The 57671-nt window shown below is 61.9% G+C and carries 49 protein-coding genes and 2 tRNA genes; 17 read left to right on the top strand and 34 right to left on the bottom strand.

Annotation, left to right across the window (positions count from 1 at the left end):
- Positions 1–99 precede the first annotated feature (99 nt).
- Complete coding sequence (locus tag BUB04_RS10560) at positions 100–1329, bottom strand: DUF2333 family protein (RefSeq protein WP_084076400.1); 1230 nt, start codon at positions 1327–1329, stop codon at positions 100–102.
- 24 nt (positions 1330–1353) lie between these two features.
- Positions 1354–1731 (bottom strand): 6-carboxytetrahydropterin synthase QueD, encoded by a 378-nt coding sequence (queD, locus tag BUB04_RS10555; RefSeq protein ID WP_073039122.1) that lies wholly within the window; start codon positions 1729–1731, stop codon positions 1354–1356.
- A gap of 176 nt (positions 1732–1907) precedes the next feature.
- Here queD and BUB04_RS10550 point away from each other — a divergent pair.
- The 6 genes from BUB04_RS10550 to BUB04_RS10525 all read left to right on the top strand — a co-directional run bounded on the left by BUB04_RS10550 (position 1908) and on the right by BUB04_RS10525 (position 6280).
- Positions 1908–1984: transfer RNA gene (locus tag BUB04_RS10550), tRNA-Met, on the top strand.
- Positions 1985–2149: 165 nt separating this feature from the next.
- On the top strand, positions 2150–2437 hold the full coding sequence (locus BUB04_RS10545) for an integration host factor subunit alpha (protein WP_073039186.1): 288 nt from the start codon (positions 2150–2152) through the stop codon (positions 2435–2437).
- A gap of 162 nt (positions 2438–2599) precedes the next feature.
- Positions 2600–3733, top strand: coding sequence for an MlaE family lipid ABC transporter permease subunit (locus BUB04_RS10540; protein WP_073039120.1), 1134 nt, complete (start codon positions 2600–2602; stop codon positions 3731–3733).
- 18 nt (positions 3734–3751) lie between these two features.
- A complete protein-coding gene (locus BUB04_RS10535) occupies positions 3752–4564 on the top strand; it encodes an ABC transporter ATP-binding protein (protein WP_073039118.1) in 813 nt (270 codons plus the stop codon).
- A gap of 16 nt (positions 4565–4580) precedes the next feature.
- Positions 4581–5639: an MlaD family protein gene (locus BUB04_RS10530; RefSeq protein ID WP_073039116.1), complete on the top strand. Its 1059-nt coding sequence runs from the start codon at positions 4581–4583 to the stop codon at positions 5637–5639.
- The gene (locus BUB04_RS10525; protein WP_073039114.1) at positions 5636–6280 is read left to right on the top strand and encodes an ABC-type transport auxiliary lipoprotein family protein; all 645 of its coding nucleotides are present in this window, start codon (positions 5636–5638) and stop codon (positions 6278–6280) included. Before BUB04_RS10530 ends, BUB04_RS10525 begins: the two co-directional genes overlap by 4 nt.
- A 413-nt stretch (positions 6281–6693) precedes the next feature.
- On the opposite strand, the gene dnaA is transcribed toward BUB04_RS10525, so the two are convergent.
- Positions 6694–8070, bottom strand: a complete 1377-nt coding sequence (dnaA, locus tag BUB04_RS10520) for a chromosomal replication initiator protein DnaA (protein WP_178371967.1) — start codon at positions 8068–8070, stop codon at positions 6694–6696.
- Between the two features lie 588 nt (positions 8071–8658).
- On the opposite strand from dnaA, the gene BUB04_RS10515 reads away from it, so the two are divergent.
- Positions 8659–9264: an HD domain-containing protein gene (locus tag BUB04_RS10515; RefSeq protein WP_178371966.1), complete on the top strand. Its 606-nt coding sequence runs from the start codon at positions 8659–8661 to the stop codon at positions 9262–9264.
- An 82-nt stretch (positions 9265–9346) separates the two neighbouring features.
- Positions 9347–10291, top strand: coding sequence for a D-alanine--D-alanine ligase family protein (locus BUB04_RS10510; RefSeq protein WP_073039108.1), 945 nt, complete (start codon positions 9347–9349; stop codon positions 10289–10291).
- A 25-nt stretch (positions 10292–10316) separates the two neighbouring features.
- On the opposite strand, the gene BUB04_RS10505 is transcribed toward BUB04_RS10510, so the two are convergent.
- The 7 genes from BUB04_RS10505 to dprA form a co-directional block, all read right to left on the bottom strand.
- Positions 10317–10940, bottom strand: a complete 624-nt coding sequence (locus tag BUB04_RS10505) for a hypothetical protein (protein ID WP_073039106.1) — start codon at positions 10938–10940, stop codon at positions 10317–10319.
- A gap of 94 nt (positions 10941–11034) precedes the next feature.
- Positions 11035–11110: transfer RNA gene (locus BUB04_RS10500), tRNA-Phe, on the bottom strand.
- A gap of 72 nt (positions 11111–11182) precedes the next feature.
- Positions 11183–12097, bottom strand: coding sequence for a hypothetical protein (locus BUB04_RS10495; RefSeq protein WP_073039104.1), 915 nt, complete (start codon positions 12095–12097; stop codon positions 11183–11185).
- A 16-nt stretch (positions 12098–12113) separates the two neighbouring features.
- Positions 12114–12884, bottom strand: a complete 771-nt coding sequence (locus tag BUB04_RS10490) for an RsmE family RNA methyltransferase (protein ID WP_073039102.1) — start codon at positions 12882–12884, stop codon at positions 12114–12116.
- A 119-nt stretch (positions 12885–13003) separates the two neighbouring features.
- Positions 13004–13777, bottom strand: a complete 774-nt coding sequence (locus BUB04_RS10485) for a prepilin peptidase (protein ID WP_073039100.1) — start codon at positions 13775–13777, stop codon at positions 13004–13006.
- Positions 13778–13812: 35 nt separating this feature from the next.
- Entirely contained in the window at positions 13813–16131 is a 2319-nt protein-coding gene (topA, locus tag BUB04_RS10480) for a type I DNA topoisomerase (RefSeq protein ID WP_073039098.1), read from the bottom strand.
- Between the two features lie 65 nt (positions 16132–16196).
- Positions 16197–17336 carry a DNA-processing protein DprA gene (gene dprA, locus BUB04_RS10475; RefSeq protein WP_218588427.1) on the bottom strand — a complete coding sequence of 380 codons (1140 nt, stop codon included), beginning with the start codon at positions 17334–17336 and terminating at the stop codon, positions 16197–16199.
- 102 nt (positions 17337–17438) lie between these two features.
- Here dprA and BUB04_RS10470 point away from each other — a divergent pair, with 102 nt between their 5' ends.
- Positions 17439–18701 carry a U32 family peptidase gene (locus tag BUB04_RS10470; protein ID WP_073039096.1) on the top strand — a complete coding sequence of 421 codons (1263 nt, stop codon included), beginning with the start codon at positions 17439–17441 and terminating at the stop codon, positions 18699–18701.
- 609 nt (positions 18702–19310) lie between these two features.
- Here BUB04_RS10470 and BUB04_RS10465 read toward each other — a convergent pair.
- The 18 genes from BUB04_RS10465 to BUB04_RS10380 form a co-directional block, all read right to left on the bottom strand.
- Positions 19311–21620: a molybdopterin-dependent oxidoreductase gene (locus BUB04_RS10465; protein ID WP_073039094.1), complete on the bottom strand. Its 2310-nt coding sequence runs from the start codon at positions 21618–21620 to the stop codon at positions 19311–19313.
- 125 nt (positions 21621–21745) lie between these two features.
- A complete protein-coding gene (locus BUB04_RS10460; RefSeq protein ID WP_073039092.1) occupies positions 21746–22621 on the bottom strand; it encodes a (2Fe-2S) ferredoxin domain-containing protein in 876 nt (291 codons plus the stop codon).
- Between the two features lie 62 nt (positions 22622–22683).
- Complete coding sequence (locus BUB04_RS10455) at positions 22684–24105, bottom strand: NADH-quinone oxidoreductase subunit N (protein ID WP_084076395.1); 1422 nt, start codon at positions 24103–24105, stop codon at positions 22684–22686.
- Positions 24106–24127: 22 nt separating this feature from the next.
- The gene (locus BUB04_RS10450) at positions 24128–25594 is read right to left on the bottom strand and encodes a complex I subunit 4 family protein (protein ID WP_073039180.1); all 1467 of its coding nucleotides are present in this window, start codon (positions 25592–25594) and stop codon (positions 24128–24130) included.
- 67 nt (positions 25595–25661) lie between these two features.
- Positions 25662–27602, bottom strand: a complete 1941-nt coding sequence (locus BUB04_RS10445) for an NADH-quinone oxidoreductase subunit 5 family protein (protein WP_073039089.1) — start codon at positions 27600–27602, stop codon at positions 25662–25664.
- A 73-nt stretch (positions 27603–27675) separates the two neighbouring features.
- On the bottom strand, positions 27676–27984 hold the full coding sequence (nuoK, locus tag BUB04_RS10440; RefSeq protein WP_073039087.1) for an NADH-quinone oxidoreductase subunit NuoK: 309 nt from the start codon (positions 27982–27984) through the stop codon (positions 27676–27678).
- Complete coding sequence (locus BUB04_RS10435) at positions 27981–28505, bottom strand: NADH-quinone oxidoreductase subunit J family protein (protein WP_073039085.1); 525 nt, start codon at positions 28503–28505, stop codon at positions 27981–27983. Before BUB04_RS10435 ends, nuoK begins: the two co-directional genes overlap by 4 nt.
- On the bottom strand, positions 28502–28942 hold the full coding sequence (locus tag BUB04_RS10430) for a NuoI/complex I 23 kDa subunit family protein (RefSeq protein WP_073039083.1): 441 nt from the start codon (positions 28940–28942) through the stop codon (positions 28502–28504). The genes BUB04_RS10435 and BUB04_RS10430 overlap by 4 nt, the downstream gene beginning before the upstream one ends.
- 52 nt (positions 28943–28994) lie before the next feature.
- Positions 28995–29984 carry an NADH-quinone oxidoreductase subunit NuoH gene (gene nuoH / locus BUB04_RS10425; protein ID WP_073039081.1) on the bottom strand — a complete coding sequence of 330 codons (990 nt, stop codon included), beginning with the start codon at positions 29982–29984 and terminating at the stop codon, positions 28995–28997.
- Between the two features lie 18 nt (positions 29985–30002).
- Positions 30003–31124, bottom strand: coding sequence for an NADH-quinone oxidoreductase subunit D (locus BUB04_RS10420; protein WP_073039078.1), 1122 nt, complete (start codon positions 31122–31124; stop codon positions 30003–30005).
- Positions 31117–31590, bottom strand: coding sequence for an NADH-quinone oxidoreductase subunit C (locus tag BUB04_RS10415; RefSeq protein WP_073039076.1), 474 nt, complete (start codon positions 31588–31590; stop codon positions 31117–31119). Before BUB04_RS10415 ends, BUB04_RS10420 begins: the two co-directional genes overlap by 8 nt.
- 2 nt (positions 31591–31592) lie before the next feature.
- A complete protein-coding gene (locus BUB04_RS10410) occupies positions 31593–32108 on the bottom strand; it encodes an NADH-quinone oxidoreductase subunit B (RefSeq protein WP_084076394.1) in 516 nt (171 codons plus the stop codon).
- Entirely contained in the window at positions 32090–32464 is a 375-nt protein-coding gene (locus BUB04_RS10405; protein WP_073039072.1) for an NADH-quinone oxidoreductase subunit A, read from the bottom strand. The genes BUB04_RS10410 and BUB04_RS10405 overlap by 19 nt, the downstream gene beginning before the upstream one ends.
- A gap of 12 nt (positions 32465–32476) precedes the next feature.
- Positions 32477–34345: an NADH-quinone oxidoreductase subunit NuoF gene (locus BUB04_RS10400; RefSeq protein ID WP_073039070.1), complete on the bottom strand. Its 1869-nt coding sequence runs from the start codon at positions 34343–34345 to the stop codon at positions 32477–32479.
- Positions 34342–34812 (bottom strand): NADH-quinone oxidoreductase subunit NuoE family protein, encoded by a 471-nt coding sequence (locus BUB04_RS10395; protein WP_073039068.1) that lies wholly within the window; start codon positions 34810–34812, stop codon positions 34342–34344. Before BUB04_RS10395 ends, BUB04_RS10400 begins: the two co-directional genes overlap by 4 nt.
- Before the next feature lie 162 nt (positions 34813–34974).
- Positions 34975–36096, bottom strand: a complete 1122-nt coding sequence (locus tag BUB04_RS10390; protein ID WP_178371965.1) for an ATP-binding response regulator — start codon at positions 36094–36096, stop codon at positions 34975–34977.
- Positions 36097–36241: 145 nt separating this feature from the next.
- Positions 36242–36661 carry a response regulator transcription factor gene (locus BUB04_RS10385; protein ID WP_084076392.1) on the bottom strand — a complete coding sequence of 140 codons (420 nt, stop codon included), beginning with the start codon at positions 36659–36661 and terminating at the stop codon, positions 36242–36244.
- A gap of 126 nt (positions 36662–36787) precedes the next feature.
- On the bottom strand, positions 36788–37378 hold the full coding sequence (locus BUB04_RS10380; RefSeq protein ID WP_073039062.1) for a GNAT family N-acetyltransferase: 591 nt from the start codon (positions 37376–37378) through the stop codon (positions 36788–36790).
- A 305-nt stretch (positions 37379–37683) separates the two neighbouring features.
- Between BUB04_RS10380 and proC the strand changes: the two genes are divergently transcribed.
- Entirely contained in the window at positions 37684–38496 is an 813-nt protein-coding gene (gene proC / locus BUB04_RS10375; protein WP_073039060.1) for a pyrroline-5-carboxylate reductase, read from the top strand.
- A 580-nt stretch (positions 38497–39076) separates the two neighbouring features.
- Here proC and BUB04_RS10370 read toward each other — a convergent pair.
- The 3 genes from BUB04_RS10370 to BUB04_RS10360 all read right to left on the bottom strand — a co-directional run bounded on the left by BUB04_RS10370 (position 39077) and on the right by BUB04_RS10360 (position 44345).
- Positions 39077–39778, bottom strand: coding sequence for a GGDEF domain-containing protein (locus BUB04_RS10370; RefSeq protein WP_073039058.1), 702 nt, complete (start codon positions 39776–39778; stop codon positions 39077–39079).
- 69 nt (positions 39779–39847) lie between these two features.
- The gene (locus BUB04_RS10365; RefSeq protein ID WP_073039056.1) at positions 39848–41224 is read right to left on the bottom strand and encodes a sigma-54-dependent transcriptional regulator; all 1377 of its coding nucleotides are present in this window, start codon (positions 41222–41224) and stop codon (positions 39848–39850) included.
- Positions 41196–44345 (bottom strand): ATP-binding protein, encoded by a 3150-nt coding sequence (locus tag BUB04_RS10360; RefSeq protein WP_073039054.1) that lies wholly within the window; start codon positions 44343–44345, stop codon positions 41196–41198. Before BUB04_RS10360 ends, BUB04_RS10365 begins: the two co-directional genes overlap by 29 nt.
- 327 nt (positions 44346–44672) lie before the next feature.
- Here BUB04_RS10360 and BUB04_RS10355 point away from each other — a divergent pair, with 327 nt between their 5' ends.
- The 5 genes from BUB04_RS10355 (at position 44673) to BUB04_RS10335 (ending at position 50358) form a co-directional block, all read left to right on the top strand.
- Positions 44673–45101 carry a Crp/Fnr family transcriptional regulator gene (locus BUB04_RS10355; RefSeq protein ID WP_073039052.1) on the top strand — a complete coding sequence of 143 codons (429 nt, stop codon included), beginning with the start codon at positions 44673–44675 and terminating at the stop codon, positions 45099–45101.
- 18 nt (positions 45102–45119) lie between these two features.
- Positions 45120–45620, top strand: a complete 501-nt coding sequence (locus BUB04_RS10350; protein ID WP_073039051.1) for an OadG family protein — start codon at positions 45120–45122, stop codon at positions 45618–45620.
- A gap of 85 nt (positions 45621–45705) precedes the next feature.
- Positions 45706–46830, top strand: coding sequence for a sodium ion-translocating decarboxylase subunit beta (locus BUB04_RS10345; RefSeq protein WP_073039049.1), 1125 nt, complete (start codon positions 45706–45708; stop codon positions 46828–46830).
- A 120-nt stretch (positions 46831–46950) separates the two neighbouring features.
- Positions 46951–47943 (top strand): TAXI family TRAP transporter solute-binding subunit, encoded by a 993-nt coding sequence (locus BUB04_RS10340; RefSeq protein ID WP_073039047.1) that lies wholly within the window; start codon positions 46951–46953, stop codon positions 47941–47943.
- Between the two features lie 450 nt (positions 47944–48393).
- Positions 48394–50358, top strand: a complete 1965-nt coding sequence (locus BUB04_RS10335) for a TRAP transporter permease (protein ID WP_073039045.1) — start codon at positions 48394–48396, stop codon at positions 50356–50358.
- Positions 50359–50839: 481 nt separating this feature from the next.
- On the opposite strand, the gene BUB04_RS10330 is transcribed toward BUB04_RS10335, so the two are convergent.
- Both BUB04_RS10330 and BUB04_RS10325 read right to left on the bottom strand, forming a co-directional pair.
- On the bottom strand, positions 50840–51811 hold the full coding sequence (locus BUB04_RS10330) for a queuosine 5'-phosphate N-glycosylase/hydrolase (protein WP_073039043.1): 972 nt from the start codon (positions 51809–51811) through the stop codon (positions 50840–50842).
- A 262-nt stretch (positions 51812–52073) separates the two neighbouring features.
- Positions 52074–53414 carry a CCA tRNA nucleotidyltransferase gene (locus BUB04_RS10325; RefSeq protein ID WP_073039041.1) on the bottom strand — a complete coding sequence of 447 codons (1341 nt, stop codon included), beginning with the start codon at positions 53412–53414 and terminating at the stop codon, positions 52074–52076.
- A gap of 120 nt (positions 53415–53534) precedes the next feature.
- Here BUB04_RS10325 and BUB04_RS20095 point away from each other — a divergent pair, with 120 nt between their 5' ends.
- Positions 53535–53666: a hypothetical protein gene (locus tag BUB04_RS20095; RefSeq protein WP_281246589.1), complete on the top strand. Its 132-nt coding sequence runs from the start codon at positions 53535–53537 to the stop codon at positions 53664–53666.
- A 355-nt stretch (positions 53667–54021) separates the two neighbouring features.
- Positions 54022–55536, top strand: coding sequence for a 2-isopropylmalate synthase (locus tag BUB04_RS10320; RefSeq protein ID WP_073039178.1), 1515 nt, complete (start codon positions 54022–54024; stop codon positions 55534–55536).
- A gap of 101 nt (positions 55537–55637) precedes the next feature.
- Here BUB04_RS10320 and BUB04_RS10315 read toward each other — a convergent pair whose 3' ends face one another.
- Positions 55638–57431: an NAD-dependent malic enzyme gene (locus BUB04_RS10315; RefSeq protein ID WP_084076390.1), complete on the bottom strand. Its 1794-nt coding sequence runs from the start codon at positions 57429–57431 to the stop codon at positions 55638–55640.
- Positions 57432–57671: the final 240 nt, after the last annotated feature.

The following is a 57671-nucleotide window of genomic DNA, read 5'->3' as shown; positions in this document are numbered from 1 at the left end:
ACGGAGTGTACACCAGGAAAGCAAAAGCCCCCTCCCGTTCGGGAAGGGGCTTCGTCGCATTGGGGAGAGCTTTGCGACGGCTCTCAATGAAGAACTCGATCAGAAACGACTGATGATGGCAAACAGGTGGGCCACTTCGGACAAGGGGGCATTGATGTTGGCCCTGTGGTTGGCGATGAAGCCGTCCAGATCCCCATCCAGAACGATCCACGGATCCATTTCCTCCACGCGGTGCAGCTCATGGAGGATCTCGTCCATGATGTCCACGGCGTCGATGGTGACCAGCTGATCCTTGAAGCCCACGCGGGCCACCTTGAGGATCTCGTACATCACGTGGGCCACCCCTTTGGCATAGTAGAAGTAGTCGTCCACCTCGAAGAAGCTCACCGGGCTCCCGTCGCCGTGGCGGTCGATGATGAGGCTTTTGTTCACATTGCCTAGTAGGTCCCCGTAGGAGGTAATGAGCGACATGAAGTTGTCCACCCGATAGTAGAAGCTCCGCCTTCCCGTCTTGAGCTTTTCGAGAAACTTCTTCAAGTGCTCCACGGCTTCCGAGTAGGAACTTTCGGCGGAAGGGAACCAAAAGAGGGTGGCCTTGTTCATGAAAAGGTTGAGGGCGTTTTCCAAGTCTCTGTCATAGGTGTCCGCCTCTCCCATCCGGGTCAGGCTGTCCTTGAGGCGCAGGGTGGTAAAGCGCATGGCCTCCAAGACGCCCAGCTGGTAGTTGTTGATATTGTCCGTGAAACGCCCCAGGATGAGATCGTTGGGGCGCCAACCCAGAAAGCGCCCGTTGAGTTCGTGTTCCATGAGATTGATCATGGTCTCCACGAAGGTGACACCCGGCGTGGGAGAGATTTCCGGCAGGTGCACCCCCTCTTCTTCCCCATGCAGAGCCTCTGCCAACGGTGCATGGGCGGCGGGGGCTCCCGGTTTTTCTTCCCCGTGGCTTGGCAGGAGCGGAGTGGCCGGGACGCCGTGGGGTGCCGGTTCCCGGATGGGTGTGAGGCTCGTGCCCTTGCCCGCACTCTGGGCCGCCGTCTTTCCGTGGGGCGCAGGGGCGGCAGGCTGCACCCAATCGGGCTGAGGCGCCCCATGGCCTTCGGGCGACGCTTTCTGCGGTGCCTGGGAGGTGGTCCCGTGGTCCTGCGGGGTCATGGCGCCGGAGGGTCGCTGCCCCGACGGTTCCAAGGAATGCTTTTGCAGGGCCAGCGCCTGGTGGGGCCCTGTGGAGAGCAACCAGAAAAGAACGGCCACGCCCGCCGCCACAACGGCGATTCGTCTCAGGCGCCCACATGAACATCCAAAAGGCAGTTGCCTCTGTCGGACCATTTTCTGCTCCTTCTTTCCCAAAGCCTATCGCGATTCACCATAATACGTGGCACACGAATCCTTGGATTCCCAAGCAGACACGCTGTGGACCCAGCGGTGGTCTCCATTGACGCGCGCGGACAGATTTTCGAAAAGAAACCGGGCGATGTATTCGGAGGAAGGATTGCGTTCTTTAAAATAAGGCAGGTCGTTCAGATATTGGTGATCGACGAGCTGCAAGACATCCCGAGTGGCCTGTTTCAGCTCACCGAAATCCAGCAGTACGCCCGCATCATCCAACCGATCACCCCGCACGACCACTTCCACCTTCCAGTTGTGGCCGTGGAGGTTTTCACATCGACCGCGGAAATTCCTCAGGTTGTGAGCAGCAGCGAAATCACTGACGATCTTCACTTCGTACATGGGCGTTCTCATCTTTCCGTGAAAGCGGCAACCGGTGCGAGCAGCTAAAAAACCATTTTCCTTCGAACAGTTATGTCCATTAAACTCGATGGCCCTTTCTTTGTCAATCGCCATCGCCGCGACTGATTTTGCCTATTGACAGGTGGGCCAAGATTATCTAGATATAGCGGCGCTGTGGCGGTGTAGCTCAGTTGGTCAGAGCATGCGGCTCATATCCGCAGCGTCCGGGGTTCAAGTCCCTGCACCGCCACCACACCAAGATCAGCTAATGGGGTCGCCCTTGGGGGGCGACCCCATTTTTTTGTTGAAAACCGAGAGATTATCCATTATTAGCCAAGAAACTGGACGGAACGATCGGACCTTCCACCGCCCCCAAGCGATGATCGACGATGGACAACGAGGAAAGAAAGGACGAATCATGACCCTGACCAAGGCTCACATCGTGGAGAATCTCTTTGCGGAAAACGTCTTCACCAAAGCCGAGTCCGCCCAGATCATCGAGACCCTTTTCGAAATCATCAAGCAGACCTTGGAGGACGGCGAGGACGTTCTCATCAGCGGTTTCGGCAAGTTCAGCGTCAAGGCCAAGAACCAGAGGCGCGGAAGGAACCCCCAGACCGGAGAGCCCATCATCCTTCCCCCCCGCCGCGTGGTGACCTTCAAGTGTTCCGGTGTGCTTCGCGAAAAGATCAACCATGGTTCTTAGGGGCCGTTCGCTGCTCCGAAAAGGAGGCTGGAGTCCTCCGCTTTCGGAAATTCATGGTCCCCGCTTGCCCGGGAGTGACGAGATCAAAGGCGTTGTGAATCACTGGGCCCTGAAACCCCGCCGGCAGGCGACCTGACTTTTGTCCCCCATACACGAGGTCCCATGAATGCTGACGTGCTGACCGTCGAAAGACGCGAGGGAGGCCTCGCCGCATGCACCCCGTCCGCACCTCTTGTGATCAGCACCAGCCGCTGGTACCACGAAGCCTTCACCCAGCTCCTGTCGGATCCCCATGTGCGAACCATCGTGTTGGACATGACAACGGTTTCGACCCTGGACAGCGCCGGAGCCGCCGTTCTCAAAAACTTGCAAAAGACCTGCCGGGCCCGTGGAATCTCCTTGGAATTGACCCGCTTGGAAGACCAGGTGGAATCCTTCCTGCGGTTTAGCGGATTCTTCGAGGAACCGCCTCCGCCTCCACCAGCGACATCCGCAAAACGTCCTCCGATTGTCGAACGGGTGGGAGCCGGCGCCGTGGAGCTGTGGAAGGATACCCGGGATCTCATCCAATTCATCGGCAGCGTGACGGTGGCCGTGGGCCCGTGTTGTCTGAATCCCAAGCGGTTCCGCCCCCGAGAGATCCTCTACTACGTGCAACGCTCCGGATCGGAGGCCGTGCCCATCGTCTTCCTGGTCAGCTTTCTCATGGGCCTGATCATGGCCTTCCAGGCGGCCGTGCAGCTTCGCCAGTTCGGGGCCAACATCTTCGTGGCGGACCTGGTGAGTCTGGCCCTGACCCGTGAGCTGGGCCCCCTCATGACGGCCATCATCCTGGCCGGACGCTCCGCGGCGGCCTTCGCCGCGGAAATCGGCACCATGAAGGTGAACGAAGAAGTGGACGCCCTGACCGTCATGGGCTTCAACGTGACGGAATTTCTCATCATGCCCAAGGTGATGGCCCTCGCCGTGAGCGGGCCGCTGCTGACCATCTTCGCCAACGCTTCGGGCATTGTGGGCGGGATCGTGGTGGGAGTGCTCAGCCTGGACCTCACGCCCGCCAGCTTCATCACGGAAGTCTGGCAGATCCTGACCGTGGGGGACGTGGCCGGGGGGCTGGTGAAGAGCTTCGCCTTCGCCCTGGTCGTGGCCTTGGTGGGATGCTTCCGGGGTCTTCAAACGGAACGTACCGCCGACAGCGTGGGGCGCATGACCACCTCGGCCGTGGTCACATCCATCTTTCTCATCATTTTGACCGATGCCGTCTTCACCGTCCTTTTCCATGTCTTTTCGTGGTAGTGTGAGAAGGTGCGATCCATGAAAGACGAAAAGGCCCCTGCGCAGCCGGAACAGGCGATTGTTCGGACCGAAAACCTGACCGTCGGTTACGGCGGCACCCCCATCCTGAAAGGGGTGACCTTCCACGTGGCGGAAGGGGAGATCGTCACCATCCTGGGTGGGAGCGGCTGCGGCAAGAGTACGCTTCTCAAGGCCCTGATCGGGTTGCTGCCCCCCCTGGAGGGTTCCGTTTGGGTGGCGGGGTACAACATCGCGGGACCTGACAGGGAAACGGCACTGGAAGCGGCCCGGAAGAAGATCGGGGTGCTTTTCCAATCGGGAGCCCTGTTGGGGTCCTTCACCCTGGCGGACAATGTGGCCCTGCCGCTGACGGAGTTCACCGATCTTCCCGGCGCCCTGATCGAGGAGATCGTCCATACGAAGCTGGAGGCGGTGGGGCTGGCCGATTACGCCCACTACATGCCCATGGAATTGAGCGGCGGAATGAGAAAGCGTGCGGCCCTTGCCAGGGCCATGGCCCTGGATCCCCAGATCCTCTTCTGCGACGAGCCCTCGGCCGGCCTGGATCCGGTGACCGCGGCGGAACTGGACAGCCTGCTGCTCAACCTGAACGAGGCTCTGGGCATCACCATGGTGGTGATCACCCACGAACTGGCCAGCATCCTGACCATCAGCAGACGATCCATCATGCTGGACAAGGAAGCCAAGGGAATCATCGCCCAGGGTTCTCCCCGGGATCTCATGGAAAGGAGCGAAGATCCCAAGGTTCGCGCCTTTTTTCACCGTAACCCGGAACTGCTGCACACCGCGGCGAAAGCGGCCAGCCCGTGAAAGGAGGAGGCTCTCTGTGGGACGGCCCGTAAACACCTTCAAGATCGGCCTTTTTGTGATCCTGTGCGGAGGCCTCGGCCTCGTGGCGCTCATCTGGCTGGGCGCTTCCCACTTCTTTGAAGAGAAAGCCACCTACGTCACCTATTTCGCCGAATCCGTCAAAGGGCTCCAGCAGGACGCCATCGTGAACTACCGTGGAGTGGCCGTGGGACGGGTCGCCTCGGTGGAGCTGGCCCCCGACGGCCGGCTGATCCAGGTGGTCATGCATCTGCGCCCCGACTTCCCGGTGGACGACACGTTGGCCATTCGACTGCGGGAACAGGGACTCACCGGCCTCAGGTTCCTGGAAATCGACACGGCACCGGCGGACGTGGACCGAGCCACCCCCTCTCTGGATTTCACCCCCCCCTACCCGCTCATCCGCTCCTACCCCTCCGAGATCGAGCAGTTGAAGGGAGCCTTCGAGAGCATCTACACGAAAATCGTCTCCCTGGATCTGGAAGGGCTCACCGAAAGATGGAAGCAAGTGGGGGAAACCGTCAACCGAATCTTCGGAGGCACGGATCTTGAAACCACGTTGAGAAACGTTCGGGAAGACACCGAACGCCTCAAGGTGCTGCTGGACCGGGCCGACAGAGTGCTGGGAGAGGAGGACTTGAAGGAGATTGTTCAGAATACGCGGAAAGCCACCCAGAGCCTTCGTATCCTGGCCGGTCTCGTGGAAAAATCCGCCTCCCGGGGCGATCTGCAGGGTGGCTTCCGCGACCTGGGCGCTACCGTGGCGGCCGCTCGCCGCGCCGCCGAAACCCTGTCGAAACACTTGGAGGAGATACCGCCCGGTACCCTCCAGCATACCTCCCGGGACATGCAGGCACTGTTGCAGGACAGCCGCGCCATGGTGTCTCAGTGGCGGACGGGAACCAACGAGACCCTGGTTCTGCTCAACCAGAACCTCTATTCCCTGAGGCTGCTCTTGGATCAGCTGGTGGTGCTGGCCAGAACCCTCAAGGAAGAACCCAATCGGGTGCTTTTCACCACCAACCCCCAGGATCCCTTCGAGGAAAAGAAGAAATGATGCGGCAATCCATGATCAGGCTCGCGGCTCTATCCGGGGTCTTGGTTCTCATGGCGAGCTGTGCGCCCCTTTTCCACCCGTCGGCCCCGCCCACCTACTACGCCCTGAACGTGCCGGCTCTCCAGAACCTTCCCTGCCCCCGAAAAGAGGCCTCCCTGTGCGTCTGGCCCTTCGCAGCCTCCCAGCCTTACGACCGCACCGAGATGGTCATCTCCTCCAATGCCTACCAGATGCTCTTCTCGTCTCAGCACCGCTGGATCGCCGCCCCCGGCGAGATGCTGGCGGAGCAGATCGCCACGGCTCTTTCCGCTGGCGGCCCCTTTCAAACGGTGGTCATGCCCGGAAATCCCGCCGCCCCGCCCTCCTGGAACCTGTCGGGACATATCCACCGCTTCGCCCTGTCGAGGAATTCCGACAAGGTGAACGCCGAGTTGGATGTGAGGGTGGTCTTGTGGGAAGAGGGCACTCACCGGGAGGTTCGGTTCCAAAAGACGTATCGGATGAAGGAAGAAGTACAAGGGACGGTGAGGCCCGAGCTTTTTGCCGAGGCCATGAGCCGGGCGCTGGGGCGGCTGGTGGAGCAGTTGGCCCGGGACCTGTGCGCGGCCGTGGCCGGCCCCCGGCCCCATTCTCCCCCCTGACCTTAGGAGCTTGCCTGACAATGGCTCGCCGACTTACAAGGCCGAGGAATTTTGGCCCTCCTCGTAGCCGCGGGGCTTCAGCCCCGCGGTAAAGGACCATCGTACCCCCTGAAAGTGATAGGAACTATACCCGATGGCCTATCCGACGGCGGGGGGTTCCTCCGCAGCCCTAAAGGGCTGCGCTACGAGAAAAGAGGTCGTCCGCAGCATTCTCAGACAGGCTCTAGGAGGCTGTCCGAGGTCTCCGCAAACCGTCACTCCAGCGCAAGCGGGAGTCCATAGGTTCCCGGAAATCCTGGATCCCCGCTTTTGCGGAGATGACGAATGGGCGTTAAACGGCGCAAATCTGCCGTTCTCAGACATGCTCTAGGAGCTTGCCCGACAAAGCTTCTTCGGATCAAGAGGCCGGGGCTTCAGCCATCCAGGCAACGGGTTTCGATGCGCCGAGCCACGTGTTCCATCCGCTTCTTGAGATGGCTGTTCTTTCGCCCCAATTCCTGGTCCACCTTCTTGATGGCGTAGATGACGGTGCTGTGGCTGCGGCCGAATGCCTGGGCGATGGCGTTGAGCGATTCGGAGGTGTATTTCCGGCATAGATACATGGCCAGTTGCCGGGCTTCCGAGACCTTCTTGTTGCGGGCCTTGGAGCGCAGCTCCTCCATGCTCACCCCGAAGCTTGTGCAGACGGCTTCCGCGACGTGAGGAATATCCAAAGAAGGAAGGTAATCCAACATGGCCTGGGTGACCTCCCGGGCCAGATCCATAGAAATGGGCCTGCCCAGAATGCTGCTCTTGGCAAGCATCCCCACCAGGCAACTTTCCAGCCGGCGAACGTCGGACGTGATGCGGTCCGCCAGGAACTCCACCACATCCATGGGCAGTTCCACGCCGTCGTAGGCCGCCTTTCGGCGGATGATCTCCTTACGGGTGGCGAAATCGGGCCGCTCAATGGGTGCCACAAGGACCCCTCCCAATCGGGATCTCAGTTCATGGTTCAGCTTGGGGATGTCGTTGGGGGCCGTCTTGCCGGTACAGATGATGCGCCGCCCCCGGTCCAGGAGCTCGTCCAGGGTGTAGACCAGTTCGTCCTGGATCTTCTTCTTGCCGCTGAAAAACTCCACCTTTTCCAGCAACAGGACATCACACCCGTCCCGGTATCGGCTCTTGAAGTCTTCGATGCGGTCCCTCTTGAGCGCCCGGATCATCTCATTGGCGAACTGCTCGGCCGTGACATACCGCACGCGGATGGCCGGCTGGCTGGTCATCAACAGGTTCCCCACGGCATGGGTCAGGTGGCTTTTGCCCAACCCGGGATCCGCCATGAGGTAGACCGACTGGTTGTACAGGCTTTGCTGCCCCGCCATGGCCAGGCAGGTGGCGTAGGCGAAATGATTGGAGCGCCCGACCACGAACTGATCGAACGTGAACCTGGGATTGAAAGGAGACCGGAGCTTCTGGCCCACATCCCTGAAGGACAGCTGCCGAGGCCCCTGGTGCGCATCCTCGGGGATCTGCCAATCGTCGGCCTCCTCTCTTTCCAGGAGAGGATCTTCGGAGACCAGCTCCAAGCGCACCTGTTCCAACTGCGGAAACCGGTCCCGCCCCAGTGTCAGGATTCTCGAAACGAGATGGTTCCGAACCCAGTCTCTGTGCAGGGAATTTCTGCATCCCAGGATCAAGACCTGCCCATCGAATTGCAAGAAACGGAGCGTGGCGACCCACAAATCGTATTGCCCTCGCGAAAGACCCTCCTTCAGCCTTTCCTGTACCGCTTCCCATTCTTTGAGCATCCTGTCCATGGTCCTCCGAGATCGCTTCGAGTTTCCCGTAACCGCCCACAAAGCACCGCCGGACCGCCCCACATTCGCGAAAGACACGAAGAACTTTCGGGGTGGCGGCACGGAACCTGGCCAAGGGCGAATGAGCCAAGAGTTGTCAGCAAGTGCGGGAGAAGGAAAAACCGCCGGCCGTGCACCCAAGGAACCCGGAAGCGCCGGCACGGTGATGTCATAGATAGGCGGATTGCCGTTCACCGTCAAAGTCACTCTGGCTGAATTTGGACTCCTTTCCCCATCTCCGCCCTGGGGATGTTTCTGCTTTTGATGCAGGGATGTTACAGTCAAGGCTCATTCAACTACTTGACTCTTCAGACTCTTTAGGTCCTGGGCTTTTCAATCGGAATATCGAGTTGTTGTTCCCCCACTCGCTCGAATCGCAACATTAGAATTCCCCTTGGAACTCCTGTTTTCTCTCCCATTTGCACTTTTTCGACGATTAGGTGACAAGCGTGGGGGAACAGCTCCTCCCGCATTGAATAATCAATTCTTTATGGTAGGGTAGGCGAAAGAGGAAATTCGAAGCTAAGGAGGTCCAGGTTCGTGGGTGCGATCCCCTCTGTGGCTCAATGCTTGGAATTGTTGGAGAAGGCCCAGGTGCCTCCCCACATCAGGGAACACAGTCGAAAAGTGGCATTGGTGGGGGAAGTGTTGGCCTCGCACCTCAACCGGAACAGCCACCGCGTGAACGTGGATCTGGTGCGGGCAGGCGGACTCCTACACGACATCGCCAAGGGGCTCTCCCTGCAGACGGGGGAAAATCACGCCCAACTCGGTTACTCCCTCTTGTGCAGCTGGGGATGGGACCAGGTCGCTCCCATCGTGCGGGACCACACTCTGATGGATCCCGCCATGGCCCGAGGACCCGTCACCGAGTCCGTCCTGGTCAACTACGCCGATAAGCGAGTGAAACACGACCACATCGTGGGGCTGGAAGAGCGTTTCGAAGACCTGATCCTGCGGTACGGCAGGACAGAGGCGATCCGGGAAGATCTCAGGCGCCGCTTGGAACTTTATCGGATCCTGGAGGGGAGGATCTTCTCCCACACCCCGCTGGTCCCGGAAGAGCTACCCCGATTCGTGAATTCAAGAGATCTGTTGGGCACCCTGGGCCGGGACCTGGCATGCCCGGAGATGTCCATTTACTGAAGATGCCCGGGGCCACGGCTGTGTGCCCCGCAGGGAGAACAGCCATATATTTGTTCATCATGTCCTCAAGGGAAGGAACGTCATGAGTGGAAGAAAGCTCCGGATCGCCCTCTTGGCGGGGGGCGTTTCCGCCGAACGGGAGGTTTCACTCAAGAGCGCGCAGCAGGTCTACGAGGCGCTGGACAAGACCAGGTACGAAGTCCTCCGATACGATCCGAGGGACGATTTGCCACGGATCGTCCAAGAGGCTTCCGACATTGACGTGGCACTGGTGATCCTCCACGGCCGGCTGGGAGAAGACGGAGCCATCCAGGGCTTCCTGGAATGCCTGGGCATCCCCTACCATGGAAGCGGGGTCCTGGGCAGCGCCGTCGCCATGAACAAGATCGTCAGCAAGCACCTTTACCAGCAGGCCGGACTGCCCGTCGCGCCCTACATCGTTGCGGACCGGAAGGCACCTCCGTCGTCGCTCCAAGAGCTTGTGGATTCCCTGGGACTGCCCCTGGTCGTCAAGCCGGAGCACGAAGGATCCAGCATCGGCCTGAGCATCGTGAAGAAGGAAGGGGATCTTGCGGGCGCGCTGGAGAAGGCCTGGCGTTACGACAGGAGGTGCCTGGTGGAAAAGTTCGTCGCGGGCACGGAAATCACGGCGGGGGTCCTGGGCAACCATGACCTGGAAGCCCTTCCCTTGGTGGAAATCATCCCCGGGGAGGGCTATGAATTTTTCGACTACGACGCCAAGTACACTCCGGGAGCCACCCGGGAGATTTGCCCGGCCCGGGTACCCGAGGATATCAAGCGCAGGGCTCAGGATTATGCCCTCCGCGCCCACAGGGCCCTGTGCTGCCGCGGCTACAGCCGAACGGACATGATCGTTTCCCGCGAAGGGGAAATCGTGGTGCTGGAGACCAACACGATCCCGGGGATGACCGAGACGAGCCTCTACCCCCAGGCCGCAGCGGCCGCCGGAATCAGCTTCAGTCGGCTCCTGGACCGGCTCATTGAACTGGCCTTGGAAAAGGATTAGAGGCGATTCCTGCCCCCGGCAAGGCTCAGGACGCCTTCTTCTTGGTGAAATTCCCTCGGGGCGCGCCCACGTTGTCGAAGGCAGAATTGAAATTCCGGTACAGGGAGTGGTAATCGCGGATGCGGTGCCACTTCTTGATGTAGCCCTCGGGCAATTCCTCCACGAGCTCAATGCCGTCCCACTGCCTGGGATTGGGGAAGGCGTAATAGGGAAGATCCTTGGGGAGCCCCCGGACAAAGACCACCTGGGGCGTGGTCCATTCCAGATGCGCCAGAAAGAGCCGGTGCATACCGTCGTTGATGATAGGGACCACCCTCCCGTTCCGCTCCACGGACTCTTCCACGATGGGCGGGAGCACATCGATGGGCCCTTCCGCCCCTTCCACCCACACCTTGAGATAGCCGTTCAGGCGGAAAAGATCGTATCCGAAACGCTCCAGTTCCCACTTGAGATGCCGGACCTTCTGGAGTTCCTGGACCAGCACGTAGCGCTGGGCCGGGTACATGTCTTCCGTGGACATCTCCTCCAAGCTGATGGCCGCCTCTTTGTACACCAGCACCTCGGGGCGCTTGAGCAGCGTCACCCGGCGCAGCCGCTCCAGAAGATCCTCGGCTCCAAAATGATCGACCCTGATAACGCGAACATCCATGGCGTATGTATGCTCCCAAAACAGCAAAGCCCGCTGGTGGCGGGCTTTGCCTGAAGCTTGGGGGGGTGGCCCCCAAAAAATGGATGATGGCTCATGGTGGCGAGGCCCAGAATCGAACTGGGGACACGAGGATTTTCAGTCCACTGCTCTACCGACTGAGCTACCTCGCCGAAACCGAGGGCGAAATTACAGGATCGCCCGTGAGGTTGTCAAGCACTTTATGGGAAAGGGCTCCCGGGCCACTACTTCTCGTCCTCTTCATCTTCGTCCGGCTCCAGGATCAGACCATCTTCCAGCTCCAGGACGAGCCCCGCCTCTTCCGGCAAAACCTCCACTCGCCCGGAGGCACTGCTCTGTTCGGCCTCATCGTCGTCCATGGTCTCGTCCTCGGAGATTTCGTCAAACTCTCCCAGATCCAGTTCCAGAGGCGCACCCTCTTCTTCCGGAGCCCTCTGTTCATCCACACTTTCCAGCACGAATTCCTGAACGGCAACCCCTTGATCGTCCTCCTCCAAGACCACCACCGTGTCTTCGCCTTCATCCGGCTCGTCAGGCCCCTCGATCCGATCCATCAGCTCCTCCGCCGACTCCAGCTCCCGGCGAAGCTTGTCCAGGCTCTCCTCGGCCAGTTGGTCTTCATCGTCCAATTCATAGACCACCTCGCCTTCCTCTTCGGCTTCGTCCATCGGTTCGATGCCCAGACTCAACTCGTTCTCGGAAAAGGAAGCCGCCGTGTCCTGCACATCAGCTTCCTCCAGGGCCCCCAAGTCCAGAACCAGCTCATCTCCGTCAGCGGCTCCCAGCGAGACTTCCGGAGCGGCGTCGACCTCTGGTTCGGGCAGAACCACCTCCTGCTGATCCTCTTCGTCCAGCAACTCCAGCGTCAGTTCCCCGTCGGTCTCCGAAGCTTGGGCCGCCAGGTCGATCTCGTCGATCACGTCCAGGGAAATCTCCTGGGCTTCGTCGGACAGGGCCTCCTCGGGCTGAGGAACATAGGGACTGGTCAGGGCCTCGATGGCCTTGGCTACAAACGCCGGCACTTCCGGGCGAAAATCGAACAGATTGAGTTCCCGGCGCACGGCGCCGAGATCCGTTCCACACTTCTTGCAAGCATCCAGATAGTCAAAGCTCACAAAGCCGCACTTGCTGCATCGCATGGCCCTATCCTCGTCTTTACGGGTTCATGGTATGGCTCTGTTCGCCCCAGAGCAGCTGCACGCCAGCAGCCATGGCAACGCACGCCGTCTCGAATCTCAGGATGTGCGGCCCGAGGGACACCGGGATGAATCCTCGATCTCGAAACATTGCCACCTCCCCGGGCTCCCATCCCCCTTCCGGCCCCACCGCACAGACCAGGTGTCGCGCCATGGGATGGGCCCGCCATACCGAAAGAAGGCTCCGGCGGGGTTGTGCCTCGAAAGCCAGCAATCCCAAGAATCCAGGGGCACCTTGCCGACCGACGATCTCCAGCAAGTGCCGAGGCGAATCCACCACATCCAGGTCCGGCAGCCACGCCCTTCCACACTGGCACAGGGCTTCCCGAGCGATCTTGATATAGCGCGAAATCCTTTTCTCCTTCCGTTCTCCCTCCAGGGCGTATTGGCTCCGTCCAGCACGGAAGCACAGAAGGCGGGTCACCCCCAGTTCCACCGCCTGCCGGATCACCGCATCCATCCGGTCGGACTTGGCCAGAGGCACAGCCAGGCAGATGTCCAGCGGGGGCGGAGCCGTGACGTGCCAGCTCTCGGGGACAACCACGGCCTGTCCGCCGCGGCACTCCTCGATGTGCGCCGTCGTCGACAAACCCCGACCATTGCAGACCTCAACCCGGGCGCCGGGGCCCATCCGCAGCACGCGCAGAAGGTGGTGGGACGTCTTCTCGTCCAGAAGAATCTCGTCCTGGCCTTCCCTTAAATCCTCTTGAAAAAACCTTCTCCGCGTCACCGGGTCCGTGTGTCCGTGATCCGTAATCCGTGATCCGAAAGCTGTGATCCGTTAGCCGTGGCCTGTTGTCTGTCGGCTGCAGCCGGCCCATCTCCCTCTTCCGGAGGGAAACGGGAAGACTACCCGGACAAAAGACCAAAATACCATCGAACCCAACCCTTGCCCCAGAAAAGATAACAGAGGGCCGCCAGGGACAGGAAGGGCCCGAAGGGGATGCGTGCGGCCATTCCCTGGCCCCGACGGAGCATCACCGCCAGGCCGACCACCGTCCCCACCACGGAAGACAGGAAAATGGTGAAAAGAACCCCCTGCCAGCCCGTAAAGGCCCCGATCATGGCGAGCAATTTGATATCCCCGCCGCCCAAGCCGTCCTGTTTCCGGAGCACCTGGTAGGCCCAGGCCACAGCGTAGAAAAGGCCGCCTCCCAAAAGCACGCCCAACACCGAGTCGAACCAGGTGATGTGGCTTCCCACGAAGGACGCCGCCAGCCCCACTGCCAGCCCGGACAACGACAAGACGTCCGGAATGAGATAGGTATCCAGGTCGATGAAGGCGATGAGAACCAGCAGGGCCGCAAAGACAAAGAAGACGAAAAAGGAAACCCCCAGGCCGAACTGCCGGTAGAGCAGAAACACCAGGACGCCTGTGAGCAACTCCACCAGCGGGTATCTCAGCGATATGCGCGCCTTGCACTGCCGGCATCGTCCCCGGAGCAGCACGTAGCTCAGGAGCGGCAGGTTGTCGTACCAGGCGATGCCCGATCCGCAGGAGGGACACCTGGATCCCGGGAACACGATGGACTCTCCCCGGGGCAGCCGGTGGATCACCACGTTGAAAAAACTCCCCAGGCAGCACCCCAGAGCGAAAAAGAAGAAATGGAAGATGGACTCCATATCCCCGTGATCCTTCGTTCCCGCAACGCCCCGTCTCAGGTGTCGCTGAACTTGTAACCACACCCCGGCCGGGCGCAGGTGTAGGTCCGGTCGCCTTTCTTGCTCACCCTTTCCACCATGGCCGGGGATCCGCATTGAGCGCAGGTGATGGCAACCGGCCGGCTCCACAAAACCAGATCGCAGTCCGGATAGCGGTTGCACCCGTAGAACTTCCGGCCTCGCTTGCTGAATCGCTCCACCAGCTCCCCGTCGCATCCTTCCCGGGGGCAGGCAATGCCCATGCCGATGGCCTTGGTGTTCTTACACTTGGGATAGCCGCTGCACGCCAGAAATTCACCGAACCGTCCCTGCTTGACCACCATGGGACGGCCGCACTTCTCGCAGAGTTCCGTGGTGGTTTCCTGCTCCACCAGCCGGATGGCCCCTTTCTCATCCCTTTCGTAGTTGGAAGAGAAAGTGCAGTTCGGATAGCCCGTGCAGGCCAAAAACGGTCCGTTTCGGCTGAAGCGGATATGGAGCGGCTTTCCGCACTTGGGGCACGACAGCCCCGTGGGGAGTCCCGCCACTCGCAGGTTGAGCATATCCCTTTGCGCTTCCGTGAGCGTCTTCTGAAAGCGGCTGTAGAACTCCTCCAACACCCGGATGTAGGGAGAGGCGCCCTGCTCCACCTCGTCCAGGCTCTTTTCCATCTTGGCCGTGAATTCCACGTCCACGATATCCGGAAAGTGCTGGACCAGCAGGTCGTTGATGATGAATCCCAGTTCCGTGGGCGTCAGTTGCCGGCGGTTCTGCTTCACGTACTCCCGATCCACGATGGTGGACAGAATACTGGCGTAGGTGCTGGGCCTGCCGATCCCCTTCTCCTCCAGTTCGCGTATCAGGCTGGCTTCCGTGTAGCGGGGAGGAGGCTGGGTGAAGTGCTGCTTGGGGATGAGCTTCTTGAGATCCACCACTTCCCCTTCTTTCAGATCAGGCAGACGACTTTGAGCTTCCTCGTCCTCCTTGTCCCCCTCGTCCGTGCCTTCGGTATAGAGCACCATGAAGCCCGGGAATTCGATGACGGACCCTGTCGCCCGAAAGACATAGCTCATGCCGGACGCTGCCGTAGCCCCTTTCTTCGCGTCCTGGTCCTGAGCTGCGGCCTCGATATCCACCGCCGTCTGGAAGATGCGGGCCGGCGCCATCTGGCAGGCCACGAATCGCTTCCAGATCAAGGTGTAGAGGGCCAACTCGTCGCGACCCAGGTAGTCTTTGACCGATTCCGGAGTCCGAAAAACGTCCGTGGGTCGTATGGCCTCGTGGGCGTCCTGGGCCGCCGACTTGGTCTTGTAGACCACAGGGCGTCCCGGCAGATACTCCTTGCCGTAGGTCTCCTGGATGTGCCGGCGGACCGCCTGGACCGCTTCATCGGCCAGGCGGGTGGAGTCCGTGCGCATGTAGGTGATGAGGCCCACCGCCCCTTCGTCTCCAAGTTCCACACCTTCGTAGAGCCTTTGGGCCACCCGCATGGTCTTCTTGGCGGGAAAGCGGAGCTTGCGGGCCGCCTCCTGCTGCAGGGTGCTGGTGATGAAGGGAGGCGGCGCCTTGCGTTGCCGGCGTTTCTTTTCGACCTTCTGAACGCGGAAGATCCGGCCCTGCACCGCCTGGACGATGGCCGAGGCCTCTTCCTCGTTGGGAATTTCCGCCTTTTTCTTCCCGCACCGCCACAGCTTGGCCAGAAAATCCTGAGGGCCCCCGCGGGCCTCCTCGGCAGACCGCTTGGCCAGACGGGCCGTAATGGACCAGTACTCCTGGGGCTCGAACCGCTGGATCTCCCGCTCCCGTTCACACACCAGCCTCAGGGCCACCGACTGAACCCGGCCGGCGCTCAGCCCCCGTCGCACCTTCTCCCACAGAATCGGCGAAATGAGGTACCCCACCAGGCGATCCAGGATCCGGCGGGCCTGCTGGGCATCGTAGAGGTACCGATTCAGTTGCCCCGGGCGCTGCAGGGCTTCCTTGATGGCCTTGTGGGTCAGTTCATAGAACAGAACGCGGTGAACCGGCTTGCCGTTGGCCTTCAGTTCTTCCGCAATGTGCCACGCGATGGCCTCTCCCTCCCGGTCCGGGTCGGGCCCCAGGTAGATGGCGTCCGCTTTGGCGGCGGCCTCGCTCAACTCCTTCAGGACCTTTTTCTTGCCCCGGATCACCTGATATTCGGGCTTGAACTGGTTTTCCACGTCGATGCCGAGCTTGGTCTTCGGCAGATCCTTCACATGCCCTACGGACGCCTTGACGATGAAATCCTTGCCCAGGTACCGGTTGAGTGTTCTCGCCTTGGTCGGACTCTCTACGATCAGCAGTGACTTGGCCATTCATCCCTCGATAAGTTTTCTCTCAGTACTCTTTTCGGCACGGTCGGCCGTTTTCTTGAAACCAATTAAAGGCGCACAAAATACTTGCCGGGCAGTTGGCGCACAAGGCCTTTCATCTCCAGGTCCAAAAGAAGTGCCATGGTTTGGGCCGCACCAAGAGAGCACTCCCGGCAGATCCGGTCCACATGGCACGGCTCCTCCGAAAGAACGGCAAGGATCCGTTGGTGTTCCTCGGACAGATTCGGCTCGCCGTCGTCCCGGCCTCCTTCCCCCGCCGCCCCTGCCGCCACGTCCGACATGGACCAGCTGGGCCGAACCATGGGCGCGATCTCTTCCAGGATGTCTTCGGCCGATTCCACCAGCTTGGCCCCCTGGCGCAAAAGCCGGTGCGGTCCGGAACTCCTGAAATGCCGCGCGAGCCCAGGCACGGCGAACACCTCCCGCCCCTGCTCCAGGGCGAGCCGGGCCGTGATGAGCGACCCGCTGCGGTCGGCCGCCTCCACCACCACCACGCCCAGCGAAAGGCCGCTGATGATGCGATTTCGCATGGGGAAATGGCCGGCCAGCGGCGGCGTGCCCAGCGGAAACTCGCTGACCAGGAGACCCTTTTCGACAATCCTCCGGCGAAGATCCCGGTTCGGCTTGGGATAAACCACATCCAGCCCGCAGCCCAGAACGGCGATGGTGCGTCCCCCCGCCTTGAGGGCCCCACGGTGGGCCGCGCTGTCGATTCCCATGGCGAAACCGCTCACCACGGTCACGCCCCGTCGTCCCAGGTCCGCGCAGAGCTTTTCCGTGAAGAGGAGACCCATGGGCGAGGCGAACCGGGACCCCACCACCGCCACCGCCACCAGGTCCTTGGGCTCCGGCAGGCCGGTCACGTAAAGCACGGGTGGGGGGTCGGGGATTGCCTTGAGATTCTCCGGGTAATCCTCATCGCCCAGACAGACGATCCCCCAGCCCCGGCGCCGCAGCGCCTCCCATTCCTCCTCCACGGGCCGCAGGGTGCGCTTTCGGCTCAACGCCTCTTTCGCCTCGCGCCGAAGCCCCGGAACCGTTTCCAGATCCCGGCCTCCGGCACGCACCACCGCCTCCGGGGATCCGAAACGCTCCAAAAGGCGGAGCATGGAACGAGCCCCCAGTCCGGGCGTAAGCCTCAAGGTGAGCCAGGCTCTTGTCGTTTCGTCCAGTTCGGTTCTCGTCACGAAGGCTTCCTTGATCCGTTCCCGATGGCAGTGTTAGTTATAGCCCCCTTGAGCATTTGTCAAATCCGGACACCGGAGGCCGACGCCCCGCATGGAGGACCGATGAACGCACCGGCGAAAAAACCCGAACTCCTGGCCCCGGGAGGCACCCTGGAAAAGGTGCGCGTCGCCTTGCGCTACGGCGCCGACGCGGTCTATGTGGGAGGCACCCGGTTCAGTCTCCGGGCCCAGGCGGGAAACCTGGATGACGAGGAGCTGGCCCAGGCCGTGCACCTGGCCCGCCGCCGGGGAAAGAAGCTCTATTGGGCACTCAACGTCTTTCCCCATCCGCCGGAACTTCCGGATCTGGAAAGGGCCGTTGCCTACGCGGCCGAAATCGGAGTGGACGGACTCATCGTGAGCGATCCCGGGGTGATTGAGCTGGCCCGGCGGATAGCTCCCCATGTACCCCTGCATCTGAGCACCCAGGCCAACACCACCAACGCGGCCGGCGCCCGGTTCTGGGCCCGGAACGGCATCCGTCGCATCAACCTGGCCCGTGAGCTCAACTGGGAAGAGATTCTCGCCGTGCGGCAAACGGTGGGCGTGGAATTGGAGCTCTTCGTTCACGGCGCCCTGTGCGTGTCCTATTCGGGAAGGTGCCTTTTGAGCGCCTTTCTCAACCGGCGCGGAGCCAACCGGGGTTTTTGCACACAACCGTGTCGATGGCGCTACCATTTGATGGAGGAAAAGAGGCCGGGCGAATTCTTCGCCGTGGAAGAGGACGGGCGGGGGACCTACATCTTCAATTCCCGCGACCTGTGTCTGCTCCCCAAGCTGCAGGAAGTGTTGCGCCTGGGGGCGGACGCCTTGAAGATCGAAGGGCGCATGAAGGGCGCCCACTACGTGGCCACGGTGGTTCGTGCCTATCGGCTGGCCATCGACCGGTATTTTGAAGATCCGGAAGGTTTCGTGGCGGACCCCGCCTGGATGGAGGAGCTTCGGAAAGTGAGCCACCGGCCTTACACCTACGGGCTCATGTTTCCGGACGACGCCTTCCAGGAGGCCCACGTGGCCCATGAAACCGACTACTGCCGCACCCACACCCTGGCCGGCATCGTCCGGCGCCATCCGGCATCCCACCGGGAACATCCCCAACACGGCGTCCGGGACCGGCTGCCCGTTCTGCTGGAAGCCCGAAGCCCCCTGGTTCGGGGCGTCCGACTGGAATTCTTGTTCCCCGACGGATCTAACAGATTCTTTGAGATAAGGGAGATGCACGATCCCGCAGGTCGGCCCGTGGAAAAGGTCCATCCCAACCAGCGGGTCCAGTTTTTCGTTCCTTTCGACACCTTCCCCGACCAGGTGGTGCGGACAGCGCGCTGAGTCCTCCCGCAGCTCTGAACATCCGTTGAAGGCAAGATCAACACAAGCGTCTGCGCCTGTCCGCCACAGCGCATCCCCATGGAAGGCGGCATGGTCTGCATAACAGGACCGTCCGTTCCGCAACCTCCGAAAAGCCGCAGCCGCCGGGCTCAAGCCCCGCGGCTGCAAACAGGACGGAAAATTCCGGGCACCATCAACGGGAAAGGCTTTCTCCGAGCAGCTCCTGGGAGCGTGTCCTAGAATGGCAAATCCGCCTTGTTCAACGCCGATTCGTCATCCCCGCGAAGCTTGTCCCCGGCTTGAACGGGGAGCGGGGATCCAGGATTCCCGGCAAGTTATGGACTCCCGCTTGCGCGGGAGTGACGGTTTGCGGAGTTGTCGGACAGCTTCCTTGGAGCCTGTCCGACAATGGCTCTCCGAGGCAAGAGCCCGGGCTATGGCCCCTCTTTTCGTAGCCGCGGGGCTTCAGCCCCGCGGAAAGGGCCATCGCAACTTCATGAAGTGATAGGAAATACGCGATGGTCCATCCAACGTTCGGGGGTTCTTCCGCAGCCCTAAAGGGCTGCGCTACGAAAAAAGAGGTCACCCCTGGCGTCTTCAGGCAGGGTCCTAAAGGCGCGCGGCGTAGAACTTGATCGGCTTGTCCGACCCTTGGAGCAGGAGTCGCTCGGTTCCCGTGCCGCTCTCTCCGATGGGCCAGCACAGGCCGTCCACGGTTTCGTAAGAGGCGGGTCCCAGTTCCTTCACGAGCTGGGCGGCTTCCGCAAAGGCGGCGGCCGGTCCCGCGGGAGCCAGATTCTCATGGAGGCGTCTCAGCAGCCCGTTGATGAGGTCGAAGTCCGCCCGGGCCTGCCCCGGAGGCGCCATGACGGGGGAGAGCCTCTGGAACCGGCGCTCGCAGTTGACGGCCGTTCCCTCCTTCTCCATGTAGGCCGCTCCCGGAAGGACCACGTGGGCGAAATCGGCCGCCCGGGTCTTGGCCGTATCCTGGACGATCAGAAGCTGCAGCTTGGCGAGAGCCGATTCCACCTTTCTTTCCGGAAGCCCCAAGCCGAAGGGGTCCAGCCCCACCAGGTAGAGGGCCTTGATCTGTCCCTTGTCGATGGCCTCGAACATGTCGGGCCACGAAAGCCCCGGCTCGCCGGGCACTTCCACGCCCCACAGATTGGAAGCGACCTTCCTGGACGCCGCCTGAGTGGCCGGCCGGAAGCCGGGCAGGTACTTGGGACAGGCGCCGAACTGGACGGCTCCCTGGCCGTTACCCGCCACGCCCATGGCCATCACGCCGCCCCCCGGAACTCCCACGGATCCCAGCAGGGCCTGCAGGGCCACGCACATGCGATAGAAGGTCTCGTCGGCGGGGTCTCCGGCCCGGTCCGCCCCGTAGATGAGGCAGGCGGGTTTCCTGGAGGCGTAGAGCCGGACGGCGTCCCGAAGGGCGTCCTCCGAAAGGCCCGTCTTTTCCGCCACACCAGCCAGGGAGATCTTTTCCAGGCTCCTTTGAAGCTTGTCAAAGTCCTGAGTGTTGGCTTCCACGAAGCCTTCGTCGTAAAGCTTTTCTTCCAGAACCACCTTGAGGAAACCACACACCAGGGCGCTTTCGGATCCCGGCTGGATGGCCAGGTGCCGCTCCGCGTTCTTGGTGAGCGCCACCTGGTCGGGATGGGCCACGATCATCACCGCCCCCTCCCGCACCGCCTTCCGGGCGCGGATGGCCGCGATGGCATGTTTTTCCAGGGTGTTGGACCCCAGCACCAGAAGGCTCTTGGCCCGGGCGATATCCGAAAGCGGATTGGTCATGGCTCCCAGCCCCAGGCTGGTGGCAAGCCCTTCGTAGAGGGGGAGCTGCCACGGACCGGCCACGCTGTCCACGTTGTGGGTCTGAAGGGCGCCGCGGGCCAGCTTCTGCAGGAGGTAGTATTCCTCGTTGGTCAGCATATCGCCGGCAAGAACGGCCACGGACGGCCCGCCGTTCTGGTCCGCCAGGTCCCGCAGTCGGGCGGCGGCCGTATCCAGGGCCTGATCCACGGGGACGGACTCCAGTTCCCCGGCGTCGTTTTGGACCATGGCCCCCTGGAGTCTTTCCGGCGTGTTCACGAAGTTGTAGTTGAAGCGGCCCCGCTTGCAAAGGGCGCCGCCGTTGGCGGGAGATGCAAAGTGGCCGTGGGCCGTCACCACCTTGCCGTTGTGGACCTCGTAGGTCACGCCGCAGCCCATGGGACACTGCAGGCAGACGGTGGTTCCTTTTCGCGTTTCCCACGAACGCACCTCGTAGCGTCCGGAACGAAATCCGATGGCGTCCACCGGGCAGAAGTCGGCACAATGGCCGCAGAATTCGCACCCGGCATCTTCCAGGGGCAATTCGAAGGCGGTGGAGATGCGCTGTTCAAAGCCGCGCCCCACCTTGGTCCAGATGTCCGCCCCCTGGATCTCGTGGCAGGCCCGGATGCAGCGCCGACACAGGACGCACTTGTTCATGTCGATGTGCAGAAACGGGTTGGGATCCGAATCCACCGGCAGCCTGTGACGTTCCCCCGTGTACACGTCCGGCTGCACCCGGTAGCGGTAGGCCAGGTCCTGGAGCTCGCACTGGCCCGTGGCCTGGCAGGTCATGCATTCGTTGGGATGATCGGAGAGAAGGAGTTCCAGGATGGTCTTTCGGGATTCCTGCACCTTTTCCGAATCGGTCTCGATCACCATGCCCTGCCGGGCGGGGAAAACGCAGGCCGCCACCAGCGTGGACCAACCCCGTCGCACGTCCTCCACAACGCAGATCCGGCATGCCTCCTCCAGCGGCAGATAGGGATGGTAGCACAAGGTGGGGATGTACACCCCCGCCTGATTCGCAGCCTCCAGAATCGTGGCACCCTCTTCCACCTGGACTTCCTGGCCGTTGATCTTTAACGTGATCTTCGCCATACGCCTCATCCCTCTTTCCATGCTAGGATCCGTGGGCTCATTCGACTGGGTGATCCTCAGGGCCCTTCCGCACGCTGTGCCCTTGGGCGGGCCGGCCCGCCCGCCGCCGCCCTGGAGCCGGTTCCTTACTTGTTTTTCTTCTTTTTCTTGGGCGCCGCCATGCGCTCCCGGAACGCCTTCTTTCTCTGTATCTCCACCAGGGTCCGGCACACCCCCGCCGGACACTCCTGCCTTTCGATGTGAGCCAGAAACTCATCCTCAAAAAAGCTCACGGCGCTCAGCACCGGGCGGGTGCTGGCCATGGCGAATTGGCAGTGGGCGGCGTAGATCATGGTATGGCCCAGCACCTTCAGTTGCTCCAGATCCTCCATGGTCCCGGCGCCTTCCACGATGCGCCCCAGTGATTCGTGCATGCGTTTGATGCCCAACCGGCAGGGAACGCACTTGCCGCAGGACAGGTCTTCCTCGAAATCCAGGAAATACTTGGCCACCTCCACCATGCACACCTGTTCGTCGATGGCGGCCAGCATGCCCGTGGTGCGGTCGTAAAGGATGTCCTGTCGGTAGGATCGGTCGGGACTCACGGATAGATACGGGAAAAGCAGCTTCCCCCGAACCAGGGTCTCCTCCACGATCAGTCCGGCATCCTTGGGATCCACCTTCACGTAAAAGAACCCCTTTTGCGGAAATCCCACGAAAGGCCCCAAGGCGCACGAACCCGGACAGCCCGTCTTGGCCTTCTCCACCCGGATGTTCAAACCGGATCGGTCCAGGGCCTCCTCCAGGGCCTGGCGAAGCTCCTCACAGGCGCAGCCGCACTTTTCCCGAGGCGCGCATACCGTGATGCACGGGCGCTTGCCTTCGGGATCGCAGAAGGGCCGCTCCGGAGCCTTCCGCCTCAGAAGCACCACCTTGGACGACGGCTCCGCCTTCGCCCTCCGGATCGACCCCTTCGCCTTGTCCTGAATGTCCCGAGCCAATTCCCTGAATCGTGAAAGCATATTCCATTCCTTGCGAAAGAGACCATGAGATGGATCCCGTAAGATCGTTTCCGCTCACCCCGTCACGGAAGCACGGCCACCGCGGCTTCCGACAAGGCCACGAACCGGTCGGGGAAGATGCCCACATAGATCATGGCGATCACCAGGACGATGCTGAGGATCCGAGTCCACGTGTCCACCCGAACCGGCGGGTATTCGCGCACGGGCTCCAGCAAGTAGGCGGCCTTGATGACGATGAGGTAGTAGTAGAGCGAGATGGTGGCGTTGATCATGCCGATGATCACCAGGAGCAGGTACCCCTTTTCCAGGGCGGCCGCAAAGACCAGGAACTTGCCCGTAAAGCCCAGCGTGGGGGGAATGCCCGCCAGGCCGAAGAGGGCCAGCATGAGCGTCATGGCCAGGAGCGGCGAGCGCTTATGAAGGCCCGCCAGTTCCTTGATCTGCAGATTGTGACCGTCGTCGGCCACCTTGATGACCACCATGAAGCAGGCGAAGTTCATGATGAGATAGGCCATGGCGTAGTAGACGGCGCTGGCATACCCCCTCTGGGTCATGCACAGGATCCCGATGAGCATGTAGCCGGCGTGAGCGATACTGGAATAGGCCAGGAGCCGCTTGATGTCTTTCTGGATGATGGCCACCAGGTTGCCGAAGGTCATGGACAGGACGGAAAGCACCACCAGCAGCTGGATGAGCGCCTCGGACTGGCCGGTGGTGAGGCCCACGAAACGGATGACCATGGCGGCGGCTGCCATCTTGGACGCCGTGGCGATGTAGGTGGTCACCTGGTTGGCGGCTCCCTGGTACACGTCGGGCGCCCAGATGTGGAAGGGAAAGAGGGCCTGCTTGAAGAAAAAGCCGGCCAGGGTGAGCACCAGGCCCACCACCGCCGCCGGCTGATGGAGCAGACCCGGCAGCACCCGGACCATCTCGGCCACGTAGGTGGTGTGCGTCATGCCGAACAGATAGCTCAACCCGAAGATCATCATGGCCGAGGCCGTGGCGCCCACCATGAAGTACTTGATTCCCGATTCCACGTAGCGGTCCGCCCGGTGGCGCATGGGCACCATGAGATAAAGCGAGTAGGACGAGAGCTCCAAGGCGATGTAGATGGTCAGGAGCTCCACGGCGCTCACCAGCATCATCATGGCCAACGTGCAGACGGCCAGCAGAAAGTAGAATTCCGCATGCTTGCGGGGATCGATCCCGTGAAGCTCACTGCAGACCAGAATGACGAAAAAGGTTCCCAAGGCGATGAGCACCTTGAAGAACTGACTGAAGAGATCCACCTTGTAGGAATCGAAGAAGAGAAAACCCTCCAGGCGCGTGCAGGCCACGCTCACCACCAGCCCGACCCCCGCCAGGGCGACCGCCCACCGATAAAGCCGCCTGGAATCCACCCGCCTCTGCAAGGAGCCCACGAAGAAGACGGCCGCCATGGCCACATAGAACAACTCGGGGGTAAACAGGGTCCATTTCATCATGACCAAATCATCCCTCGCATCGCTACAGGCTGTTCACAAAAGGAATCACGGCACTTTGGATCACGTCCAGGATGAGCCTCGGGAACAGACCGAAAAAGACCAGGATGCCCACCAGGATGATCCTGGGAGACGCCAGGAAAAGGGGCACATCCGGAATGTGTTCCCACTTGGGGTTCTTCTCCCCGTAAAAGGTCTTCTGCACCACCCGGAGCATGAAAAGGGCGCTCACCACCAGGCCGGAAACGGCCAGGATGCCCCGGATCGGATAGGTCTTCACCGCCGAGATGAAGACCAGCAGCTCCGCCCAGAAGCTGCTCATGCACGGCACGCCGATGCCGCAAAAGGCCGCGATGATGAAGAAGGCCGACGCCTTGGGCATGGTTTTGGACAGACCGCCCAAGTCGGGGATCATCTTGGTATGGGTCTTGTCGTAGATGTAGCCCACGGCCGAGAAGAAGAGGGCCGTCATGACGCCGTGGGAAAACATCTGGAAGACCGCCCCGTTGATGCCGTCCACGGTCATGGTGGCCAGGCCCAGCCCCACGATGCCCATGTGGGAGACGCTGGAATAGCCGATCACGTATTTGAGGTCCGTCTGAGCCAGGCCCACGAAGGCGCCGTAGACGATCCCCACGGTGGCCAGGAGCGCCATGAGATCCGCCCAGTAAACCAGGCCGTCGGGGCAAAGCGTCATGCCCACCCGCAGAATGCCGTAGGCCCCAAGCTTCATGAGCACCCCGGCGTGGATCATGCTCACGGCCGTGGGCGCCGCCACGTGGCCCACCGGAGACCAGGTGTGGAACGGCCACACGCCCGCCAGGATCCCGAAGCCCAGATAGAGCATGAGGAAGGCGATGCGCTGCACGTGCACGTCGAAGCCGATTCGCTGGAGTTCGAAAAGATCGAAGGTGTTTCCGCCCGCCACGGCCCACAGATAGAGGATGCCGGGAAGGATCAGGGCGCTTCCCGCCAGAAGATAGAGCGTGAGCTTCATGGCTCCGTATTCCTTGCGGGTGCTGCCCCAGATGGCGATCAGCGGATACATGGGAAAGAGCGACACGTCGTACCAGACGAAGATGAAGAAAAGATCCATGCTCATGAAGACGCCGTAGACACCGGCCACCAGAAGGTAGGTGAGCGCGAAGTACTCCTTCACCCGCTTTTCCAGCTCCCACATGGTGAGCACGCCCGTAAAGAGCACCACGGCCGTGAGAAACAGCATGGGCACGTTGATGCCGTCCACCGCCAGAAAGTGGTAGATGCCCAGGCTCTTCACCCACAGAAAGCGCTCCACGAACTGGAGCCCTCCCTTCTGGGTGTCGTAGGCGAAGTAGACGTAGAGGCAGAGGACCAGGCCCACCGCTGCGAAACCCAGGCTCACCTGCTTGATCAGCTTGGGCCGGTCGTCCGGGATGAACAGAATCACCAGGAGCGCCAGGATGGTTGAAAAGAGGATCGCCGAAAGAACCGGAAACTGTGCAAATTCCATGGCCGTCATAAGCATGCCCACTCGCTCTTAGTCGTTCCTTTCACTGGCAAAACGCCGCCTTTCGGCACTAGAGCACAAAGAAGAGGACCAGGGCGCCCGCGCCCGCCACCATGAGCACCAGGTTGTACTGAAGCATTCCCGACTGGAGGAAGCTGGCCACACGACCGCTGCCCACCGTGAACCGGCAGATGCCGTCGATGCCGCCGTCGATCACGCGCCGGTCGTTGCGGGTGAACAGATTGGTGAAGCCGCAGTAGACCACGTAATCCACCAGCCAACGATAGAAGTGGTCCATGTACCATCGGTTGGCGAAAAGCGCCTCCACCTTGGGATAACGACGCAGGAACCCTTCCTGGGTCGCCTTCTTCCGGCCGAACTCGAACCAGGCCCACACGATGCCGCCCAGAGCCAGAGAGACCGCCGAAAAGAGCAGCACATAGTGGCCCAGCCCATGTCCGGCGCCTTCTCCATGGGCCTCCGCCCCGTGCAGGGCGGGCCCGGCCCCCAGCAGGTAGTGCTCCAGCTCCTTTTGGAAAAATCCCAGCACCAGGGTGATACCGGCCAGGATCATCACCGGCCAGGCCATGGCCCAGAAGGTGGCCCCGTGATGGCCCTCCTCGTGGCCGTGGTCGTCATGGCCGTGGCTTCCGTGGGCTTCGGCTCCATGCGTCTGCTCCCGGGGAAAGAGGATCATGAAGATGAGCCGGAAGCTGTAGTAGGCGGTCATGAGGGCGCCCAGGAGGCCGGCCAAGAGCCAGATCTTGTTGGGATTTCCCGCCAGAACCCCCATGATGGCTTCCTTGCTGAAAAAGCCCGAAAGGGGAAAGATCCCCGCCAGGGCCAGGGCGCCCACGGTCATGCACACCATGGGGATGGTGAGTTTTCGGCCGCCGCCGCGCCCGATCTCGCGCATGTCGTTGGTGTGGAATTCGTGGATGAAGATGCCCGAACAGAGAAAGAGCAGCGCCTTGAACCCGGCGTGGGTCGTCAGATGGAAGACCCCGGCGAAGTAGCCGCCCGAGGCCAGGGCCATGACCATGAACCCCAGCTGACTCACCGTGGAATAGGCCCAGACCTGCTTGATGTCATGGGTCACCATGGCCATGGTGGACGCCAGCAGCATGGTGATGGTGCCGATGGCCAGCGCCACCGCCATGGCGTCCGGCGACGCGGCGAAGAAGGGAAAGATGCGGCTCATCATGTAGACGCCCGCGGCCACCATGGTGGCGGAGTGAAGCAGCGCGCTCACCGGCGTGGGGCCTTCCATGGCGTCGGGCAACCAGGTGAGCAGCGGGAACTGGGCGCTCTTTCCCACCACGCCGCAGAAGATGAGAAGCGAAGAGAGGGTCACCACAAAGGGGGCGATCTTGTGGGCCTGGGCCGCCTCGTTCATGCTGAGAATCCCCAGATCCCCGAAGCCCAGAAGCACCGCGATGATCCCCAGGAAGAAGCCGATGTCCCCCAAGCGCGTCATGACGAAGGCCTTCTTGCCCGCCTGGGAGGCGCTCCACTTTTCATAGTAGAAGCCGATGAGCAGATAGGACGCGAGCCCCACCAGCTCCCAGAAGATGTAGAGCTGCAGCATGCCCGGAGCGATCACCATGGTCATCATGGCCCAGGCGAACAGGGACTGAAAGGCGTAGTAGCGGCTGAAGCCGGGATCCCCCGCCATGTAGCCCAGGGAATAGACCTGCACCAGGAAGGCGATCACCGCCACGATGGTGAGCATGAGCAGGCTCAGCCGGTCCAACAGAAAGCCGAAGGGGATGATCATGTCGCTGGAGATGATCCACGCCCACTGGTACTGCACGGGGCCGGGAGCATGGCGAAGCGTCATCAGCAGGTAGACGGCCGACAGGAGACACATGGTGATGGCGGAAAGGGAGATGGCCGCCGACACCCGTCTGTGCTGCCGGGTGAAGATGAGGATCACCGCCATGGCCAGAAACGGGAGGGTGGCACAAGCGGAAGCCGCCATCAGTACGGGATCTTTGGCAAACCACATCATGGACATCGTCCCTCAATGCATGCAGATAGGGTTCAACGCAACCAACGCCGCCGCTCCATCCAGACGCCCGCGGTCAGCCCTCCAGCCTTCGGGCCCGCTCCACGTTGATGGAATGCAGATACCGAAAGAGGGCCAGGATGATGCTCAACCCGATGGCCGCCTCCGCCGCCGCGATTCCCATGACGAACAGGGTCACGATCTGCCCCACGGCCGGCTCGGGGGCCAGGAACCGGTTGAAGGCCATGAAGTTCAGGTTGGCGCCGTTCAGCATGAGTTCGATGGAGATGAGCATGCCGATGAGATTCCGGCGCATGAGCACTCCGAAGAGCCCCAAACTGAAGAGCACCGCCCCCACCACCAGATAGACGGTTAGTGAATTCACGAGGACAACCTCCGGCTGAATCCTGTGGTCAGTATGGCGCCGATGATGGCCACCAGGAGCACCAGCGAGATCACTTCGAAAACCAGGCTGTATTTCGTGAGCAGAAAATGGCCGATAGTGGTGATGGACCAGTCCGTTCCCCGCTGGGCCGCCGGCTTCCAGGCCGTCTTCCAACTCACGGCGGCGATGGCCGCGAAAAAGAGGCCCGCCGCCCCCGCGCTCAAAACCAGCTTGGGAATCCGGCGCTTAGGGGCCTCCAGATGCAGGGGAGGAGACAGCATGATGGCGAAGACGATGGCCACGCAGATGGCTCCCACGTAGATGAGCAGCTGCATGAGCGCCAGGAAGAAGCTTCCCAGATACAGGAAGAGGCCGGCCACGCCCGACAGGCATACGATGAGGCCCAAGACGTTGTAGACGATGTTTCGCGGAAAGACCGCCAGGACCGCACCGCCGAAGGTGAGGCCCACCACGACCCAAAACGCCGCGTGGATCAATCCGTCCGTGAGAAAGGAAGTCATGACCGGGATTCCTCCATCCTCTGCACCAGGTCCACCACCCCGTCCCAGCGCGACGGACCGGCCAGTTCGTATTCCGTGGAAAACTGAAGGGTCTGGGTGGGACAACTCTCCACGCACAACCCGCACAGGCTGCACCGGGTGAAATCAATGACGTAATGGGTGGCCACCTTACCGCTGCGGGCGTGCTCCTTGACCCCCTGCACCTTGATCACCCCCGACGGGCAGACCCGCTGGCACGTACCGCAGGCGATGCACCCGTGGGTTCCCGTCTCCGGGAAGACCTTCAGTTCGATGTGTCCCCGATAGGCCGGAGACATCTCCAGGCGCCGGCGGGGGTACGGCACCGTCACCACCGGCTTGAAAAGCGCCCGGCCGGTGACCCTCATGCCCTCCACCAGGCTCCTACCGCCCACCACAATGTCTTTCCAGTATCCCATCGCGTCCCTTTACCCGTGTGTCCGAAGATCTACACAGACCGGCTTACAAGCCCTAGACGAACTTCAATACCAGAGCCGTGACCAGCAGGTTCAGCATGCTCAGCGGGATCAGCACCTTCCAGGAAAAATTCATGAGCTGATCGAAGCGGACCCGCGGAAAGGTCCAGCGAAACCACATGAGCACGAAAAGAAGGAAGTAGGTCTTGGCCAGGAACCAGACCACCCCGGGAATGCCCAGGCTGAATCCGAACGGCCCGTGCCAGCCGCCCAGAAAGAGGCTGGTGGCCACGGCGCAGACGATGAACATGTTGGTGTATTCGGCCAGGAAGAAGAGGCCGAAGCGCATGCCGCTGTATTCCGTATGGAAACCCGCCACCAGCTCCGATTCGGCTTCGGGGATGTCGAAGGGAGCCCGGTTGGTCTCCGCCGTGGCGCAAATGAAATAGATAATGGCCGCCACCGGCTGCAGGAAAATGAACCAGATTCGTTGCTGGGCCATCACCAGTTCGCTGAACTTGAAGGAATGCACCATGAGCACCACGCTCATGACCGACAAAAGCAGAGGGATTTCGTAGGCCACGTTCTGGGCCACGGACCGGATGGCTCCCAGGAGTGCGTATTTGTTGTTGGACGCCCAGCCGCCCACCAGGATGGCCAGCACACTGAAGGTGGAGAAGGCGAAGATGAGAAGCAGGCCCACGTTCATGTCCCGGATGATGAGCTCGGGCCCGAAGGGCAACACCAGGAAGGGGACGAGCACCGGCATGAAGACCAGAACCGGCGCGATCACGAAGAGCTTCTTGTCCGCCTTGAACGGCGTGATCAGCTCCTTTCCCACCAGCTTGATGCCGTCCACGATGGTCTGGAGCAATCCGTGGGGGCCCACCTCCATGGGTCCGTAACGCAATTGGATGTGCCCGGCCACCTTCCGTTCCAGCCACACCAGAAAAAGCGCGTTGAGCTGACTGAAGATCAGGACCAGGATCAGGCCCACGATGAGCCGCAGCCAGTCTCCGCCCGTGTTCGTCACTGCTTCCGTCATGTCGGGGTTCTCCCTCGGCTATCGGTCAATCTCCGGCACCACGATGTCGATGCTACCCAGGATCGAAATGGCGTCCGCCACCAGCGTCTCCCGGAGCACTTCCGTGAGGCAGTGCAGGTTCCCGAAGCTGGGCACCCGCACGTGGCAACGGTAGGGGTAGGGACTTCCGTCGCTCACCAGGTAGTAGGCGGTCTGGCCCCGGGCGCTTTCGAAGGCGAAATAGACCTCCCCGCGGGGCGGCTTCACCTTGAGACGCACCCGCTCCTGCCGGTAGGGCCCGTCCGGGAGCTGATCCAGGGCCTGTTCGATGATCCTGCAGCTCTGCTCCATCTCCTCCAGGCGCACCCGGTAGCGATCCAGGGCGTCGCCCTTCTCGCCCACGGGAATCTCAAAATCGAACCGGTCGTACACCTCGTAGGGCTCCACCTTGCGCATGTCGAAGGGCACGCCCGCCGCCCGCAGGTTGGGGCCCGTGACACCGAAGCGCAGGGCCAGATCCTTGTCGATCACGCCCACGTCCCGGGTGCGGTGGATGAAGATGACGTTCTTGGTCACCAGGTTGTGGTAGTCCTTCCAGCGGCTTCGCAGGCGTTTCACAAAGGCCCGGGTCTGTTCGATGAAGACGTCGTCGATGTCCCGGGTGACACCGCCGAACCGGCAGTAGCTGTAGGTGAGCCGCGATCCGCTCACCCGGTCCAGGATGTCCAGGATGTTTTCGCGGTCGTCGAAACAGTAGAGAAACGGCGTGAAGGCCCCCAGGTCCATGAGGTAGGTGCCGAACCACAGCAGATGGCTGGAAATGCGGTTGAGCTCCGCGCAGATGACGCGGATGTAGCGGGCCCGTTCCGGAGGTTCGATGCCGGTGAGCTTTTCCACCGCCAGGCAGAATCCGTGGTTGTAGAGAAGCCCGGACAAGTAGTCGATGCGGCTCGTGTTGGGCATGAACTGAAGGTAGGTGCGGTTTTCGCCCATCTTTTCGTGGCCGCGGTGGCCGTAGCCGATCACGGGATCCGCTTCCACGATGTATTCGCCGTCCAGGGTCAGAAGCACCCGTAGGACGCCGTGGGTGCTGGGGTGCTGGGGACCCAGGTTCAGACTGTAAAGGTGCTGCCGTACGGGTTCCGCAAATTGTTCAGCCATAGATCTCTTCCCGCTTTCGATAGGCATGAACCGTGCCGAAAGTCTTTCGCAAGGGCCGCTCGGTGCTGTCCTCCGGCAACAGGAGGGGCCTCAGATCCGGGTGCCCAGCAAAACGCACCCCGAAGAACTCCCAGACCTCCCGTTCCTGCCACAGGGCCGAATCGTAAAGGCCCGTGGCGGAAGGCACCTCCCCGTCGTGGGGACACAACACCCGCACCGCCATCCGGGACCGGGGCTCGTAGGTGTTCATGTGGTAGACGATCTCCAGGGTGTCCTGAAAATCGAGCCCCGTCATGGATTCCAGGTAGAAGCCGGCTTCCTTGAAGACCCCCAGGACCTCGGGAAGGGATGCGGCCGGCACCTGCACCGTCCAGCTCACGCCCTTGGCATAATCCTCGTCCGGCGCCAGCGCCGCCTCGCCCAGCATCTCCCGAAGCCGGCGAACCACCTCGTCTCGTGCCGCCATGATCAGCTCGCACCTCCCATCCGCTGAAAACGTCGAAGCAGGTTCCGATCCTCGCCCTTGGTGATCTTGTCCTCCAGGGCCAGGATGCCCTGAATGAGCCCCTCCGGCCGCGGCGGACATCCGGGCACATAGACGTCCACCGGGACGATCAAATCGGCCCCCGGGACGATGGCGTACTGACCGTCGTATTCGAAAGGCCCGCCGGAGATGGCGCAGTTCCCCATGGCGATGCACCACTTGGGGTTGGGCATCTGGTCCCAGAGCATCTGGATGGCCGGAGCCATCTTTTTGGCGATGGTTCCCGCCACGATCATCACGTCCGACTGGCGGGGAGACGGCCGGAAGACCCCGGCGCCGAACCGGTCCAGGTCGAATCGGGCCGCCCCGGCGGCCATCATCTCAATGGCGCAGCAGGCCAAGCCGAAGGTCATGGGCCAGAGAGAATTGGCCCGGGCCAGGTTCAGCAGATCGTCCAGAAGGGCGAATTGGATGACGGGCTCTACTCTTTGGTTTTCCACTCGAAGACTCCTTTTCGCCACGCATAAACGATGGCCAGGGACAGGATTCCCACGAAGATGACCACCTCCACGAAATCCCGCACGGCATACTGCCCGTAGGCCAGGGTCACCGGAAAGAGGTAAAGGACGTCCACGTCGAAGGCGAGAAAGATGAGCGCGTATATGTAGTAGGCGGCGGTGAACTGGATCCAGGCGCTTCCGATGGTCTCCATGCCGCTCTCGTAGGTCTGGTCCCGGAGCCGCCCCGTGCTTCTAGGCACGATGAGATGGGACAGAATGATGGGAATGACGGCAAAGACGACCCCCACCACCAGGTAGAAGGCAATGGCCAGAAAATCTCCCAAATGGGCTTGCATAGATCGTCCCTCTCACTCGATGTAGATGGCCTTGAACTTACAACTCTCGATGCAGATGCCGCACCGCACGCACAGCTCCTCGTCGATGCAGTGGCATTCCTTCTTGGCTCCGATGATGGCGTTTTCCGGGCAGCGACGCCGGCACAGGCCGCACCCCGTGCACTTGTCGGTGTCGATCACGTACTGGATCAAAGGCTTGCAGATCTTGGCGGGACACTTCTTTTCGTGGACGTGGGCGTCGTATTCGTCCCGAAAGTACTGGAGGGTGCTGAGCACCGGGTTGGGAGCGCTCTTTCCCAGCCCGCACAAGGCCGTTTCCTGGATGGCGTAGCAGAGCTCTTCCAGCTTTTCGATATCCCCCGGCCGGGCCCGCCCTTCGCACATGCCCACCACCAGCTCATGCATGCGCTTGACCCCCACCCGGCAGGGAATGCACTTGCCGCACGATTCCTCCACCAGGAAGTTCAAAAAGTAGCGGGCCACGTCCACCATGCACGTCTCTTCGTCCATGACGATCATGCCGCCCGAGCCCATCATGGATCCCGCTTCCTTGAGCTTTTCGAAGTCCACGGGAAGATCGATGAGGCGCTCCGGCACGCAACCGCCGGACGGACCGCCGGTCTGAACGGCCTTGAAGCGGCGCCCTGCCGGGATGCCGCCCCCGATGTCGTAGATGATCGTCCTGAGCGGCGTTCCCATGGCCACTTCCACCAGACCCGTGTTGTTGATCTTGCCCACCAGGGAGAAGATCTTGGTGCCCTTGGACCGTTCGGTCCCGATGGAGGCGTACCAGGCCCCGCCGTTGTTGATGATGAGCGGCACGTTGGCCCAGGTCTCCACGTTGTTCAGGTTGCTGGGCCGGTTCCACAGGCCCTTTTCCACCGTGTGGATGTGCTTCCCCCGAGGCTCGCCCACCTTGCCTTCCAGGGACGCCATGAGAGCCGTGGATTCGCCGCAGATGAAGGCGCCGGCGCCGCGGTTTACATGGATGTCCAGGCTGAAGGACGTCCCCAGGATGTTGTCTCCCAAAAGGCCGTACTGTTTGGCCTGCTCGATGGCCCACAGAGCGTTTTTCACCGCCATGGGGTATTCGAAGCGCACGTAGATGTAGCCTTCCCGGGCCCCGATGGCATACGCCCCGATGATCATCCCCTCCAACACCTGGTGGGGGTTCCCTTCCAAGAGCGACCGGTCCATGTAGGCGCCGGGATCGCCCTCGTCGGCGTTGCACATCACGTACTTGATGTCCCCGTGGGCCCGCCGGCACGACTCCCACTTGACGCCTGCGGGAAAGCCGCCGCCGCCCCGGCCGCGAAGCCCTGAAAGCTTCACCTCCTCGATCACCTCTTCGGGGCTCATGCCGGAAAGCACCTTGGCCAGCGCCGAATATCCCCCCCGGGAGATGTAGTCGTCGATGTCCGTGACGAAGTTCGTCCCCGTATCCTTGAAGACCAGGCGCTCCTGCTTGGCGAAAAACGGGATCTCGTACTCGTGGACGATCCTTTCGCCCGTGGTGGGATCCACGTACAGGAGCTCTTCGATCACCTCGTCGGCCAGGACGCTCCGCTCGATGATCGCCTCCACCTGATCGGGCTTCACCCGCTGGTAGAAAACCTCCTGGGGCTCGATCACCACGATGGGACCCGCCGCGCAGAACCCGTTGCAGCCCGTGGGCACCACCAGGTAATCGCGCGCCACCCCCCGCTCTTCCAAAGCCCGGTTGAACGCGTCCACCAGCCGTTCGGCACCCTGAGAATGGCAGCCCGTCCCGTTGCACACCCGGATGCGCTTTCGGATGTGCTTGCGCCTTTCGATGATCTGCTGTCGCAGGGCGTCCAGATCCTGAATGCTCTTGAGCCGCTCCATGGTTCTCCCGCTCACGCGCTCTGTTCCTTGATCTCTTTGACGAGCGCCGCCATCTTGTTGGGGGTCACTTCACTGTAGGTCTCCCCGTTCACCACCACCACGGGCGCCGATGCACAGGCCCCCACGCAGTTGACCGTCTCCAGGGTGAGGGCCAGATCCTCCGTGGTCTCCCCGGGATCCAGTCCCAGATCCTGCTTCATGCGGTCCAGCAGCTTCGGCGCGCCCTTCACGTGGCAGGCCGTACCCGTGCATACGTGCACGATGGTGCGGCCGCGCGGCGTGAGGCTGAACACCTTGAAGAAGGTGGCCACGCTGTAGACCTGGCTGACGGGCATGCGCAGGCGCTCGGCAATCCGGACGATGCTCTCGCGGGGCAGGTAATTGAAGTGATGGTTCACATCCAGCATGATCTGCAGGAGCGATTCCGGTTTGGCGCCCCACTGATCGATGACTGCGTCCACATCCTGAAGAATGTTTTCCATCTGATGGAGCCTCCGCACTGTTCGCTGGGGGCTAGGGATTGGACCGGGCTAGGCGGGACGGATGGATCACGTGATTTTTTGCACAACGTCGTCTCGCCGTCAAGGGGAAAATTGTGCATTCATCCCCCGTCGAGCCCCCATACCGCCTCATCTCTTCTGCATCTATCGGCGTTCCTTCCCGGCCCCTTCGGCCGGCGCCGCATGGACGATCACCGCGAAAGTGGATCCTTCCCCCTTTCGGCTTTTCACCTCCATGGTGCCGCCGTGGGCCCGGACGATCTTCCGGGCGATGGCCAGTCCCAGACCCGTGCCCTCCTGTGCCCTCACTTCCCGGTCCCTGGCCCTGTAGAACTGCTCGAAGATGAAAGGAATTTCCTTTTCGTCGATACCCACGCCCGTGTCTTCCACCTCCACACGGACCGACCCGTTTTGAGCGCGGGCCCGGATCGTCACCCGCCCGCCGGCCCGGTTGTACTTGACGGCGTTGGAGACCAGATTGCTCAGCACCTCGCGGAAAGTGTCCGGATCCGCCTGGATCCTGGGCAGATCCTGCGGAATGTCCACAAGAAGGGAAACGTTCTTTTGTCTTGCAGACCATTCCAGACCTTTGAGAGCCTCATCCAGGCATTGTCTCAGGTCCACCGGGCGCAGCCGGTTCACAATCTCGCCCTCGTTCAGGCGGCTCATGTCCAGCCAGTCGTTGATGAGGGCCATGAGCGACTCCAGCCGGTCCTTGGCCCGTTGGAGCATCTCGCGCTGGCTGTCGGTCAGTTCCCCGCCGATGCCCGCCAGCAGCACCTCGAAGTATTGCAGAATGGCCGCCAGGGGCGAGCGGAGCTGGTGGGTGACCATGGTCACGAAATTTCGCTCCATGGCCTCCTTCTCTTCCCGAAGCGCCCGGGATTCCAGATCCAGTCGGCGCTTTTCCAACCCGCGCCGCACCACGATGAGCAGTTCGTCCGGCGTGAAGGGCTTGGGCAGGTAGTCGTAGGCCCCTTCCTTCATCACCGCCACGGCGCTTTCGATGGTGGCGTAGCCCGTGATGATGACCGTAACGATACCGGGATCGAAGGCGTGGATGCGCCGGACCACTTCCACCCCGTCCATCTCGGCCATCTTGAGATCCACCAGCACCAGGTCGTGGGGCTCTTGCAGGAGGATCTCCAGCCCCTCGCGGCCGCTGGACGCAAGGCTGACGGCGATGCCCTCCCGGGCCAAGACCCTTCGGCATGAAACCCGGGCGATTTCTTCATCGTCGATGACCAGAACCTTGGGTGGATCCACCGTGGGCACTCTCGTTCGGTCGAAGCCTCCGCGCCGGGCATCGGACCTTACTGTGCTGCAATCCATCCCCTGGACGGCCCCGGCACATGCCGGCCGTCGGCTCCCGGCCTCACTGCATCGGGAACTGATGGGGCAACGAGGCCGCTCATGCCCGCTTGCGGGCCATCAATTCGGCGACTCTGTCGAGAAGTTCCTTGGGTTTGAAAGGCTTGTCCAGGTAGTCGTCGGGCTCTGGAAGCGACCCCATGTCCTCGGGATCGTCGAAGGCAAACCGCGATCCCGTGTCCGAACGCACACTGGAAACCATGAGAATGGGAATGTTCTTGTAGGCCGCCAACTGAGGGTCGGAGCGAAGGGAACTCACCAGGCTGAAGCCCTCGAAGATGCTCTCCATCATGATGTCCAGGATGATGAGATCGGGCTTTTCTTCCTGAACCTTTCGAAGGCCCTCCTTGCCGTCGCTCGCGATCACCACTTCGTAGTCGTCCGCCAGCAGGATCATTTTGGTCGACTTGGCGAAATCCGCATCATCGTCCACAATGAGGATCTTTCCCTTCGTCGCCATGGGCATTCCTCCGGGGCTAGAGGCAGGTCCGGTGCGGGAGAAAGGGCGCCTGGGAATGTGAAATTGTTCTTTAATTTAGCGGGCCCTAAAGCCCGTGTCAACACGCTTTTGGCAAGCCGGAACTGATCAGAACACGTAGAAGAAATCCTCTTCAATGTCGAAACGGAGCCTCTTGAGCATCAAGGCCACGTCCTTGGTCTTGCCGTCCATGGTCATGAAGTAGTCCTCCAGAGTGGCCTTGACCTCGAAACCCAACTGGCGGAAGGCCCGGAGAGCCAGCTGGTTTTCGGTGAGCACCTTGGCCTTGAGGAAATAGAGGCCGCGGCGAGTGGCGATCTCCACCAGTTCCTTGATGAGGGAAGAGCCCAGGCCGAGCTTCCGGTGATCGGCCCCCACCACCACGTAGACTTCGGCCACGTGGCGGTAGGCGCCCACCATGCGATTGAGGGAAGCCAGGCCCACGATCCGGGTCCGTTCCGTGCTCCAGGCCGCCAAGGGCAGCACCCGTCCGTAATCCAAGGCCTTGATCCAGCGGCTGACCGTGCGGGGATCCGGCACCTGTTCCCGGAAGCCTTCCACCTCGTGATCGGGAATATCGTGAAAGAAGGCTCGTACGGCTTCCTCCTCTTCGCCCGTGAGGAGACGAAAGGAGACGACCTCACCGTTATTGAGCACGCAATCCTTGGGTTGGGGCCGGTCGGCCAGGGCTCGGTTCATGGCACCCTCTCGTCGCATCAGACCCGCAGGTCCCCGTGGAAAAGAAAGAAATGCTCCGGAACCGTGAACATGATGTATAAGAACAGGACCCTCCCCTGATGGCGGGGTCTTGAAAGCACTTTAGCGAAAACCTCGGTGCGGCACAAGGACATCTCCGCTTCGGATCGGGGCAGTGCGGCCACGGTGGTTCATTGGCTTTCGCAGGAGCGGGCTGCAAGCCCGCCCGTCCGACCCGCACCATGGGAGTGAATCGCCCAATTTGGGCCGGAATTCAGAGCGCGAATCGGCAGGAAGAGGAGGTTTGCATGCTCAGTAGGGCAACAGTGGGGTTTATCGGCGGGGGCAACATGGGCGAGGCGCTCATCCGCGGCGTCCTTCAGGCGGGTATTGTTCCCGCGGAGCGGGTGGTGGTCTTCGACGTGAGCCGGGAGCGCATGAAACACCTGCAAGCCGCCTACGGGGTGGTTGGGGCGGAGACGCTTGCGGCCTGCGCCCAGGCGGCCCGGGTGCTCGTTTTGGCCGTGAAGCCCCAGAACATGGCGGGGGTCCTGAACGATCTGGCGGACTGTGTGGCCCACCGCCCTCTTATCATCAGCATCGCCGCCGGGGTGCCCCTGAGAACCATGGAAGACGCCCTTCCCCCCGGAGTCCCGGTGGTGCGGGTGATGCCCAACACCCCCGCCCTGGTGCTCCAGGGAGCCAGCGCCCTGGCCAGGGGACGCCATGCCGACGACACCCACATGGAAGCGGCTCTCACGCTCTTTCGAGCCGTGGGTATCGCCCACGAACTGGACGAGAAGCTCCTGGACGCCGTGACGGGCCTCACGGGAAGCGGGCCCGCCTATGTGCTCCACTTCGTGGAATCCCTCATCGACGGGGGGGTCCTCATGGGCATTCCGCGCCCGGTGGCCAGGGACCTGGTGGTGCAAACCGTTTTGGGTACGGCCCGGATGGTCCAGGAAACGGGGCGCCACCCTTCGGAACTGAAGGACATGGTCACATCCCCCGGCGGGACCACCATCCACGGCCTGGAAGTGCTGGAAAAGCGGGGGGTTCGGGGGGCCGTCATGGGAGCGGTCCGCGCCGCCACGGAGCGGTCCAAGGCGCTGGGAAGCTAGGAGGCTTGCCGGGAACGATTGATTTGCGCCGTTCAACGCCCATTCGTCATCCCCGCGAAGCTCGTCCCCGGCTTGAACGGGGAGCGGGGATCCAGGGTTTCCGGCATTCTAAGGACTCCCGCTTGCGCGGGAGTCCTGAACCCCCATCACGGACGGCCCGTGACAACGAAGGATGAAACGCACCTTCGAGATGCGAAGCCCTGTAGGGGCGAAGATCATTCGCCCCTACAGGCCGAGCGCACGAACGGAACGAGGCGGCGTTTCATATACCTGAATTGGACGATTCTTTCTCATGGACAGGTCCTGAAGGGAGGGCGTAAAGCCCGCCCCTACAAAAAGGCATGGACCCTTGGGTAGGGGCGGGGTTTATCCCCGCCCGCTAATCACGCGGTGCAAGGGACACCCGAAGAAAAAATCACTCAGTTTAGGATATAGATTTACTGACAATTCTGGATTCCCGGCCTTTTCTGACGTCGGAGAGGCTTGCGGGCGGAGCCCCGGGCAAATGTGAGGGGCGAAAACCTTCGCCCCTGCATCCCGCCGGCACGGAAGGCCCAGCGTCCCGTTTCCTTCGACTCCCTCAGCACACCACAGCCCGATTCCGACCCTGTTCCTTGGCGCGATACAAGGCTTCGTCCGCCCGGTTGAAGACATCCTCCGGCATCTTGTCCGAAGGTCCCACCTGGACCACTCCCAGACTCACCGTCACCCGAAAGCAATCTTCGCCGCACTGGAACCGGGCCTTTTCCGCCGGCAGGCGCATCCTTTCGGCCACGATCAGGGCCTCTTCCTTGGGTGTACCGGACAGAAGCGCCACGAACTCTTCGCCGCCGTATCGAGCCAGCATATCGGAATCCCGCAGGGACCGACTCAATCTTTTGGCCATCTCTTTGAGGTACTGGTCTCCCATGGGGTGCCCGTAGGTGTCGTTCACCCCCTTGAAGTGATCCAGATCCAAAACAATTAGGGAAAACGGGGTGCCGTGGGATCGATACCTGGCCCATTCCTCCTTGAGCTTCTGCTCATAGGCCCGACGGTTGGGCAATTCCGTCAGGCCGTCCAGCAACGCCTGTTTTTCCAGCTGCGGGATCATGCTGGTCTGCTTTTGTAACTGCACAAAGGTGGTGCGCATGGAGAGAAAACGATCCCGAAGCTGGGTCAGCTTGCCGGCAAGCTCGTTCAGGCGCTCGGCGTCCTCCAGCCGCCGGCTTTCAATCAGGTGCTGGAATTCGGACAGTCGATCTCTCAGCCGAGCCTTCAGCTGTTCCAGCGTATGGCTCATTTCCAGTGAGGATTGGATCTGTTGGGACCATGCCGGGCCTTGGAAGGCGGCTAAAATGGGTAAGGGATCTCAGTCGCTTCGGATCGCGTACTTTTCCAGCTTGTAGCGCAGGGTTCCCCGGGGGATGCCCAGAAGCTTGGCCGCCTGGGAGATGTTGCCGCCGCTGCGGGCCAGGGCCTTTTCCAGCAGGCTTCGCGTGAAACGCTCCACCGCCGCCTCCAAATCCAAGCCCTGCTCGGCGGAATCGAACGATCCCTCCGCCTTCTCATCAGAACCGCTGGACGCGGCGATCTCCTGCGGCACCATCCCCACGTCCAGGGTTTCCCCGTCGTGCATGATGCAGATGCGCTCCAGGACGTTCTTGAGCTCCCGCACATTGCCGGGCCAAGGGTAGCCTTGGAAGAGCCTTACCACCTGCGGGGTCATGCCCGCAAAACGTCTTCCAAATTTCTGCGCATAGTGTGAAAGAAAGAATTTGGCCAGCGCTTCGATGTCCGCCGGCCGGTTGCGCAGGGGAGGCAGCCGAATGGGAAAGATGTTCAGCCGATAGTAGAGATCCTCCCGGAAACGCTTTTCCCGCACGGCGCGCTCCAGATCCTTGTTGGTGGCGGCGATGATGCGCACGTCCACGGTTCGAGCCCGAGTGCCGCCGATGCGCCGAACCTTCTTGTCTTCCAGCACCCGGAGCAGCTTGGCCTGAAGGCCCAGATCCATTTCGCCGATTTCGTCCAGGAAGATGGAACCGCCTTCCGCGGCCTCCAGGAGCCCCACCCTGGCCCCCGACGCTCCCGTGAAAGCCCCCTTCTCGTAGCCGAAAAGCTCGCTTTCCAAAAGGGACTCCGGCAGCGCGGCGCAGTTGACTTCCAGGAAAGGGCGTCTCGCCCGCGTGCTCCACCGGTGGACCCTTCGGGCCACCAGTTCTTTGCCCGTGCCGCTCTCCCCCGTAATGAGAACGGTCGTATCGGAATGCTTGGCCACCTCCCGCACCTGATCCAGAACCTTTCGGAACTCGGGGCTTTCCGCCACGATGGGATCGCCCTCCGCTCCGTGGCGCCCCACCAAATAGTCCACTTCTCTTTTGAGACGCTGGGTCTCCAGGGCCAGCTTCACGATGAGTTTGATGGCATCGGCCTTGAAAGGCTTCTTCAGGTAGTCGTAGGCCCCCGCCTTGATGGCCTGCACGGCCGACTCCACCGAGGCGTAGCCCGTGATGACAATGACCAGCAGGGAAGGATCCCGCTCCTTGGCCGCCTTCAGGACGTCCAGCCCCGATAGATCCGGGAGATTGAGGTCCAACAGCACCAGATCCGCGGGCTCCTCCGAAAGAAGTTCCAGGGCCTCCGATCCCGTGGAAGTCACCGTAACGGCGTAGCCTTCCTCGGAAAGGATCCTTTCCAGGTTTTCACAGATGAAAGGCTCATCGTCCACCACCAGAATCCGTTCCATCCACCTCTCCTTCGGCCGTCTCACTCGAACCGCCTGTCGGCAGGGGAAAGTCCATGATAAAGGTCGTTCCCGATCCCGGCTCGCTCTCCACGTGGATCCTGCCCCCGTGCTCCTCCACGATGCTGTGGACGATGGACAGTCCCAGTCCCACCCCGCCCGCCTTTCGGCTGAAGAACGGATCGAAGATGTACGGCAGATCTTCCTTGGCGATACCGGCTCCCGTGTCCCGCACCAGTACCCGCATGCACGGACCTTCCGCCAAGGATTCTCCCCCGCTCACGGGCAGGACCTGAATGCTCAGCCGCCCTCCTTCCCCCATGGCGTCGATGGCATTGAGAAGGATGTTCAAGAGGGCCTGGCGAAACCGGTCCGGATCCACGGTCACCGGCACACTTTGGGGAAAAGTCTTCACTTCCACCCGAACCCCTTGTCCCCGGCACCTCTTGTTGACGAGAAAAAGGGTCTTTTGCACCTCCTGGTCTAACGCGACGGCCTTTTTGCGCCCCGGGGAAGCGGGGGAGGCAAAGTCCAGAAGGCTGTGGATCAGGTTTTCCAGGCGTTCCATCTCCTGCATGGCCCGGGCGATCACCGTCCGCTCCCGGGGTCGGTCCGTCAGGTGATCGTGCAGATCGTCCAGCATCAGGCACACACCCGTGAGGGGGTTTCGGATCTCATGGGCGATGCCCGCCGACAGGGTGCCCAGGCTGATCAGGCGATCGGACCGCCGCAGGTATTCCTCCATCCTCTTGCGACGCGACACGTCCCGGACGGCAATCAGCAGGCGCACATCCTGGTTGTCGGGTTCGATCTTCGCCAGGTGGGCTTCCACAAATCGCTCTTCGCCCCCCTCCCCCGCCACCACCAGCTCCGCGGTCCTCTCCTGATCCTCGCCGGCCAGGAACCCGCCGACCACTTCCCTCCATGGATCCTGAAGGGCAAACACCTCCCGCCAAGGCCGGTAGAGCGACTCCGCGCGGGAAAGCCCCAAGAGCCTCTCGGCCTGGGGATTGATGGACGAGATGCATCCTGCCGCGTCCAGGGTGAGGATCCCCATGGTGAAGTGGCGGAAGATGAACTGGACGAAATTTCTCTCCTTGGCGATCTGTTCATAGAGAAGCGAGCGCTCCACGGCGCGGGCCGCATCGTTTGCCAGGATCTGCAGGGAATCCACCTGGATCTTCTCCAAAGGCCGCCCGGAGCGGGCATTGTCCGCCCCCAACACCCCGATGACCTGGTCCCGCACCTTGATGGGCACGAAGGCGAAGACCCGCACGCCGGAAACCCGCGAGATCTTGAGGTCCAGCGCCGTGGCATCGTGATCCTTGGTGATGTCCCGAACGAAGACGGTTTGTCCGTGGCGGAAGACCCGCGTGGGGACGCAATCGTGGCTTCGGACATCATAGCCGGCGGCCCGGGCCCGGGCCTCCTCTTCGGGGTTGAAGCCGAAGGTGCCGCGGCACACGAGCCTCTGGGACTCGGGTTCGAAAAGGTAGAGGATGGATCGGTCAAAGCCGAGCCCCTCCACGCAGGTCTTGAGCACGGCCCCCAGGAGCATCTCGCGGTCGAAGACCACCCCCAGGTAGTGGCTCAGGTAGTGCAAGTTCTTCAGCACGTGGAGTTGGCGCTGGAGCTCTTCAGAATGCGCCTCCAAGGCCGCCTTGGACGTTTCCAGTTCCGCCAGGGACCGCTCCAGCCGGCTGCGATGGGCCTGGACTTCCTGGGTCATGCGCTGAAACTCCAGGGCCAGGATCTCCACCTCGTCTCCCGTCCGGATACGAAGATCCCAGCTTTGCTCCCCCGAAGCCACTTTCTGGGCTTGGGCCGTCAGGGCCCGGAGCGGACCCGTGATGGCCCGCGCCAGCAGATAGGCCGCCAGGACGGCCCCCACCATGGCAAGCCCCACCACCAGCAGGAAATTCGTCCGGGTCCGACGCACCAGCTCCCGGATCTGCCGTTCGATCCAGGTGGCCGGCTCGGCGAACTTGGCTGTCTGCACGCCGATGGTAATGCCCCCAAAGATGCCGTACTTCTTGTAGGGGCCCGTGTCATAAAAGATGGGGGCGTAGGCCATTACCCGTGGGTTGCCTCCCACGTTGAAGGTTTGGGTCACGCCCGAAAGCCCCCGGCGCACCTGCCGGGCGATAAAGGGATAGTTGGGATGGATGAAGGCCACGGCATCCAGGTTGAACGGCAGCCGCCCCTCACGGATGCCCTCCGCATTGTAGAGGGGCGAACGGGGATCGAAGAAGGTGCCGTCCCGTCGAACGCCCCGGATGTCCCAGAACTTGGGGTGGCTGATGATCCAGCCTTCATCGTCGAACATGAAGGCATAGTTGCCGCTGCTGTAGCTGGGAAAGACCACGAACCGCTCTTCAGTCGGCAGCACATGCTGGGTCATCTCCATGAGATGCCGATGGTCCAGGGAAAGCATGACCATCCCCTGGAAGCTGCCATCGTCCCCGTGGCAGGCCACGGCGAATCGTACCACTCCTTCGTACCTCACCCCCTCTACGGCCTCTTCCACGCTGGACGCCCGACCCAGTTGCTCCTCCCGGCTGACGTACCAGCCGGTCACGTGGGAGACATAGATTCCTCCCGCCGGAAGCCGCCGCGTCTCGTGGAAGTAAGTCTCGCTCCTGTACGTGGTGTTGCGGGGATCGCTCACGTTGCGAAGTTCCTCAGCCTCCACGATCCGATCCCCTACGATCCTTATGCGCTCCCCGCCTTCTGGCCCGATAAAGGCCACCTCCTTGTAGAGCGGGATAAGGCGCCTCACTTCCGTGTAGGCCTCGTTGGTCCCTTCCCGCGTCCAGATCTCGCCGCGGTGGTTCAGAGAAAATTGCTGGTAGACGTGGGCGTCGCGGGGAAGCATCTGGAGCGTACGAAGATCGGCCTCACAGTCCTTTAAAAAGACGGATACCCGATGAGCCAGTTCCACCGCTCGAAGTTCAATGGCTTCCCTGGATTTGCGTTCCAGTTCCTCGGAGGTGCTTTCGATGGCCCGGGTGCCCACCTGCCGGATGTGTTCAATGGTGAAAAAGCCGAGGACGCACAGGGGCGCCAAGGACAGGAGGAGAAAAGCCAGAAGGAATTTTCGAAAAATACCCAGGGGAGGGGGCATGGGACAACCACTCGCTGTGGGAGACGACGGCACCGGCCGATTTCGGCCACCTGGACGGCGGATTTTCGCCACCTCTGTCTAGCACAGGGGCTCGCCCGGGAAAAGCATCTTTGCACAAGACCTTGTTCGGGCTTGTACGTACATAGGCCTTGAATCGCCACGCAAAGCCGGGTAATTGGAAGGCCCACGACAAAGGACCGGGCCCGCCGGCACCCCCGAGGGCACAAGGAAGGCGCTCCCGGCACCAATCTTGCCTCCCAAGGCCCGCAAGGTCCCAAGCCGAACCAGCCCTTTGGGCAACGAAGCAAGGAGGAGACCAAGACCGACATGATCCACTCAGAGGAACTGCGACAAAGCCCGTTTTTGGCCGATTTTACGGAATCGGACATCGCCCACCTGGCCCAGATCGCCCTTCCGACCCGCTGGAGGCCCGGCGAGGCCATTTTCAGCGCCCGATCACCGGCCAAGTATCTCTACATCCTGAAATCCGGGTCCATCCTGCTCTGCTTCCCCAACGGCCGTTCCTTCGTGGTGCGCGAGCCGGGCCAGCTCCTGGGCTGGTCCAGCCTGGTGAGCCCGTTCCACTACACGGCCACGGGCCTGTGCCTGACGGAATCCACCCTCTTTCAGTTCCCCAACTCGGAACTCTACAAGCTCTTCCAAATGGATGCGGGCCTGGGCCAGAGGGTCATGCAGAAGATCGCAGCCATCATGCAGGAACGCAAACCCTACCGGACCCGGGAGATCCGGGCCTGAAAGAAGGAGGGGCAACTCATGTACGGACTGTCTGCCATCAGCGCCGCCAACGGGTGGCTCATCACCGCGGCCGGCATCACCATCGTGTTCACCGGCCTGGTGGTGCTGGCTCTGGTGCTGGCCAACCTGGAAAAGACGCTCACCGCCTGGGACAGACGCCACGAAATGCTGGAAAAGCGCCGCCGAATCCCCAAGGCCGCTCCCTCGCCGGAAGAAATGGCGGCGGAAAAACCCAAGGCGGTTCCGACGCCGACCACACCCGTGGTGGACCTTTCCACGGAACAGATGGAGGTATACGCCTACTTCCAATGGCTTGCCAATCGGCAGGGGGAAACGTTTTCACTACCGCGCCTCCTGGAACAGGCCGAAAAGCGCGGCATCCGCAACCCGTACACCCACTTGGACCTCTTTCTGCGCCTCGGGTTGATCCAGGAGCTTGGAGGCACTCAGCGCGGCTTCTACCGATGGAATCCCGACGTGGTGGTGAGGTCGGCCGAGGAGGCCGAGGTAGGGAGCTAGGCAGGCCGTCTTTTACAGCGGAACGGATGGAACCGCTCAATACGCCAAACGTTTCAGGATTCTTCCAGAAAACAGGGAAGTGGTTATGGAGCTGATACTCGATTTCTTGAGCAACACGGGTTTTGCACTGGCGGATTACCGCCACCTGATCATGATCGCGGTGGGATGTACGTTTATCTACCTGGGGATCGCCAAGCATTACGAACCGCTTCTGTTGGTGCCCATCGGCTTCGGCATCCTCATGGGAAACATCCCGGTTTTCAGAGGCTTGGGGCTCGGTATTTACGAAGAAGGAAGCGTGTTGCACTATCTTTACTTCGGTGTGCGCCAGGGGATCTATCCGCCCCTCATCTTCTTGGGCATCGGGGCCATGACCGACTTTTCCACCATGCTGGCCCGCCCCAAGCTCATGCTCCTGGGGGCGGCGGCCCAAGTGGGCATTTTCATCACCTTCCTGGCGGCCCTGGCTCTGGGATTTCCGGCCAATGAAGCCGGTTCCATCGGCATCATCGGCGGAGCCGACGGCCCCACGGCCATCTTCCTTTCCGCCAAGCTGGCCCCCGAGCTGGTGGGTCCCATCGCCATCGCCGCCTATTCCTACATGGCGCTGGTGCCGGTCATCCAGCCGCCCATCATGTATTTGCTGACCACCAAAGAAGAGCGCCTCATTCGCATGAGCGATCCGAGGCCGGTGAGCAAGCGGGAAAAGATCATCTTCCCCATCGTGGGTTTTCTCCTGTGCTGTCTTCTGGCACCGGCGGCCCTGCCGCTTTTGGGCATGCTCTTTTTCGGCAATCTGCTCAAGGAATGCATGGTGGCGGATCGACTGGCGCAAACCGCCCGAACGGCCCTCATCGACATCGTCACTATCCTGTTGGGAGTCACCGTGGGGGCATCCACCCAGGCCGATGTCTTTCTTACGGCCAAGTCCGTGGGCATCTTCTGCCTGGGTGCCGCCTCCTTCATGGTGGCCACGGCCGGCGGCATCCTCTTTGCCAAGCTCATGAATCTTTTCAGCAAGGACAAGATCAACCCGCTCTTGGGCGCCGCCGGAGTTTCGGCGGTCCCCGATTCGGCACGGGTTGTGCAACTCATCGGCAACCGGGAAGATCCCGGAAACTACCTGCTCATGCACGCCATGGCGCCCAACATCTCGGGCGTGATCGGCTCGGCCATCGCCGCGGGTGTTCTTTGGTCTTTTCTTTTGTAAGATACAGTGTATGCAATAAGGAGACTACGACGAAAGGGGGTGAGAACCGGATCAAGACCGATCCAACCCAAGGACGAGACAGCAAGCCCACCATGAACCCGAGAGCAAGGAGTGTGCACCATGACGAAGAGGTTGCTTATTCTGGCCCTGGCCGTTGCCTGTATCTTCGCCTTGACTCCCATGGATCAAGCCCACGCCAAGAAGACCTTTCTCGCCATCGGAGGCGGCCCCGTGGGCGGCACCTTCAACTACTTCGCCAACGCCATTGCCATCTATCTGACCAAGAACGTTCCCGACGTGGAAGTGTCCAGCGAAGGATCGGGAGGATCGGCGGAGAACGTCAAACGGGTGCATCGCCACGACGTGGATTTCGGCATCTCCTACGCGGGCGACATCTTTCTGGGTCGCAACGGCAAGCTGCCCAAGGACGACACCAAGTACGACAATGTGCGACCCTTGGCCTACCTTTACGGAGCCCCGGCCCAGTTGGTGGTCCTGAAGAGCAGCGGCATCACCAGCGCCAAGCAGCTTGAAGGCAAGAAGGTGGCCGTGGGCAACGCCGGTTCCGGTGCCGCACTTTCGGCCGAGCGCTTCTTCCGCAGCCTGGGGCTCTGGGACAAGATTCAACCCCAGTTCTTGGGCTACTCCGCCGCCGCCGCGGCTTTCAAGGATCGCAAGATCGATGCCTTCTGGGTCCTGGTGGGTTACCCCAACGCCTCCATCATCGAAGCCAGCACCCAGGATGAAATCAGCCTCGTAAGCGTCCACAAGGACGCCGAGGAAGCCGGTTTTTACGACGAATACCCCTTCTACAGCAAGGTGATCATCCCCAAGGGCACGTACCGGGGTCAGGACGAGGACGTGGTGAGCTTCCAGGACAGCACCTTCTGGATCGCCAACAAGGACGTGGATGAGGAGATCGTCTACAACGCCCTCAGGGCCATCTTCTCGCCGGAGGGGCTGGATCACATGAGGAAGGCCCACAAGGCGGCCAGCGACATGTCCGTCCAGAACGCCCTCACCGGCCTGTCGGCTCCGCTCCACAAGGGCGCCTACCGCTTCTGGAAGGAGCAGGGCCTGGAGATTCCCGACAAGTTCAAGCCGGTGGACTAGAGGTTTGCCCGAAAACACCGGGGATGACCGCCTTTGTCGTAGTGCAGCCCTTCGGGGCTGCGGGAAAGACCCCTGGCTTCGGCCATCGGGTACGCCCGCCACTTCAAGGTTGCCAGGGCCCTTCCCGCGGGGCTGAAGCCCCGCGGCTACGAAAAGAACGGAAATTCCCCGGTATCTTGAGCCGGAAAGTCATTCCCGGACAAGCTTTTGCCCGGAAACGCATCAAGCCTCCACTCCAGTCCGCCATGCATGTGGGGGCGGTTCGCGAACCGCCCCTGCATGAAGCGACCACCACCGGTGGGCATTCCCGTTCCCCGTTCCAGCCACAAACCACACGGGGATAAGGAATGGGTAGGGAGGCTCTTTCAACCCACTTCAACACACCCCTCTTTCTGACTCTTTTCCCTGCGGGTGCGGAAACCCCACCCACGGATGCAAGGTTGGACAAGTATGGACGAGATGGAAAAGAAAGCCACGGAAGCTCAAGAAGACGTCAAGCTCAAGAAACTCCTGGAAAAAGAGGAAAAAGCCGGAAGAAAGCTGACCGGCCCCTGGATGTGGATCGCCTCGGCCATCAGCGTCTTCATGGTCCTCTTCTACTTCTACACGGCGGGCATCCGGCCCGTGTCCGTTCAGTACAACCGGGGCCTCTACGTGCTCGTCACCTACGTCTTCATCTTTCTCACCTATCCGTTTTCCAAGCGCTCCCCCCATCACCGCCCCTCCGTCTTCGACGTGGTCCTGGCCCTGCTTTCCGTCTTCGCCGTGGGCTACTGGATCCATGAATTCGAAGCCCTCAACTACCGCATGGGGAGCGAGACGCAGCTCGACTTCTACGTGAGCGTGCTGGGACTGCTTCTTTCCCTGGAAATCTGCCGGCGGGTGCTGGGCTGGTCCATGACCATCGTGGGACTTCTGGCCGCGGTCTACTGCTATTTCGGCCCCTATATGCCTGGCCCCTTCGCCCATCGAGGCTTCCGGCTGGAACGGATCGTGAACCACCTCTACCTGACCCAGGACGGCGTCTTCGGGGTCATGGCCAGCGTGCTGGTCACCTATGTCATCCTTTTCATCTTCTTCGGAGCCTTTCTGAAAAAATCGGGCGCCGGCCAGTTCTTCCTGGACTTTCCCATGGCGCTGGCCGGGCGCACCGTGGGCGGCCCCGCCAAGGTGGCCTGCATGGCCTCAACCTTCTTCGGGTCCATCTCGGGAAGCGCCATCGCCAATACGGTCTCCACCGGCGCCTTCACCATCCCGCTCATGAAGAAGGCGGGCTTCCGTCCCCACGTGGCAGGAGCCATCGAACCGTCGGCCTCCATCGTGGGCATGTTCATGCCCCCCATCATGGGTGCGGGCGGATTTCTCATGGCCGAACTTACCCGCACCCCCTACGTGGAGATCATGAAGATGGCCGTGGGCCCGGCCCTGCTCTATTTCCTTTCGGTCTTCACCATGGTCCACTTCGAAGCCAAGAAACACAATATCGTGGGGATCCAGGAAGACCTTCCCAAACCCATGGAGATCCTCAAGAAGGAATGGTACATGTCCATTCCGCTCCTGGTGATCATTGTCTTGATGCTTCTGGGCTACAGCCCCGGGATGGCCGCCTTTTGGGCCACGCTGAGCTGCATCGGGGTGAGTTGGGTGCGGCCGGAGAACAGGATGAAGTTTCGGGAAATCTACGAGGCCATCCTGGACGGGGCCCGGAGCACCCTGGTGATCGGCGCCACGGTGGGGGTCATCGGCATGATCGTCGGCTCCATCGCGCTCACGGGCATCGGGCTGAAGTTCTCCGACATCATCATTTCCCTTTCCGGAGGTCATCTTCCCATCGCCATCCTCCTGATCGGCCTGGCGTCCTTGGTGCTCGGCATGGGGGTTCCCGTGACGGCCGCCTATCTCATCACAGCCGTGCTGGCCGTGCCCGCCTTGGACAAGATGGGGGTCCACCCCATCGCCGCCCACATGATCGTCTACTGGTTCAGCCAGGATTCCAACATCACGCCGCCCGTGTGCGTGGCCGCCTACGCGGGGGCCGCCATCGCCGGGAGCGACCCTTGGAAAACGGGGTGGACCTCCTTCAAGTTCGCCAAGTTCCTCTACGTGGGTCCGTTCCTTTTCGCCTACGTGCCGGGGATCCTTCTCATGGGAACGTGGCAGGAAATCGTCATGGCCTATGTTTCCGCCACCCTGGGAACGTTGGCCTTTTCGGCCGTGACCATGGGCTACCTGATCCGAAAAACCACCGTGCTGGAATGGATCATCTTCGCCTTCGGCACCTACATGTGCTACCACCCGCACATCACCTCGGACCTCATCGGCATCGCGATGATCGCCGTCGTCTACTTCTGGCAGCGTTACAAGAACAAGAAGGAAGGCGACGACGGCGGACTGAAAACGCCACAGCCCGCCTGACGGTTCCCGTCAGGTTTCTCCCTCCCTCCTGTGGATGCCGGATCCGCCCCCACGGCGGATCCGGTTTTTTTATGTTTTTCACCTGAATTGGACGATTCTTTCTCATGGACAGGTCCTGAAGGGCGGGCATAAAGCCAGCCCCTACAAAAACGCACGGACCCATTGGGTAGGGACGGGGTTTATCCCCGCCCGCGAATCACGCGGTGTAAGAGACACCCGAAGAAAAAATCGTCCAGTTGAATGTGACAAATCTCTATTTTCAGTATGTTGCAAGAACATTGTGAGCTCGCATCAACACCGTGCAGGGTTAACTTCACCTGTGGGAGCGGCGAAAGCCGCGACGCGGGTGGCCGACCATTCCATGGCGGTGGGGCCGCCCGCGGTTGATCGCGCCTGCGGCGCTCCCACAAGGCGGACAGCACCCCGATGCAGGCTCTTTCATCCAATGCGAGGTGGCGAGCACGCCATGATCGTTAGGTTTTCAGTAATAGATGGTGCGACAGCGGTGGTAGGGGCGCTTTCGGAAGGGCTCCAGCTGGCCCAGGGACCAGAGCCAGTGGTCCACCCGGGAGCTGGTCACTTGGGCGAACCCGGCGCGGTGGAAGGCCTCTTTGAGGCGCTCCACGGCCCAAACGGTCAAAGCGCGGATCTCCACTTCCTCCCTGGACCCCGGCTCCAGGAGTTCCCGACGGTCCACCTTGCCGGCCAGCTCCGGAGCGTATTCCAGGATGCCCAACTCGCGCAGGACCTGCGGCAGTTTGTAGTCGGCAAAGGCGGTGAGACGCGCCAGGTCTCGAAAAGCCCCCAACCCCTCTCCCCGGAATGCGGCGGCCAGATCCGCCGCAAAGATCTGGGCCCTCTTCCAGAAATAGACGGTCCGGCCGTCCAGCTCCGCCTCATCGCGAAAGCTGGGAAACTCCCGGGCGCACAGGGAAGCCAGGCGACACGCCGAGCCTTCCGCCGCCTCGATGATTCGAACCACGTCGCCGCCCCAGCGTTCCAGGAGCACCCGGCCCGCTTCCCGAAGGTTGTGGACCCTTTCCGCAAAGAGCGGGATGGATCCCCTGCCGGAAAAGACCCGCTTCAGGTCCTCTTCCGGCAGGGTCGCCAGGTAGGCGGCGTCGGTGAGCGGGACGCCTCGAAGATGAGCCTTTTTGAGGGCCGCCGCCAGGCCCGCGTATCCCGAATAGAAGGTCCCCTCCAGCTCCACGCCCCAGACCGGCTCACCGGGATCGGGCCAGAAGCAGTGATTCAGCACGTCCAGAACGAAGATCCAGCGGGCCGTCTCCTCCGTTCCGTCGGCAAAGTGAAACGGCTCGTCCCAAGTGCCGGCGCACTGGAGCTCGCCGCCCCAGCGGGCCACCGCCGACTCCACCGCCTCCGGGCAAAACCGCACCCACCGGGCACGTCGGACCACCACCTCCACGGACGGCAAAACGGGAAAGGGTTCCATGGGTTGCCTTTCTGTGTGGGTTTGTGGTTTTCAGTTTTCAGTTTTCAGCTTTCAGTTTTCAGCTGTCAGCTGTCAGCTATTGGTTCTCTGCTGGTCTCGAAACAATCCCCCGCCGCCACTCCTCACTCCTCACTCCTCACTCCTCACTCCTCACTCCTCACTCCTCACCCCTCACTCCTCACCCCTCACTCCTCACTCCTCACTCCTCACCCCTCACTCCTCACCCCTCACCCCTCACCCCTCACCCCTCACCCCTCACTCATCACTCATCACTCACATCCCGTCCCTTCTCCCGTATCCACGCCAGCAGCACGTCCCGCCGGTTCATAGCGGGATCCTCCAGGACGATCCGGTGGACCCTTTTGAGCACCCGTCCCACCTGAGGACCGGGGCCGATGCCCAGCGCGGCCATGACATCCCGGCCGTCCACGGCGAGGGCCGAAAGATCCAGGGCGGGCTTTTCCGCCAGAATCCTTGCGATCCGCTGTCGCAGCCGTTCCACGGACTCCTCCCCGGCCGCCGCCTCCGTTCCGTGGGCCATCCGATCCGCAGCCATCAGATCCAGGAGGTCCTCCAGGAGCGGCTCTCCCACCCGGTGGATGAGGCGCCTCACGGCCCCGTCCTTCCAGCAGTCAGTGCCGTGCACCATGTGGTTGGCCACCAGGATGCACACCTCCTCGGCCAGCTTCTTGGGAACGAGCCAACGCTCCAGGATGCTTTGCGCCATCCCGGCGTTTTCCTTGTCGTGGCCGAAGAAACGAAAGACGCCCCGGATCTTTTTCCGGACTCTCGGTTTGGCGATGTCGTGCAACAGAGCGGCCAGGCGCACCCGGATCCGCGCCGGGCTGTGGTGCACCGCGTAAAGGGTGTGGTGGTAGATGTCGTGGGCGTGGTAATGGTTTTGCTTCTTCCGGTATCCTTCCAGGAGTTCCGGAATCACCACTTCCAGCACGCCGGTTCGTCGGGCCAGTTCCAGGCCTTCCACTACCCAGGGCCCCGTGAGCAGCTTGAAGAGCTCCTCCCGGACGCGCTCCGTGGCGGTCTCTTGGAGCCAAGGCGCCGCCTGCCGAAGGCACCGGAGCGTCTTGGGGGTGGCGTGGAGCCCCAGTGTGGCGGCGAAACGGCTTGCCCGAAGCACCCGCAGGGGATCTTCCCGGAAGCGGGCCAGGGGATCGTCCACGCCCCGCAGGCGCCGCCGTTCCAGATCCCTTCGTCCGCCGAAGGGATCCAGCAGGGTGCCGTCGGGAAAGGACACCGCCAGGGCGTTCACGGTGAAGTCCCGGCGCCTGAGATCGTCCAGCACGGCCTGAGAGCCGTTGCCCTCCCAGCTGGTCACTTCCATGGCCCCGTGGGCCGTGAGCACGTGGACCGTGCCGTGGCGCAGCCCCACGGGGATCACACGAAAGGAAGGGGAAAGAAGCCGGATGAGAGCTTCCACCGGAGCGTCGGTGGAAAAATCCCAATCGGTTGGAAGCCGCTCCAGGAGGGCGTCGCGCACCACGCCCCCCACCACCCAGAACCTGTAGCCCGCCTGGGTCAGCAGGGATCCCATGCGCCGGGCCTCCTCCGGCATCTTTTCCAGCACCCTCGCGGCAGGATTCATCGTCTCTCCACTTTTTGCTTGATCTGTCCTTCGGCTCTCCTATATTAGTGAGGCGGTCGGCAGTGCACAAGGAAACGCGACATCAGGTTTCAACGGCGGTTCACGGCGCAGGAGGGCCTCATGGACGCAATCCGTGTGATGGAAGAGGCGAACCGAATCATCGAGGATTTTCCCCTCCATAAGTACGTGCTCTACGCCTTTCTCTTTTTTGTGGAGATCGCCGTCTCTTTCTGGATCGCCCTGAGCATTTGATCGGACCGGGGCACCACGAAGCGCCAACCGGCCCGGGAAGGACGAAGGAAGACGAACATGTCCCGCAACCTGCTTAGCCTGCTATTGCTCCTGTTGCTTAGCCTCGGGACCCAGGTGGGGGAACCCTTCGTCTTCCGTGTGTGCGCCACGTAACGGCAACAAGCAACAAGGACGCGAAGGCCATGGGTTCCACCCCATGGCCTTTTTTATTGGAATCGGCCCGAGACCAAACGGAAAGGAGGTGATGGGCATGGGACTGGATGGCCCAGTGGATTTGTGTGATGCCTGTGGTCCGTTGAGCACCACGAAGAACGGAAACCGAAACAAGAACACCACCCGAAGAAAGGAATCGACCATGAGCCGAAAGATCCATATTTTCGACACCACCCTGAGGGATGGCGAGCAGGTCCCTGGAGCCAAGCTCAATCGGAGGCAGAAGCTGGAAATTGCGGAACAATTGGCGCGACTGGGAGTGGACGTGATCGAAGCCGGGTTCCCGTGCTCGTCGCCGGAAGACCTGAAGGCGGTGCAGACGGTGGCGGAACAGGTGAAGGGACCGGTCATTGCCGGTCTCGCCCGGGCCGTCCAGCAGGACATCGACATCGCCTGGGAGGCCGTGAAGAAGGCGGAACGGCCCCGAATCCACGTCTTTTTGGGATCCTCCGACATCCATCTCCAGAAGAAACTTCGCCGGGACCGGGAAAGCGCCCTCCAGCAGGCGGTGGAAGCGGTGAAGTATGCCAAGAAGTACTGTGAGGACGTGGAGTATTCCACTGAGGACGCATCCCGGAGCGACTTCGAATATCTTTGCCGCGTGATCGAGGCGTGCATCCGCGCCGGGGCCACCGTCATCAACGTGCCGGACACGGTGGGCTACGCCCTCCCGGAACAGTACGGGGAGCTCATCCGGAACCTGCGGGAGAAGGTGCCGGCCCTGGACAAGGTCATCCTGAGCGTCCATTGCCACAACGACCTGGGCCTGGCGGTGGCCAACAGCCTGGCGGCGGTGCGAAACGGCGCGGAACAGGTGGAATGCACCATCAACGGCGTGGGAGAGCGCGCCGGAAACGCGTCCCTGGAAGAGATCGTCATGGCCATCCGCACCCGGGAATCCTTCTTCGACGCCCACACCACCATCAACACCCGGGAGATCTACCGCACCAGCCGCATGGTGAGCCGGCTCATGAACATTCCCGTTCAGCCCAACAAGGCCATCGTGGGATCCAACGCCTTCGCCCATTCGTCGGGAATTCACCAGGACGGCATCCTGAAGGACCGGTCCACCTACGAAATCATCCGGCCCGAGGACGTGGGCATCAAGGCCCACAGCCTGGTGCTCACCGCCCGGTCCGGCCGAGCCGCCTTGAGACATCGCCTGAAGGAGCTGGGCTATGAGCTCACAGACGAGCAGTTCCAGAGGGTCCACAAGCGCTTCCTCAACGTGGCCGACCGCAAAAAGGAGATCTCCAGCCAGGATCTGGCCACCATCGTGGAGATCGAACTGACCAAGGTCCCAGAGACCTACACCTTCGACAGCCTCCAGATCATGAGCGGCAACACCATGCAGCCCCTGGCGTCCGTGACCCTCATCAAGGACGGGGAGAAGATCACCGACGCCGCCACGGGAAACGGCCCGGTGAACGCCGTCTTCAACTGCATTGAGCGGATCGTGGGGCAAACCGGAAAGCTTCGGGACTACGACCTCAAGGCGGTCACCATGGGAAAGGACGCTCTGGGCGAGGCCATGGTGAGGGTGGAAATCGGGGGAAGCATCTATTCGGGCATCGGCACCAGCCCGGACGTGATCGAGGCCAGCGCCCGCGCCTACGTCAACGCCTTCAACCGCTTCTTCGCCAACGGCAACGCCTAGGAGCAACGCTGGGAGCCTGCCCCGGAACGGGTTTCCTTCATCGGCCCTCAAGGGACCCGGCATCTTACGTAGCCGCGGGGCTTCAGCCCCGCGGCACCGGCCTACACGTAGTTTTCGTAGTCCGGGTAGTAGACCAGGGACCGGATGTGGGCCTCCAGATCCTCGGGCCGGGGAACAGTGGCCAGCCCGTCCCGGTAGGCCACGTGGGCCACGGCCAGGGCGATGCGAAGGGAGACATCGCGGATGCGGGAAAGCCGAGGGAAAATCATCCCAGCCTCCAGATCCTCCGGGAGCACCATCTGGGCCAGGGTCTTGGCCGCCACGAAGAACATCTCGTCCGTCACCTGCCGGGCTCCGGAGGTGATCACCCCCAGGCCCACGCCGGGGAAGATGTAAACGTTGTTACCCTGGCCGGTTCGGACGGTTCTGCCGCGATATTCGAAAGGCTCGAAGGGGCTGCCGCTGGCGAAGATCACCCGGCCGTCCGTGTGCTCATAGGCCTCCCGGGCCGTGCATTCCGCCTTGGCCGTGGGATTGGACAGGGCGAAGACGACGGGCCGGTCGTTGACGCGGGCCATGGCCTTTAGAACCCGGGCGTCGAAGACCCCGGGCTGTCCCGAAACGCCGATGAGCGCCGTGGGCCGGAGCGATGCCACCGCCTCCGCCGGGTCCGCCACCAACGGGTGGGCGTGGGCGAAGGCCCTCTTGTGGGGGCTCAGGTCGTCCCGGTCCCGGACGATGAGGCCCTTGGAATCCATGAACCAGCAGCGGCTCCGGGCCTCCTCGGGAAGCGCCCCCTCGGCGATCATGGCGGAAACGATGAGCTCGCCCGCGCCCAGCCCGGCCTCCCCTGCGCCCACAAAGAGGATCGTCTGGTCCTTGAGGCTTCCGCCGGTCAGGCGAAGCGCCGCGTAGAGTCCCGCCAGGGTGACCGCGGCGGTCCCCTGCATGTCGTCGTTGAAGCAGCAGACCCGATGGCGGTAGCGCTGGAGCAGCCGGAAGGCGTTCCGATTGGCGAAGTCCTCGAACTGGATGAGGGCCCCGGGAAAGACGTGCTGGACCGCCATGACGAATTCGTCCACCAGGGCGTCGTATTCTTCGCCCCTCAGCCGGGGCCGGCGAACGCCGATGTAGAGAGGGTCGGACAGCAGCGCTTCGTTGTCGGTCCCCACGTCCAGGGTCACGGGAAGGGTCCGGGAATGGTGGATCCCGGCGCAGGCCGTGTAGAGGGCGAGCTTTCCCACCGGAATGCCCATGCCGTCCGCCCCCAGGTCCCCCAACCCCAGGATCCTTTCGCCGTCGGTCACCACGATGATGCGGATGTCCTTGTGGGGCCAGTTTCTCAGAAGGCTCACGATGCGGCCCCGGTCGTCCGGTGTGATGAAGATCCCGCGCGGCCGGCGAAAGATGTGACCGTATTCCTGGCAGGCCTCGCCCACGGTGGGCGTGTAGACGATGGGCATGAGCTCCTCGATGTTTTCCAGCAGCACCCGGTAGAAGAGCGTCTTGTTCCGGTCCTGGAGGCTGATGAGGAAGATGTACTTTTCCAGGTCGTTGGGCTTGCGGCGGATGTTTTCCAGAACGCGAGCCATCTGCTCCTGAATGGTGTGGACCCTAGGCGGGACCAATCCCCGGATGCCCAGCGCGTCCTTTTCCTCCTCCGTAAAGGCCGTGCCCTTGTTGTAGTCCGGGTTCCGAAGCAGAGCGATGCCCTTGGGGATCTGGTCCAGCCGCCGCTGGCGCTCCATCCGGCGGGCCGTTTCCACATGCTCCGTGGATTCCAACAGGCTCCGGAGCGTCACGTCCCCCAAGAACCGGGACAGCGACTCGGCGTCCACCAGCCGCCGGGGAACCCGGATCACCATGTCCTCTCTTTCGTAGTCGACTCGATACATCGGCCTCTCCCTACAGGTCTTGGGGCCCTCCGGCCCCACCCTCGTCGTCCATCCACCCACCGGGGCCGATTCAACCACCATCGCCCGTCCAATGCAATGCCGACCTGTTCCGCCGACGGATTCTCAAAAAACGCCCACAAGCCTAATTTCCGAAAGAACCGTGCGACACGCCGGACCGGAGTGTTCGGGTCCCTCGTGGCTCTGCGGTTTCAATCCACGCCCCCGCGTGGGGGGCGACTA

Source organism: Desulfacinum infernum DSM 9756 (assembly GCF_900129305.1).
GTDB classification, from domain to species: Bacteria; Desulfobacterota; Syntrophobacteria; order Syntrophobacterales; family DSM-9756; genus Desulfacinum; species Desulfacinum infernum.
The sequence above is the reverse complement of the archived record's forward strand: the minus strand, read 5'-3'. Positions and strand labels throughout refer to the sequence as shown.

What these genes read in the sequence shown, in the direction of transcription:
- BUB04_RS10560 (WP_084076400.1), bottom strand. Translation starts at nt 1,329, where the DNA reads ATGGTCCGACAGAGGCAACTGCCTTTTGGATGTTCATGTGGGCGCCTG.
- queD (WP_073039122.1), bottom strand. Translation starts at nt 1,731, where the DNA reads ATGTACGAAGTGAAGATCGTCAGTGATTTCGCTGCTGCTCACAACCTG.
- BUB04_RS10545 (WP_073039186.1), top strand. Translation starts at nt 2,150, where the DNA reads ATGACCCTGACCAAGGCTCACATCGTGGAGAATCTCTTTGCGGAAAAC.
- BUB04_RS10540 (WP_073039120.1), top strand. Translation starts at nt 2,600, where the DNA reads ATGAATGCTGACGTGCTGACCGTCGAAAGACGCGAGGGAGGCCTCGCC.
- BUB04_RS10535 (WP_073039118.1), top strand. Translation starts at nt 3,752, where the DNA reads ATGAAAGACGAAAAGGCCCCTGCGCAGCCGGAACAGGCGATTGTTCGG.
- BUB04_RS10525 (WP_073039114.1), top strand. Translation starts at nt 5,636, where the DNA reads ATGATGCGGCAATCCATGATCAGGCTCGCGGCTCTATCCGGGGTCTTG.
- dnaA (WP_178371967.1), bottom strand. Translation starts at nt 8,070, where the DNA reads ATGCTCAAAGAATGGGAAGCGGTACAGGAAAGGCTGAAGGAGGGTCTT.
- BUB04_RS10510 (WP_073039108.1), top strand. Translation starts at nt 9,347, where the DNA reads ATGAGTGGAAGAAAGCTCCGGATCGCCCTCTTGGCGGGGGGCGTTTCC.
- BUB04_RS10505 (WP_073039106.1), bottom strand. Translation starts at nt 10,940, where the DNA reads ATGGATGTTCGCGTTATCAGGGTCGATCATTTTGGAGCCGAGGATCTT.
- BUB04_RS10495 (WP_073039104.1), bottom strand. Translation starts at nt 12,097, where the DNA reads ATGCGATGCAGCAAGTGCGGCTTTGTGAGCTTTGACTATCTGGATGCT.
- BUB04_RS10485 (WP_073039100.1), bottom strand. Translation starts at nt 13,777, where the DNA reads ATGGAGTCCATCTTCCATTTCTTCTTTTTCGCTCTGGGGTGCTGCCTG.
- topA (WP_073039098.1), bottom strand. Translation starts at nt 16,131, where the DNA reads ATGGCCAAGTCACTGCTGATCGTAGAGAGTCCGACCAAGGCGAGAACA.
- BUB04_RS10470 (WP_073039096.1), top strand. Translation starts at nt 17,439, where the DNA reads ATGAACGCACCGGCGAAAAAACCCGAACTCCTGGCCCCGGGAGGCACC.
- BUB04_RS10465 (WP_073039094.1), bottom strand. Translation starts at nt 21,620, where the DNA reads ATGGCGAAGATCACGTTAAAGATCAACGGCCAGGAAGTCCAGGTGGAA.
- BUB04_RS10460 (WP_073039092.1), bottom strand. Translation starts at nt 22,621, where the DNA reads ATGCTTTCACGATTCAGGGAATTGGCTCGGGACATTCAGGACAAGGCG.
- BUB04_RS10455 (WP_084076395.1), bottom strand. Translation starts at nt 24,105, where the DNA reads ATGATGAAATGGACCCTGTTTACCCCCGAGTTGTTCTATGTGGCCATG.
- BUB04_RS10450 (WP_073039180.1), bottom strand. Translation starts at nt 25,594, where the DNA reads ATGGAATTTGCACAGTTTCCGGTTCTTTCGGCGATCCTCTTTTCAACC.
- BUB04_RS10445 (WP_073039089.1), bottom strand. Translation starts at nt 27,602, where the DNA reads ATGATGTGGTTTGCCAAAGATCCCGTACTGATGGCGGCTTCCGCTTGT.
- BUB04_RS10435 (WP_073039085.1), bottom strand. Translation starts at nt 28,505, where the DNA reads ATGACTTCCTTTCTCACGGACGGATTGATCCACGCGGCGTTTTGGGTC.
- BUB04_RS10430 (WP_073039083.1), bottom strand. Translation starts at nt 28,942, where the DNA reads ATGGGATACTGGAAAGACATTGTGGTGGGCGGTAGGAGCCTGGTGGAG.
- nuoH (WP_073039081.1), bottom strand. Translation starts at nt 29,984, where the DNA reads ATGACGGAAGCAGTGACGAACACGGGCGGAGACTGGCTGCGGCTCATC.
- BUB04_RS10420 (WP_073039078.1), bottom strand. Translation starts at nt 31,124, where the DNA reads ATGGCTGAACAATTTGCGGAACCCGTACGGCAGCACCTTTACAGTCTG.
- BUB04_RS10415 (WP_073039076.1), bottom strand. Translation starts at nt 31,590, where the DNA reads ATGGCGGCACGAGACGAGGTGGTTCGCCGGCTTCGGGAGATGCTGGGC.
- BUB04_RS10405 (WP_073039072.1), bottom strand. Translation starts at nt 32,464, where the DNA reads ATGCAAGCCCATTTGGGAGATTTTCTGGCCATTGCCTTCTACCTGGTG.
- BUB04_RS10395 (WP_073039068.1), bottom strand. Translation starts at nt 34,812, where the DNA reads ATGGAAAACATTCTTCAGGATGTGGACGCAGTCATCGATCAGTGGGGC.
- BUB04_RS10385 (WP_084076392.1), bottom strand. Translation starts at nt 36,661, where the DNA reads ATGGCGACGAAGGGAAAGATCCTCATTGTGGACGATGATGCGGATTTC.
- BUB04_RS10380 (WP_073039062.1), bottom strand. Translation starts at nt 37,378, where the DNA reads ATGAACCGAGCCCTGGCCGACCGGCCCCAACCCAAGGATTGCGTGCTC.
- proC (WP_073039060.1), top strand. Translation starts at nt 37,684, where the DNA reads ATGCTCAGTAGGGCAACAGTGGGGTTTATCGGCGGGGGCAACATGGGC.
- BUB04_RS10370 (WP_073039058.1), bottom strand. Translation starts at nt 39,778, where the DNA reads ATGAGCCATACGCTGGAACAGCTGAAGGCTCGGCTGAGAGATCGACTG.
- BUB04_RS10365 (WP_073039056.1), bottom strand. Translation starts at nt 41,224, where the DNA reads ATGGAACGGATTCTGGTGGTGGACGATGAGCCTTTCATCTGTGAAAAC.
- BUB04_RS10360 (WP_073039054.1), bottom strand. Translation starts at nt 44,345, where the DNA reads ATGCCCCCTCCCCTGGGTATTTTTCGAAAATTCCTTCTGGCTTTTCTC.
- BUB04_RS10355 (WP_073039052.1), top strand. Translation starts at nt 44,673, where the DNA reads ATGATCCACTCAGAGGAACTGCGACAAAGCCCGTTTTTGGCCGATTTT.
- BUB04_RS10350 (WP_073039051.1), top strand. Translation starts at nt 45,120, where the DNA reads ATGTACGGACTGTCTGCCATCAGCGCCGCCAACGGGTGGCTCATCACC.
- BUB04_RS10345 (WP_073039049.1), top strand. Translation starts at nt 45,706, where the DNA reads ATGGAGCTGATACTCGATTTCTTGAGCAACACGGGTTTTGCACTGGCG.
- BUB04_RS10340 (WP_073039047.1), top strand. Translation starts at nt 46,951, where the DNA reads ATGACGAAGAGGTTGCTTATTCTGGCCCTGGCCGTTGCCTGTATCTTC.
- BUB04_RS10335 (WP_073039045.1), top strand. Translation starts at nt 48,394, where the DNA reads ATGGACGAGATGGAAAAGAAAGCCACGGAAGCTCAAGAAGACGTCAAG.
- BUB04_RS10330 (WP_073039043.1), bottom strand. Translation starts at nt 51,811, where the DNA reads ATGGAACCCTTTCCCGTTTTGCCGTCCGTGGAGGTGGTGGTCCGACGT.
- BUB04_RS10325 (WP_073039041.1), bottom strand. Translation starts at nt 53,414, where the DNA reads ATGAATCCTGCCGCGAGGGTGCTGGAAAAGATGCCGGAGGAGGCCCGG.
- BUB04_RS20095 (WP_281246589.1), top strand. Translation starts at nt 53,535, where the DNA reads ATGGACGCAATCCGTGTGATGGAAGAGGCGAACCGAATCATCGAGGAT.
- BUB04_RS10320 (WP_073039178.1), top strand. Translation starts at nt 54,022, where the DNA reads ATGAGCCGAAAGATCCATATTTTCGACACCACCCTGAGGGATGGCGAG.
- BUB04_RS10315 (WP_084076390.1), bottom strand. Translation starts at nt 57,431, where the DNA reads ATGTATCGAGTCGACTACGAAAGAGAGGACATGGTGATCCGGGTTCCC.